Source organism: Cohnella herbarum (assembly GCF_012849095.1).
Taxonomy (GTDB): Bacteria; Bacillota; Bacilli; order Paenibacillales; family Paenibacillaceae; genus Cohnella; species Cohnella herbarum.
The window spans coordinates 4,730,515-4,788,185 of record NZ_CP051680.1 but is presented as its reverse complement, the minus strand read 5'-3'; the positions used below and the strand labels follow the sequence as shown (position 1 = coordinate 4,788,185).

The window sequence follows — 57,671 nt, the reverse complement described above, 5'->3', positions numbered from 1 at the left end:
CCGTTTATCTTGCCGTTCTGAAGCCGGGCGATACCGTGCTCGGCATGAACCTTGCGCACGGCGGCCACTTAACGCACGGTAACCCCGCGAACGCCTCCGGTTTGCTTTACAACTTCGTAGCCTACGGAGTGAACGATCAAACGTTCACGATCGATTACGATGAAGTTCGCAAAGCCGCGTTCAAACACCGTCCTCGCTTGATCGTTGCGGGCGCGTCCGCGTATCCGCGCACGATCGATTTCGAGAAAATGGGACAAATCGCCAACGACGTGGGCGCGCTGTTCATGGTAGACATGGCCCATATCGCGGGTCTCGTTGCCGGCGGAGAACATCCGAGCCCGGTACCGCACGCGCATTTCGTCACGACGACAACGCACAAAACCCTTCGCGGTCCTCGCGGCGGTATGATCCTTTGCCGTCAACCGTGGGCGGCGGCGATCGATAAAGCCGTATTCCCGGGCACGCAAGGCGGTCCGCTTATGCATATCATCGCCGCTAAAGCGGTAGCCCTCGGCGAAGCTCTCCAGCCTTCGTTCAAGGAGTACGCGCGTAACGTGGTCGTAAACGCGAAAGCTCTGGCCGAGGCGCTTGTCTCCGAAGGCTTGAACATCGTATCCGGCGGTACGGACAATCACCTAATGCTGATCGACACGCGCAACCTGAACATTACGGGCAAAGAAGCCGAGCACGTGCTCGATTCCGTAGCGATCACGGTGAACAAGAACGCGATTCCGTTCGATCCGACCAGCCCGTTCATCACGAGCGGTATCCGCATCGGAACGCCGGCGATCACGACCCGCGGCATGGGGCCGGACGCGATGAAGACCATCGCTCAAGTCATCGCGTTGACGCTCAAGAACACGAAAGACGAAGCGACGCTCGAGAAAGCTCGCGGCATCGTAGCCGATCTTACGGCGAAGTATCCTTTGTACCCGACGCTAGGCTATTAAGATAAGGATAATTCAAAACCGGAAACCCGATGCTGGGTTTCCGGTTTTTTTGCATGTCGAGCTGACCGCTTGTTATTAGATGAGCAAAGTAATAACAAGCAACTCGTACAAAACCAGGGTAAGGATGGCATTGGAAGCGTAGGGGCCGAAAAACCGTACGTCGCTCGTCATAATATGCAGATAGGATTGATCGGATCCGACTACGACCCCCTCATACGTATGGCCGTCTATCGTTTGCACGCGCACGTTGCGGTTCATGCATTGTCCGCATATGCCGGCGAGCTTCTTCCGGGTTTGGCGCACTTGCTCGGACCATTGGTTATCCGCTTTGTACACTTGCGCGGGATTGTCGGTCGCGCGGGCCTGCATTGGCATTCCTCCTAGGGATATCTAATTCAAGCTATGCATGCGCCTATCATAAGGTTACTGAAACGAAGCGGCCGATCGGGACGCTTCGACGAATTTCGAGCGAGTTCTTACGGATGTTATGCACCTATTCGGAGACAATGATATAATGTACGGGCAACATACATAGGAGAACGGCCGGCGAACGGATTTCGACGCAGTCGGTTCGTATAAGAAAGGGTAGAACATTATGGGACGTCTCGTCATTTGCGATCATCCGTTGATCCAACACAAAGTCACTTTTATCCGTGACAAACTGACAAATACAAAGCAATTCCGTGAGCTGGTCGACGAAGTGGCCATGCTTATGGCATATGAAATAACGAGGGATGTTCCGCTATCCACCGTTCGCGTAGAGACGCCCGTTCAAAGCGCCGAGGGGAAAGTCATCGCGGGGAGAATGATGGGACTAATTCCGATTCTTCGCGCGGGACTCGGCATGGTGGACGGCGTGTTGAAAATCATTCCTTCGGCTAAGGTCGGACATATCGGCTTGTACCGCGACCACGAAACGCTGCAGCCGGTCGAATATTATTGCAGCTTGCCTTCGGACGTTGCCGAGCGGGAATTGATCGTCATCGATCCGATGCTCGCGACCGGAGGTTCGGCGAATGCGGCGCTCGACATGCTGAAGAACAAAGGGTGCAGACCGACGAAGCTGATGTGCCTAATCGCGGCTCCGGAAGGCGTCAAAGCGGTACAAGAGCGGCATCCCGATATCGATATTTATCTAGCGGCGCTAGATGAGAAGTTAAACGATCACGGTTATATCGTCCCGGGTCTCGGTGACGCCGGAGACCGTCTATACGGAACGAAATAAGGGGGGAAACCGACGTGAGCAAAATCAAAGTAATGACGATATTCGGAGTTCGTCCAGAAGCGATCAAGATGGCCCCGTTAATTCTGGAATTGCAGAAATATCCGGATCAGATCGAACCGCTCGTGTGCGTGACCGCCCAGCATCGGCAGATGCTCGATCAGGTGTTGGAAGTGTTCGACATCAAGCCCGATTACGATCTTGACGTCATGCAGGCGAGCCAGACGCTGAACGATATTTCCATTCGCGTCCTTCAAGGGCTCGAACCGGTATTAAGAGAGGCGAAGCCGGATTTGGTGCTCGTTCACGGGGATACGTTGACGACGTTCCTGGCGAGCTATGCTTCCTTCATGCAACAAATCAAGGTGGGGCACGTCGAAGCGGGCTTGCGTACTTGGAATAAGTTATCTCCGTACCCGGAAGAGATGAACCGCCAATTGACGGGCGTGCTTGCGGATTTGCATTTCGCTCCGACGGATTGGTCGGCGGACAATCTGCGCAAAGAAAACAAAAGCGAAGAACAAATCTACATTACCGGCAATACGGTGACCGACGTGTTTCAATATACGGTCAAATCGGATTTTGCCCACCCGGTACTGGAATGGGCGGCCGGAAGGAAACTCGTCCTCATGACCGCGCATCGCAGAGAATCGCAGGGGGAGCCGCACCGGCAGATCTTCCGCGCGGTGAAGCGGATCGCCGACGAGTTCGAAGATATCGCCATCGTCTATCCGGTGCATTTAAGCCCGGCCGTACGCGAGCCTGCTCAGGAAATTCTCGGCAATCATCCGCGCATTAAGCTGATCGAACCGCTTGACGTCGTAGAACTTCATAATTTTTATCCGCATACCCATCTTATTCTGACCGACTCCGGAGGACTTCAGGAGGAAGCGCCGTCTTACGGAGTGCCGGTTCTCGTTCTGCGGGATACGACGGAGCGACCGGAAGGCATCGAAGCGGGGACGCTGGAGCTTGTCGGAACGGAAGAGAAAGACGTCTACGATCGTACGCGCGCTCTATTAACCGATAGAGAGCTATACGCCCGGATGAGTCAAGCCGCTAACCCTTATGGGGACGGACGAGCTTCGAAACGAATCGTGGCCTCGATTCTCCATCATTTCGGTCGCGGGGAGCGTCCGGATTCGTTCCAACGCTAGACATCTGAGAAGCAAGTAATGGAAATGGATTGAAGTCCTACAGGTCAAGTCGGAAATACTTGCCATGGGAATCGGGAAAAAACGTACAGCGTACAGTGCAACTGTATGGTTTGGAAGTCCGGGAACACTTGATAGATATGGATTTTCAAATGCGATGTTCACATAAAGTTTGATTTTCGATCAATTGACAAACGCTGTCGCCGAACGATACAATATATCGTGAAACATGGGAAGAAAGGGCTTACGTACTTGCTTTTTACTGCCCATGCAGCGTCAAAGGAGCGACAAATCCATGACGGAATCTCCACGTAAGCCTGAATTGCCTCAAGACGAGAATCCTTGGAAGGCCGCCGGCCTTGTAACGGGTTTGGGTGTGGAGCTTGCGGTTTGCATCGGACTCGGCTGGTGGCTGGGGACGGTGTACGATGACCGGAATGGCACTAGCTATGGGTATTTAACCGGAGTGGTGGTCGGACTGGTAGCCGGTATTGGGTCGGCCGTGGCGCTGATCCGGAAATATACGGGGGCTAGAAGACCGTGATGGACGATTTGCCTGCTTTGCTTAGACGTACTACGCGCATTACTTTCTTTTTTTTGTCCATTGGCTGCATTGGTTGGGCCGTATGGCCGGATTCCAAGCCGATCTTCGGCGGATTCATGATCGGCGTGATCGGCGGTTTGCTAAGCTCTTATCATCTGGCTTGGAAAGCGACGCGCATCGGCAATCATGCCGCCGCCGGATACAAGAGCAGGATGGGATTCGGTTTCGTGTCCCGCGCAGCCATCGGAGTAGCTGCCGCCATAGTTTCCGTGAGGGTGATGGATTTTAATCTTCCCGCGACGGCGGCAGGAATATTAGCCTTACCGTTGGTGACACTGTTACTGGGTTTGTTCGCCATTCGCCGTCTTCAGAAGAGACAGTCCACTGACGAAAGGGGTGAAAAATGACAATATGGAACATTTAGTGCCTCTTATCGAGATCGGCGGAATAGAGTTCGACGTAGCCGCTATTATGATGGTCGTAATTTCGAGTCTTGTCGTGTTTATTCTCGCCCGCTTAGCCGTACGCAATCTATCGGTCGAGAACCCCGGGAAGTTGCAGAACTTCTTGGAATGGGTCGTTGAATTCGTTCAAGGGATCATCGGCCAGAACATGGATTTAAAGAAGGGTAGACCGTATCTCGCGCTTGGCTTGACGCTTATCCTGTACATCTTCGTTTCCAACATGCTCGGTCTTCCATTCAGTATCATCACGGAAGCGCATGGCAACCATATCCCGACCATCTTCGGTCAGGAGTTAATCGTGAAGGGCGAGCATGAACATTTGGCTTGGGCGTGGTGGAAATCGCCGACAGCCGATGCCGCCATGACAATGGCGCTGGCGTTGATCGTCATCGTTCTATCGCATGTTCAAGGGCTGCGGCACAACACGAAGCATTACCTAAAGCACTACACGCACAATCCGAATCTAGTGTTCCTACCGATTCACTTGATCGAGATCGTGTCCAAGCCTTTGACGCTCGGTTTGCGGCTATTCGGTAATATTTTTGCCGGAGAGGTTATGATAGGCGTTATCCTTGGAATGAGCTGGATCGGTATTCCGGCGATGATTGTATGGCAAGGATTCAGTATTTTCGTAGGTTCGATTCAAGCGTTTGTATTCACGATGCTGACTATGGTTTACATTTCGCAGTCCATCGTTCATGAAGAAGATCACTAATATTAAACAAAACCCAATTTTTCGAGGAGGATTTACACAATGGAAGTTTATGGATTGATTGGCGCAGGTCTTGTATTCGGTCTTGGTGCACTTGGAGCAGGTATTGGTAACGGTTTGATCTTCAGCAAAACGGTAGAAGGTATTTCCCGTCAGCCGGAGCTTCGCGGTACGCTTACCGCGACTGCGTTTATCGGGGTAGGTCTCGTTGAGGCTATGCCGATCATCTCCCTCGTTCTTGCATTCATGTGGTCTGCGTAAGAATCAATTTTAATGAAACGTAAGGCGCGGAGTCGGACTAGCCTCCACGCCTTCCTTTTGCAGTTAATGCACGTAGCTTGAATCGAGCCGTGTGAAAGGAGTGTAGATCGGTGACAATTACTTGGTCCAATTTTTTCATCCAATTAGTAGCTTTTGCCATTCTGTTCTGGCTCTTGTCGCGCTTCGCGTTCAAACCGTTGTTCGGAGTTATGGAAAAACGCCGTCAGCTCGTACAGGAACAAATGGAGAACGCGCAAAACAACCGTTCAGAGGCTGAAAAGCTGATCGAAGAACAAAAACAAGCTTTACAATTAGCTCGCAAAGAAGCTCACGATATCATCGAGCAAGCTAGAACGACGGGTTCCAGACAATCGGACGAAATCGTTCAATCCGCGCGCAACGAATCGAACCGCATCAAAGAAGAGGCGGTACGCGAGATCGAAGCCGAGAAGAACAAAGCGGTAGCGGCATTGAAAGCTCAGGTAAGCGGCCTGTCCGTCCTGATCGCTTCCAAAATCATCGAGAAACAAGTTGACGAGCAATCCCAGAAGCAACTCGTTGATCAATATCTGCAAGACGTAGGGAATAAGTCATGAGCCGCGGCACGGTAGTAGCGAAGCGGTATGCCAAAGCGCTGTTCCAATTGGCTCAGCAAAAGGGTCTCGTGGCGGAAACCGAACTGCAATTGGATTTGATCGTTAAAGTCGTAGAAGGAAATGCGGAATTTCGCGCGTTCCTTACGGCTCCCAACATCACGTTGGATACGAAGAAACAAACGCTTGTCCAAGCATTCGGAGCAGAAGCTTCCCCGATCGTCCTTAACTTGGTCGGCTTGCTGATCGAGCGCGGACGCGAAGGCGAACTGGCAGCCGTGCTGGCGGCATACAAGCAAGTGGCGGGCGACGTTCTGGGAAGATCGGATGCGCACGTTACCTCTTCGAAGCCGTTAAGCGAAGACGAGAAGTCTAAGCTGGCCGAGAAGTTCGGAGCGTTATTGGGTAAAACGATAAGGGTGACGAATACCGTAAACCCGGAATTGTTGGGCGGACTTACCGTTCGCATCGGCGACACGCTGTACGACGGAAGCCTCAAAGGCAAGCTTGAACGTTTAGATAAGGCGCTGCAATCGGTAGCGATTTAATTTTAACAAAACCATTAGCAAGCAATGGAGACAGGGGTGAACGAATTGAGTATTAAGCCCGAAGAAATCAGCACTCTGATTAAGCAACAAATCGAGCAGTATCAATCCGATATTCAAGTCGTTGACGTAGGCACCGTCATCCAGGTCGGTGACGGAATCGCGCTCGTGCATGGCTTGGAAAAATGTATGGCGGGGGAATTGCTCGAGTTTTCCAACGGAGTCGTGGGCATGGCCCTCAACTTGGAAGAGGATAACGTCGGTGTCGTTATCATGGGACCTTTCAAAGGTATCCGCGAAGGCGATCAAGTAAAAAGAACCGGCCGTATCATGGAAGTTCCGGTCGGCGAACAATTGCTCGGACGCGTCGTGAACTCGCTCGGACAACCGGTTGACGGCAATGGCCCGATCAACACGACGGCAACTCGTCCGGTTGAATCTCCGGCTCCGGGCGTTATGGACCGTAAATCGGTTCACGAGCCTATGCAAACCGGTATTAAAGCAATCGATGCTATGATTCCAGTAGGTCGCGGCCAACGGGAATTGATCATCGGCGACCGCCAAACCGGTAAAACGACGATCGCGATCGATACGATCGTTAACCAAAAAGGCAACGGAGTTATTTGTATCTACGTTGCAATCGGACAAAAACAATCGACCGTCCGCGGCGTTGTTGAAACTCTTCGCAAACACGGCGCTCTCGATTACACGATCGTCGTAACCGCAAGCGCATCCGAACCTGCTCCGCTCTTGTATCTTGCGCCTTATACGGGCTGTTCGATGGGCGAGCACTTCATGTATAACGGCAAGCACGTTCTGATCATCTATGATGATTTGACCAAGCAAGCCGCCGCATATCGCGAGCTTTCCTTGTTGCTCCGTCGTCCTCCGGGCCGCGAAGCTTATCCGGGCGATGTATTCTATCTACACTCCCGTCTATTAGAGCGTTCCGCTAAGTTGAGCGATGAGAAGGGCGCAGGTTCCATGACCGCGTTGCCGTTCATCGAGACGCAAGCGGGCGACGTCTCCGCTTATATTCCGACCAACGTTATCTCGATTACGGACGGTCAAATCTTCCTTGAATCGGATCTGTTCTACTCCGGACAACGTCCGGCGGTTAACGTCGGTATTTCCGTATCCCGGGTAGGTAGCTCCGCTCAGATCAAAGCGATGAAAAAGGTTGCGGGTACTCTTAAAACCGACCTTGCTCAATATCGCGAACTGGCTGCGTTCGCGCAATTCGGTTCCGATCTGGATAAAGTAACGAAATCGCGTCTGGATCGCGGTATCCGCACGCTTGAAATTCTTAAACAAGGCGTTAACCAACCGCTTGCGGTTGAGCGTCAAGTCGTTTCCTTGTACATCGTAACCAAAGGACACGTCGATACGATTCCTGTTCAAGACGTTCGCCGTTTCGAAGGGGAGTTCTTGGCTTACGTGGAAGCGAACCATCCGGCAATTTTCAGCTCGATCCGCGAAACGAAAGACTTGACTCCGGAAACGGACAAAGCTCTTATCGATGCGATCGCTGCGTTTAAGAAAGGCTTTGCCGTAACGGCATAAGCCGAATACCGTCGTCCTAGGACGACGAAACCGATGATTTGCTTTGCACTGAACGGAACATTAAGCTTGAGCCGGGTTTGCCCCAAGCAAGCCTGGCAATAAGGTGGTGAAACGATTGGCTAAAGGGATGCGCGAAATTAAGCGCTCGATTCGAAGCAAGCAGAACACGAAACAAATCACCAAGGCGATGGAAATGGTCGCGGCTTCTAAGCTTAGAAGAGCTCAAGAAGCTGCGCTAGCGGCTCGTCCGTATACGGATAAGATGAAAGAGGTCGTATCCAGTATCGCTTCCGCGGCAGGCGGCAGCAAACATCCGATGTTGCTGAGCCGTCCGATCAAAAGAACGGCGTACTTGGTCATTACCTCGGATCGTGGACTTGCCGGAGGTTATAACGCCAACATCCTCCGTAAAGTGCTGCAGACGATCAAGGAGAACCACCAATCGCCGGACGAGTATGCCGTGTTCGTTCTTGGACGCAAAGGACGCGATTTCTTCGCACGCCGGGATATTCCGCTTGTCGAGGAAGTAACGGGTCTGTCCGATTCTCCGAAGTTCTCGGATATTAAAGACATCGCGGCTAAAGCGGTCAAAGGCTTCGAATCCGGCAAGTACGATGAACTTTATCTGGCGTATAACAAATTTCACAACGCGATCTCGCAAGAGCCAACGCTCAAGCGGATACTTCCGTTAGGAGAAATCCAAGCCGGAAGCAACAAAGCGGATTACGAATACGAGCCTTCCGCAGAAGAAGTGCTCAACGTGTTATTGCCGAAATACGCCGAGACACTTGTGTTCAGCGCGTTACTCGAGGGCAAAGCCAGCGAATTCGGAGCACGGATGACGGCAATGGGCAACGCAACGAAAAACGCGACGAAGATGATCGCGGATTTGACGCTCACGTACAACCGTGCGCGGCAAGCGGCTATCACTCAAGAAATCGCGGAAATCGTCGGCGGAGCGAACGCACAGCAATAAAATTTGTGACGGTTGATCTCAAGCCCCGACGGGGAGAGAGTTTAATTGCACTTCAGGAGGTAAAACCATGAGCAAAGGGCGCGTTGTTCAGGTACTGGGACCGGTCGTCGATATCGAATTCGACCACGGCCATCTGCCTGACATACTCAATGCGATCAAAATTGAAGCAAAAGCGGAAAACGCCGGCGGTCGCGACATCAGCCTTACGGTTGAAGTCGCGCAGCATCTTGGCGACAACCTGGTACGCGCGGTAGCGATGTCCTCCACGGACGGTCTCGTAAGAGGCACGGAAGCGGTTGACCTCGGCATTCCGATTACGATCCCGGTTGGACCTGCGACGCTCGGTCGCGTGTTTAACGTATTGGGCGATTCGATCGACGGTAAAGGCGAAGTGGATCGCACGCACGTAAACCCGATTCACCGCGCGGCTCCGCTGTTCGAAGAACTCACGACCCAGACGGAAATGCTGGAGACGGGAATTAAAGTCGTTGATCTGCTAGCTCCTTACACCAAAGGCGGTAAGATCGGACTGTTCGGCGGCGCGGGCGTAGGTAAAACGGTTCTCATGCAAGAGCTCATTCACAACATCGCTTCCGAGCATGGCGGTATTTCCGTATTCGCCGGCGTAGGCGAGCGTACTCGCGAAGGAAACGACTTGTACCATGAGATGACGGAATCCGGCGTTATCGCGAAGCTCGCGATGGTATTCGGTCAAATGAACGAGCCTCCGGGCGCGCGTATGCGCGTTGCCTTGACGGGTCTGACGATGGCGGAATATTTCCGCGATCAAGAAGGCAAAGACGTTCTTCTGTTCGTCGACAACATCTTCCGCTTCACGCAAGCGGGTTCCGAGGTTTCCGCATTGCTCGGACGTATGCCTTCCGCGGTAGGTTACCAGCCTACGCTGGCTACCGAGATGGGTCAACTGCAAGAGCGTATCACTTCCACGAAAAAAGGTTCCGTAACGTCTATTCAAGCGATCTACGTTCCTGCGGATGACTATACCGATCCAGCTCCGGCTACCGCGTTCGCGCATCTTGACGCGACAACGAACTTGGACCGGAACATCGCTGCGATGGGTATCTTCCCTGCGGTTGATCCGCTTGCTTCCTCTTCCCGGATTCTTGCTCCGGAAGTCGTCGGCGACGAGCATTACAACGTTGCTCAAGGCGTGAAGAAAGTCCTTCAGAAATATAAAGAACTTCAAGATATTATCGCGATTCTAGGTATGGATGAGCTGTCGGAGGAAGACAAACAAGTCGTTCACCGCGCTCGTCGCCTGCAATTGTTCCTGTCCCAACCTTTGCACGTTGCAGAGGCGTTCAACGGGATTCCGGGCGTTTACGCTCCTATTAAAGAAACGATCCGTAGCTTTAAGGAGATCCTCGAGGGGAAACATGACGATCTTCCGGAACCGGCTTTCCATAATGTCGGCATTATCGAGGAAGCGATCGAGAAAGCGAAGAAACTCGCTGCTGCGGTTTAATCAGCCGCCGGTTTGGAGGGAACGATATGAGTACCTTACGGTTGGAGATCGTAACTCCGGAGCGAAAAGTTTACGAGAAAGACGTGAACATGGTCGTCGTCAAAGGAGTTGGCGGTGAGCTGGGTATCCTGCCTCATCACATTCCATTGGTAACTCCATTGAAGGTTGCTCCGGTTAAAGCCAAGATCGGCAATACGAACGAGTTCATTGCCGTTCACGGCGGATTTATGGAAGTGCGCAAAGACAAAGTGGTTATTCTCGCTGAAGCCGCCGAGATGGGCTCGGACATCGATGTGTCCCGTGCTCGCTTGGCTAAGGAACGCGCGGAACGCCGTCTAGCGCAGAAACAAGCGGATATTAGCGCGCAGCGTGCGGAATTGGCGTTGCAACGCGCTATCAGCCGGTTGGAAACAGCCGGAGAAAAGTAATTCGCGAAATCATCGCGCTCTTCTGGATCTTGAATCTGGAGAGCGCGATTTTTTGTTATGAAAATATAGACATATCCCCGGAAGATCGGCTAAGACGAACGGATTACGAGTAAAAGTCGCGTTCATTTCGCTGCTTGATGGTCTTTGTGCGGACAATGCACCTTATAATACTTATAAGCAAATCTGATGAGTTTCCAATGAAAACGCTATTTTCGTGGACTAGAATGGGAGCATTTGCTATAATTATGAAGTAAATTTACCAGTTTGCGGAGGCGTTGAAGTGGAGAAATACATCAATTCATACGTCATTGTTACCGTCTTCCTCATCTTAGGCATCGTATTTCCGATTTTCGTATTGTGGTTGGGCTCCGTACTTCGTCCCAAGAAACCGACGGAAGAGAAGCAGACGACGTACGAGAGCGGCAACGAGCCGGTAGGAGACAGCCAGATCCGCTTTAACGTTCGGTACTACCTGTACGCGCTAATGTTCGTTATTTTTGATGTGGAAACCGTGTTTCTTTACCCTTGGGCCGTAGCTTACAACAAGCTTGGTCTATTTGCTTTGGTCGAGATGGTCATATTCGCCGGACTGCTGCTTATCGGACTTGTGTACGCTTGGAGGAAGAAGGTGCTGAAATGGAATTCGATTTAGCGAACGTATCGCCGGAAGATCGGAAAGAAGTGGAGCGCAACGTATTCTTTGGCACCGTCGATCAACTGAAAGGCTGGGCGCGAAGCAACTCGTTATGGCCGTTGACCTTCGGGTTAGCTTGCTGCGCGATCGAAATGATGGCGGCAGGTGGCGCGCATTACGACCTGGACCGGTTCGGAGTCATGTTCCGAACGTCGCCAAGACAAGCGGACGTCATGATCGTTTCCGGAACGGTAACGAAGAAGATGGGACCGCTGCTTAAACGGCTGTACGATCAAATGCCCGAACCGAAATGGGTAATCGCGATGGGATCCTGCGCAACGGCCGGAGGCCCGTACGTGAAGTCTTATTCCGTCATTAAGGGAGTCGACCAGATCGTGCCGGTCGACGTGTATATTCCGGGATGCCCGCCCAATCCGGCTGCGCTTATCTATGGAATTAACAAGCTTCAAGAGAAAATCAGGTACGAGGCGAAAACCGGGAAGCAGGTGATTAGCCGATGAGCGAAGAGAACAACCGGGAGCCGGAAGGAACGCCGGCATCGGCTGATCCTGCCGCGGAGTCGAAGGATACCGCTTCGGAAGCCGCGGCACCTAAGGAGCCTGCTCCTAGCGCCGCGGATGAGGCGCCAGCGCCTCCGCCGGCTCGCAGGGTCGAGACGGACGAGGAGAAAGCCGCGCGCCGGAAAGCCGCTTTGGAAGCGCGAGAGGCCGCCAAGGCGGCAGCTGCGCAAGCCGCCGCCCAAGCCGCGCAAGCGGGGACGGAAGGCAGAGCGGCGGCGAAAGCCGCGGATGGCGAAGGGGGAAGCTCCGAAGAGGAGCAGTCGCCCAAGCCGCCGTCCCCGAGCCAACCGCGTTTGGATCGCGTCGTGGCGCTGTTGCGAGAGTTAGTATCCGAGGATGCCGTGGAGGAAGCTTACATTAACGAAGCGAACGACCACCTTCCTACAATCGTCGTTAAGAACGAACATTGGCTGAAAGCCGCGCAATTATTCCGAAGCCATGAGGAGATGAATTGCGGTTATTTACGTAATTTGTCCGGCGTAGACTATGAGACTTACATGGAAGTCGTCTACTATCCATTGAACATGGATCGCCGCGAGACTTATTGCCTTAAAGTTCGCAGTGATCGGGAGCAACCGAGCATCGACTCCGTAACTCCGATCTGGGAGACGGCGAATTGGAACGAAAGGGAAGTTTACGATCTGTTAGGGATCGAATTTCCCGGGCATCCAGATCTTAGACGCATCATGATGCCCGATGATTGGGTTGGACATCCGCTACGCAAAGACTACGTTCCGCTTGACCCGGAGGTGTAAGCACGCGTGATTCGTACTGAAGAGCTGCTGCTCAACGTTGGTCCACAGCATCCTAGCACGCACGGCGTGTTTCGGATTATCGTCAAAATCGACGGAGAAGTGATAACGGAAGCTACGCCTGTCATGGGTTATTTGCACAGAGGCACGGAGAAACTCGCGGAAAACCTGAATTTTACGCAAATCATTCCTTATACCGATCGTATGGACTATGTTTCTGCCATGACGAACAATTATGTGCTCTGCCATGCGGTGGAGAAGATGATGGGGCTGGAAATTCCGGAACGCGCGGAATTCATGCGCCTAATTGTCATGGAAATGCAACGGGTTGCGAGCCATCTGGTGTGGTGGGGAACTTATTTGCTCGATATTGGTGCTTTAAGTCCGTTCTTATATGCCTTCAGCGACCGGGAGCGTATACTGGGCTTGTTTAACGAGTTATGCGGGGCAAGATTGACGTACAACTACATGCGTGTCGGCGGAGTGAAATGGGATGCCCCGGACGGATGGATCGATCGCGTCAGAACGTTCGTCAAAGATATGTACAATCGTTTGGACGAATATCATAATCTGGTTAGCGGGAACGAAATTTTCCTGTCGCGGATTAAAGGAATCGGGCAGTATGACGCGCAAACGGCGATCGATTACGGACTATCCGGAGCGAACTTGCGCTGTACCGGCGTCCAGTGGGATCTGCGCAAAGCCGAGCCGTACAGCTTGTACGATCGCTTCCAGTTCGACGTGCCGGTCGGCAAGAACGGGGATTGCTTCGATCGATATGAAATCCGTATGGCGGAGATTACCCAAAGCTTGCGTATTCTTGAGCAGGCACTGGAGCAGTTTCCGGGCGAAGGCGAGACGATGGGCAAAGTGCCGCGCGTCATCCGACCGCCGGCCGGTGAGATCTATGTGAGAATCGAATCGCCTCGCGGCGAGATCGGTTGCCATATTGTTTCCAAGGGCAAGGCAGAGCCTTACCGGCTCAAATTCCGTCGTCCATCGTTCGTTAACCTGCAAATCCTGCCCAAGCTGCTCGTCGGGGAGAGCATGACGAACTTGGTTACGATTCTCGGCGGGATAGATATCGTGCTCGGGGAGGTAGACTGCTAATGCAGCGCTTCTGGGATGAACCTTTAAGCTGGGGCAATGCCGGGATTTTCGCCGCGGCGGCGATCGGCGTTCTAATCGTCGTCATCTTTTTCGTCACCTATGCGATTTACTTCGAACGTAAATTTATCGGTTGGATGCAATACCGCAAAGGACCGAACCGTACGGGGCCTCTTGGCTTGTTGCAAACGGTAGCCGACGTCTCCAAGCTTCTGCTCAAGGAAGATACGATTCCCAAGAAGGCGGACAGAGGATTGTTTATTCTCGCGCCCGCGCTGGCGTTCGTGCCCTCTTTTGCGGTGCTGGCATTCATTCCTTACACGATGGATTTACAGTTTGCCGATCTTAACGTAGGTTTCCTCTATTATATCGCCCTGTCGGGGATTACGACGATCGCGATCGTCATGGCCGGCTGGGCTTCCAACAACAAATATTCCCTCTTAGGCGGTATGCGCTCTGCTGCCCAGATGATCAGCTACGAGGTCCCGCTCGTTATGTCCGTCGTCGGCGTGGTGATGATGACGGGAAGCTTGAATTTAAGAGAGATCGTCATTGCCCAGAGCGGATATTTCTGGCATTGGAATTTCTTGCCGCAGATTCTCGGGTTCGGGATTTTCCTGATCGCGGCGGTATCGGAGCTTAACCGGACCCCGTTCGATTTGCCGGAGGCCGAATCGGAGCTCGTCGCGGGATACCATGTCGAATATAGCGGATTTCGCTTCGCGTTCTTCATGCTAACGGAGTACATCTACGTGTATGCGATTGCCAGCTTAACGACGATATTGTTCCTTGGCGGATGGCATCCGCCGATCCCGCAGCTGGATTTCATTCCGGGACTCATATGGTTTTTCCTCAAGTTCGCGGTCATCGTCTTCTCGTTGTTTTGGATCAGGGCGACGTTCCCAAGGCTTCGCGTCGATCAATTGATGGGCTTGGCTTGGAAGGTATTGCTGCCGCTTGCGATTCTTAATATTTTCTTGACGGCGCTAGGGATTGAATTGATGGGATAAGGAGGCTGACGCCATGAAAGGAATGCTCAAAGGGCTCGGAGTAACGCTGAAAACGATGGGTACCAAGAAGGTGACGCTCGCGTATCCCGACGTTCCGATCGAGATGCCGGACAGGTTTCGCGGGATTCAATATTTCGAACCGGATAAGTGCATCGTGTGCAATCAATGCGCTCGGATTTGTCCGACGGACTGTATTACGTTAACGGGCAAGGCAAATCCGGATCCCGAGAAAAAGGGCAAGGTCATCGACACGTTCGACGTGAACTTCGAGATTTGCATCCTGTGCGATCTATGCACGGAAGTTTGTCCGACGGAAGCGATCGTGATGACGAACAACTTCGAACTTGCCGCATACAGTCGCGATGACTTGTACAAAGACAAACAATGGCTGTACGAGAACAATCTGAACATTCGCGAAGACAACAATAACATAGGCTCTCCGAAAGGAGGCGCCAAATAAACGGTGTTTAACTTTAACATTGAGTTCACTGGCGAATTCGTAGCCTTTTTCGTGTTATCGGTGTGCGCGATCGTCGGAGCCGTGCTTGCGATTAATTTTACGAAAGTCGTCCATACGACGCTTTCGATTGCTTTCACTTTTATTTCCATAGCCGGTCTTTACGTGCTTCTGGAAGCCGAGTTTATCGCATTCGTGCAGGTGCTGCTGTACGTTGGCGCGATTACGATTCTGATGATCTTCGGAATTATGATGACCAAACACGACGGCGAGGGACAGGAACCGGCGCGACCGCTATTGGAAACGCTGGCCGCGATCGGTTGTATTTGCTTGTTCGGTATTCTGTTCTACGGGATTCGCAACGCGAATTTCCCAACGGAAGCGGCTGCTTTCGCGGAAGATAACACTTTTGAGATCGGAAAGCTTCTCTTCACGCAATACGCGATTCCGTTCGAACTGATCTCCGTTCTTCTGACGGTAGCCTTTATCGGTGCGATCGCGCTGGCGAAGCGAGAGGAGGAGGGCTCGCAATGAGCATGTTATCCTCGTACTTAACGCTTGCTGCCGTTCTGTTCTGCGTCGGGCTTTACGGCGTGTTAACGAAGAGAAACGCCATTATCGTACTCTTGTCGATAGAATTGATGCTCAATGCGGTTAACCTCAACCTGATCGCTTTCTCCAAGTACGGGGTCAACCCTTCGCTAGCGGGTCACATTTTCTCTCTGTTCTCCATTTCGGTCGCCGCTGCGGAAGCCGCGGTCGGCATTGCGGTGTTGATCGTGCTTTACCGTAGCCGCGTAACGGTGAACGTGGACGAATTCGACGAGTTGAGGAGGTAACTTCCATGAGCACCTTCTTTGCGCAATACGCCTGGCTCGTCCCGGTGTTTCCGTTCGCCGCTTTCGCGATACTGACGGCAATGGGCAAAGGTTTGAAGAAAACGGGAGCATGGATCGGCACGATTGCTACCTTTGCTTCCTTAGTGCTATCGCTATGCATTGCGGCCGAACGATTATCCGGGAATGCCGCGGATTATAGCAACCAATTTACATGGATCGAGATCGGAACTTTGAAGCTTAGCGCGGGGTTCGAGGTGACGAACCTATCCACGTTGATGCTCGTGATCGTGACGCTGGTAGGGTTTCTCGTGAATCTGTACTCCCAAGGCTACATGAAGAACGACGAGAGAATTTCGACCTTCTTTGCTTACGTGGCCTTATTCACGAGTTCCATGCTGGCGTTGGTTCTGTCCGACAATCTGCTGACGTTCTATATTTTCTGGGAATTGGTCGGCGTATGTTCGTTCCTGCTCGTCGGGTTCTGGTATCAGAAGCCGGAGGCGAAAGCCGCGGCAAAGAAAGCTTTTATCGTGACGCGCATCGGGGATCTAGGGTTATTGATCGCATTGCTGCTACTATTCTGGTACATGCCCGGTCATGCGCTCGACTTCACGACGATCCACAATGTATTCGATACGCAAGCCGGCGTCATCTCTACGGGAATAACGACGCTGATCGCCCTGCTTATTTTCCTAGGGGCCGTCGGTAAATCCGGTCAGTTCCCGTTGCATGTCTGGTTACCAGACGCCATGGAAGGCCCGACGCCGATCAGCGCCTTGATCCATGCGGCGACGATGGTTGCGGCCGGCGTGTTCCTCGTCGCTCGAACGTTCGATATTTTCGAAGCCTCTCAGGTGGCGATGACTACCGTTGCGATCATAGGCGCGTTCACGGCGATTTTCGCCGCAACGATCGGTTTGGCGCAGAACGATATTAAGAGAATTTTAGCCTATTCGACCGTGAGTCAGTTGGGCTACATGATGCTTGCTCTTGGAGTAGGCTCCGTAACGGGTGCGATGTTCCACCTGTTCACGCACGCGTTCTTCAAAGCATTGCTGTTTTTGGGAGCCGGAAGCGTCATCCACAGCGTACATACGCAGGACATCCGAGAGATGGGCGGTCTAGGCGGCAAAATGAAAATAACGGCTTGGACATTCGGATTAGGCGCGCTAGCGTTATCCGGTATACCGCCGTTCTCGGGCTTCTGGTCGAAAGACGCGATACTGACTGCCGCGCTGGATAAAGAACCGTTGCTATTCATCGTAGGAGCGATTGCCGCATTCTTCACCGCGTTGTATATGGCGAGATTGTTCTTCCTCGTATTCGTCGGGAAACCGAGGGAAGGACAGCATGCCAAGGAATCGCCAGCCGTCATGACCATCCCGCTCATCATTCTGGCCGTGTTGGCTACCGTGGCGGGTTTCGTCGAGACGCCGTTTAATGGCTGGTTCGGACAATGGTTGCTTGGTGACGAGGCTGAGCATCACGTTAGCGGATTAGTCATGGTGGTATCCGCGGCCGTCGGTCTGTTGGGAATCTATATCGGCTGGCTTATGTACGTTAAGGGAACGATACGCCGAGATGTCGTTTCCTCGAAAGTACCTGGATTGGTTACCGTTCTCGAACGAAAATATTATATCGACGAGTTATATCAATGGTTATTCGTCAAACCTTTACAAAGTTTAGGCAAAGCGTTAGATCTGTTCGACGAATATGTCGTTGACGGGGTCGTTCGCTTGTCGGGTTATTCCGTTTCGGCTCTCGGACGGCTGAATTCGAGATTACAGAGCGGTCAAGTTCAAACCTACGCTCTCACGGCATTGATCGGAATCGTGATTCTGATCGTCGCGATCGCCGGAAGGAGGTTCTGGTAATGCTGGATAACCTGCCGGTGCTTTCGCTTATCGCGTTGACGCCGTTACTCGGGGCGCTTATCGTATTGCTGTTACCTAGCGCTCGTAGCAACTGGTTACGCATAGCGGCAATCGTGTTTACTGTAATCCCGCTTGCATTGGTTCTATGGTTGTTTGCCGTTTATCAACCTGCAGCCGGCGGCGGAGAATATACGGAACATGTCACATGGCTCTCGGTTCCGCTTAATATGGAAGTGCTGAATATCACTTTTCAAGGTGCTATCCATTCGTTTAAGCTGGAATTTGATTATCACTTGGCTGTTGACGGCATTTCGATGCCTCTTCTCTTGCTTACGGGTGTCGTGTCTACGATGGCGGTACTAGCCTCAGTGCACATTCGTAAACGTCGGAAAACCTATTATGCCCTGTTTTTACTGTTGTTGACCGGAATATACGGCGTTTTCCTAGCTCGGGACCTGATTCTTTTCTTCATCTTCTTCGAGGTCACGCTGATTCCGATGTTCTTCCTGATCGGGATATGGGGTTATTACGGGAGAGAGAAAGCAGCTACTCGTTTTCTGATCTATAATGGGCTAGGTTCAGCAGCGATGTTGCTATCATTCCTGATCTTAATTACCACGCTTGGCTTCAGTGCCGTCGACGGTTCTAATATTCTGTTTAGCGGAAATTATGACGTTCTGCTAAGCAATTTGTCTGATACGAACGCCATGGCTAATTTGGATACAGATCAAGCCAGATACTTGGGTATTTTCTTATCGGACAACGCCAGATGGGCGGCATTTTTACTGCTGCTTGTCGCGTTCGGAATCAAAGTGCCGATATTCCCATTCCATACGTGGATGCTGCGGGTTCATACCGAGGCTCCACCGGCTATCGTAATGATCCACTCAGGTATTTTGCTGAAAATGGGCGTATACGGACTGATCCGTTTCGCGGTATTCTTGTTCCCCGATCAAGTGCATTCATGGACGACCGTGCTCGCGGTTCTCGGGGTAATTAACATCCTCTACGGAGCCATACTGGCGTGCGTGCAGAAGGAATTCAAGCTTGTGCTCGCTTACTCGAGCATAAGCCACATGGGAATCGTCCTGCTAGGGATCGCTTCGCTCGAAGAAGTGGGCTTACAAGGCGCGATCTACCAATCGGTCTCGCACGGATTGATCTCCGCGTTGCTGTTCCTTGTCGTAGGAAGCCTATACGAGCGCACGAATTCGACGCAACTGGGCGATCTGGGCGGATTAGCCAAAGCCGTTCCGTTCATGTCGGGTATCCTGTTGCTAGCCGGTCTAGCATCATTAGGCTTGCCGGGGTTATCCGGTTTCGTAGGCGAATTTTTATCGTTCCTTGGTTTGTTCGGTTCGATGAAAATTTTGACGGCCATCGGAGTGCTCGGTATTTTGTTCGCCGCGATTTATGTACTACGCAGCATTCTGAGCATCACTTACGGTCCAATGCCGGAACGATTCGACGGGATGAAGGATGCGCGGTTCGTAGAAGCATTGCCAATGATCACTTTATCGGCGCTCATCATCTTGCTCGGCGTATACCCATCCCTGTTGACGGATCTCATGCAGCATGGATTTAACGGACTGCTAGAACAAATTCAGACGAGGATGGGGGGATAACATGGAAGCTTTGCAGACTTTATCGTGGAGCGATACGTGGTACCTGGCCCCTGAGATCGTTTTGTCGGGTTTCGCTTTTCTGCTTGTTATCCTGGACTTGTTGCTTCCCAAGAGGATCAATAGGGACATTATCGGGTGGCTGACGTTACTCGGAATCGTAATCGCCGCCGTGTTCGTCGTTCTTCTGCTATTGTCGCTTGGAGACGGAGATGCTTCGGATAGCGCCGCGACATCCTACAATTTGCTGGCGGGCAGCTATCGGGTAGACGATTTCGGAAACCTGTTGAAACTCATTTTCTTGGGCGCATCCGCCTTTATCGTTTTCTCTTCGCTCGGTACGGTGAGGGACGAGGATGTTCCCATTAAAGGCGAGCTCTACTACCTTATGTTGCCGGCTGTTTTAGGCGCTATGGTCATGTCGTCATCCGGCGATCTCATTACTCTTTTCGTAGGCTTAGAGCTTCTCAGTATTACGACGTACATCTTGGTCGCTACGAGGAAGAAAAGCAAACTATCCAGCGAAGCGGCGTTTAAGTACGTTGTTACGGGAGGAGTCGCATCTGCTTTCATTCTTTACGGAATGTCGTTTCTGTATGGATTAACAGGCGGAACGAATGTTGTCGCAATCGCTCAAGGACTAGACTCTGCCGTTGAAAACGCGGAAGCGTTGCTCTATATCGGATTTTTCCTGATGATTGCCGGATTTGCAGTCAAATTGGCGTTGGCCCCGTTCCACGCTTGGGCTGCGGACGTATATCAAGGCGCGCCGACGCCGGTAACGGCATTCTTGGCGATCGTTGCCAAGGGAGCGGCATTCGCTATGCTGTACCGAATCTTCATGAATACGGCTTTCATGACATCGGCCGCAAGCAGCATGTTGAAGAAAGACGTATTCATCGCGTTGGCCGTCTTAGCCGCGGCCGCAATGATCGTAGGCACGGTCGGAGCATTAAGGCAGCGCAACGTCAAAAGGTTGCTCGCGCTTTCGGGCGTGGCTAATGCCGGTATTCTCCTGACGCCGATTGCGATTAACTTAACGGAAATGCACGCGTCATTATTTTCCGAGTTCCTGTACTTCCTGGTCGCATATGCCTTCATGAACGTAGGGGCATTCTCGGTTCTTACGATCGTATCCAGAGATTCAGGGAACGAGACCTTATCGGGTTTCGCCGGGTTATATCATCGAGCGCCTTGGACGGCCGTTGCGATGACGATCTTGCTGTGTTCCTTGGCTGGATTGCCGGTAACCGGCGGGTTTTTCGGAAAGCTGTTTATTCTGTTCGGTACGATCCAGACGCATACTTATTGGCTAGGTGCCGTGTTGTTGGTGACGACGGTTATTTCATACGCTGTCTATTTCACCCTTATTCGTCAAATGTATATGAGATCGGGTACGGTTGATTCCGGCTTGAAAATGAGTGCTCCATCGGCGATTTCAATCGGATTATGTACGATTGCGACCCTAATACTCGGGTTTTTCCCGGTGCCGATCCTGGATTGGATTGACCAAGTTTTCTCGCTAACGTCGGAGTTGCTGTTATTGAACGGTTAGCAGGAATCTACTAATCGATATGTACCTTCAAGAGATTTGCTCTCAAGTCGAACGGCTTGGGAGTTTTTCTTTTGTATGAAGAGTATCCAAATGTCGACGAATTGCGACCAAAGACCCGATTTTGCCGATGAAAGAAGGGAATCGCTGTCGAAAATAGAAACTTTTAATACAGAAGGCATAGCCGTATGACTTGAATAGGCCAAAGGTGTGGTTACACTGCGTAAACGTTCGAGCTCAAACCAAATCTCGCGCAAACCCGGATTTCGTAAATCCTTTATTTGTATTACTGCGTTTGTATGCTGTACGGCTTCAATGAATGATCCCGCTGCGAGCATACTGACGGTTCAATCTATAAAATCAAGTTTAGAAGTAAAAACAGCGGTTTACGCGCAGGCGATACAGAAAGCTCCCTCGAGTCTTGCTGCTCCCGTCAGTCCTCCCGTCCCGGCTTATTTGGAGGCGATCGGGATTCCGGAAGCATGGGCGTCGATGAGTCGGGATGTCACCTCTACGATTGCGATTGTTGACACCGGCGTAGATTTCAACCACCCGGAGCTAAAGCCGTTTTTGCTAGAAGGGATAAATTTGATTAACGAGCGAAAAACAGCCCAAGATGATAACGGTCATGGAACGGCTGTCGCCGGAGTTATCGCCGCCATTGCCAAAGTCGGCGAGTTTTCGACCGGACTTGGCAAATGGCGAGGTAAATTGTTGCCGGTTAAAGCTTTGGATCAATACGGTTCGGGTAATGAAGAAAAATTGACTCAAGGCATCCTGTATTCGGTCGACCATGGCGCCGACATCATCGTTCTCTCCCTTGGATTAAGAAGAGACGCTCCCGGGCTGCGAGATGCGGTAGCTTACGCGGAAAGCAGAGGCGTGCTGCTCGTGGCCGCAAGCGGCAACGATGCTGCCGTCTTCGGTGCCAAAGCCGCGGTTCAGTATCCCGCAGCGTATCCAACCGTGTTATCCGTCGCGGGATCGGAGAAGTCGAAGCCGATTTCGCAATCGACCTCAGGGTCCGAGAATGACGTAAGCGCTACGTGGCGTGTTCAGACTCTTGCGCTAAACGGCGGTGCGATCGGGATGGAGGGAACCTCCATGGGAGCGCCTCAAGTCGCTGCAACGGCAGCTATGCTGAAGGCGATTCATCCGGATTGGGAACCGCTTCGGATACGCGAAACTTTGCGGAGAACAGCGGACTTAAACGGAATAGCGACTTGGAATCCGAATATGGGTTATGGTCTTATCTCCGCGATCAAGGCTATTCAAGCAGATTCAAACATAGATTGGCGGGAGCCGAACAATACGAAATCAGAGGCTAGCGAGTTTCCGTTAGGTAAAGAGGTCGCCGGCAATTGGGAAAGCTCGCTCGATTCCGATTGGTTTACTTTTGAAGTTCCCTATGATGGTGTATTTAGTCTATATGGAGATGATGTTATCGCCGCGTTATTTAACGGGCAAGCGATGATCTCGGATCGTAAATCAATCAAGGATAAGCAGGAAGGGGAACCTATTAAGGAGTGGCCGTTAAAGAAAGGCCGATATTGGTTAAAAGTAGATCATTCGAATCCATTTTCTCAAGCTGCGCCCACATATCGCCTAACATCCAAGTTTACGATGAACCCGGACTCGAGGGAGCCTAACGATAGCGCCGCTTCCGCAAGTACGCTTCCTCCGCGAAGCCAACAATGGACCGGGACGTTTCACAAGCGGGGCGACGTGGATTGGATGGTCATAACGTTGCCGAAACCGGGAATCATTAGCTTATCGATCACGCCGGATACGACGAGAATCGATCCGCAAATATGGATTCAACCTGCAGGCGGAACGGAAATCGTCGTCGATGAGCGCGGAGATGGCGGCAGCGAACAGTGGACTTTGAATAACGCGAAAGCGGGAAGATATTACATACGTATATCTAACGCGGTTTCTTCGAATCCGGAAGCGGTAATCGGGACGTATGCCGCTGCTTTGGAATATATTACCGAGAAAGAAGATTTATACGAACCGAATGAAAGCCCATTAACGTCCACACCGCTTTCTCCCGATAAAGTGTACAACGGGTTAATTCATACGAGTAAAGATCAGGATTGGTATCGATTTACGCTGACCAAAAAGCAGATCGTGAAGCTCTCGGTCGGACATCTTCCAAGCTCGATGCTCTTTAACGTTGAATTACGGAATAAAAAGCTGCAAACGTTAGAAAAATGGAACAACGGGGACGGACAGAAAACATTGCTCGGCGAAAAAGAACTGTTACCCGGCACTTATTACTTAAAAGTCACAGCGGATCGTTATAACCGCAATCAGTACTATGGGCTAAAATTACAATTTTCTAATCGATAACGCCTTGAACATGTCTTATTGCACATTTATGGTATAGGGAGGGTTGTGGGGACATGGAAGACGAAGCTGGGTTATTCGCTTTGGCTGGATGGAACGGACTCTTCTCGATTTTCGTTACTTTAGGCTGCGTCGTTGTCGTTTGGATCGTATTGCAAGAAATTAATTTTGACAAAATCGTACGTCAGCCGCGAGGCCAACGCGTTAAAGTTCTGCAGTTGCTAATCGCGATCGGTCTCGGGCATTTGGTCGCACGGTTTATTCTCGACTATTGGAACTGGGTAGGTACGCTCAAATGGCTTTTCCGTTCGGGTTGATGTTTTTTCGAAATCGATGCGACGGAAAGAGCAGAGAATGGGCAATAATACTCAAACCATCGTTTTTCAACCTGATGGTTGTCGATTCAAATCGGAATGAAGGGGTTACCCCAAAAAATGCCGCTTGTGTCAATGATGGCCGTAGTGGTATGATAAAATTTGGGTTTTTCGGGGTCGGGCACTTTGCTTAAGGCTTCGGAATGAATCTATAACGCGCGGAGGGAACCACCCATGAGCAAAATCATCGTCCGCGGCGGACGTACCCTATCGGGAACAGTCCGCGTGCACGGCGCTAAAAATTCCGTCCTTCCGATCCTTGCCGCTGCTTTGTTAGCAGAAGAAGGATCCAGCGTCATTCATGACGTTCCCGCCCTGGACGATGTAAAGAACATCCTGCAAGTGCTTTCGGCCTTGGGAGTTTATGCGCAGCAAGAGGGCGAAACGGTCCGTTTACATGCTGAATCGCTAACTTCATGCGAAGCGCCTTACGAATTGGTTCGGAAAATGCGAGCATCGTTCTTGGTTATGGGACCATTGCTGGCTCGACTTGGAAAAGTGAGAATTTCTCTTCCGGGCGGCTGCGCTATTGGTACGCGTCCCATTGACCAGCATTTGAAAGGCTTTGAAGCAATGGGGGCGGAGATCGGTTTCGGTCAAGGTTCCATTGAAGCCAGCGTGAATGGCAAATTGCGCGGGGCAAGAATTTATTTGGATATCGCGAGCGTAGGCGCCACGGAAAATATTATGATGGCAGCCACGACGGCGGTCGGAACGACAGTTATCGAAAACGCGGCTAAAGAACCGGAAATCGTGGATTTGGCCAATTTCCTTAATGCGATGGGAGCAAGAGTTCGCGGTGCTGGCACGGGCGTCATTCGCATCGAAGGCGTAGAGCAACTGCGGAGCGCGGAGCACCATGTGATCCCGGATCGCGTTGAAGCGGGAACCTATATGATTGCTGCCGCGATTACAGGCGGAGACGTTTATGTTGAAGGGGCCATTCGCGATCACCTCGGGCCAATCGTTGCTAAATTAGAGGAAATGGGCGTTGTTGTCGATTGCGACGAGAATGGGATTCGCGTTAAAGCATTGAATCCATTGCGTGCAGTCGATGTCAAAACGTTACCGTATCCAGGTTTCCCGACAGATATGCAAGCTCAGATGATGACTCTTCTGCTTGTTGCGGATGGAACGAGCATCGTAACGGAAACGGTGTTCGAGAATCGGTTCATGCATGTCGATGAATTGATCAAAATGGGCGCCGAGATCAAGGTTGACGGTCGTACGGCTATTGTAACCGGTGGCACGAAGCTATCCGGAGCAAGCGTGTGCGCCACTGACCTAAGAGCTGGAGCCGCGTTGATTTGCGCTGCGCTCGTCGCTGACGGTAACACGGAAGTGGGCGGTATTCATCACATCGAACGTGGATATATGAATATCGTGGATAAGTTGGCCTTGCTTGGAGCGGATATATATCGTGCTCCATCGCCGGAAGACGTTCTTGAGGAATCCGAGAAAGCATCGCTTCAACCGGATAGGCTAATGCAACAGATGGAGCAACGTGCCGCTGCAGCATCTGAAGTCATTATCCGCAATATTCAGCCGACTCTTGCCTAATGTTTTCACACGCAGCATGATCGTACAGATAGCTAATGGATTGAACACATACGCAGCTATTGATCCCGATGATTGGCATGTTCTTATACTTAGCTAATAATGCTTAATATCAATCCCCTGGCCCTCTTAGGCTTGGGGATTTCTTCTTAACTGGCTCAGGTTAATCGGGACGCTTGTTCCCTCTGCTACGCTATCCCCTTCGCTCAGGCAACCGCCGCTGCTGTTAACTTCACATATTCGCATCGATTGGTCTCCCTCCGATTGCTCTTTCACGCTATCCCCTTCGCTCAGGCAACCGCCGCTGCTGATAACTTCACATTTTCGCACCGATTGGTCCTCCTCCGATTGCTCTTTCACGCTATCCCCGTCGCTCAGGAAACCGACGCTGCTGTTTGTTATCTTTACATATTCGCACCGATTGGTCACACTTCGATCGCTCTTTCATGTTATCCCCGTCGCTCAGGCAACCTCCGCTGCTGTTAACTTCACATTTTCGCACCGATTGGTCGCACTCCGATTGCTCTTTCACGCTATCCCCGTCGCTCAGGAAACCGACGCTGCTGTTTGTTATCTTTACATATTCGCACCGATTGGTCACACTTCGATCGCTCTTTCATGTTATCCCCGTCGCTCAGGCAACCTCCGCTGCTGTTAACTTCACATTTTCGCATTGATTGGACCTCCTCCGATTGCTCTTTCACGCTATCCCCGTCGCTCAGGAGCGTTCACCTGCTAACTTCGCTTACTCGTATCGGATGTTCGTACACCTATCTTTATCACTAATCGCTCAGTTTCAAATCTGAGAAGCATTAGACAGCTTGTTTCGATCGCCGAGTAACTCGCGACCGTTGGAGAGAACGTTGGGTGTTGGAGCGGCCGGTTAGAGCTGGATAAGTAATCGTAAGAAAACGAGCGCTATCAAGAAGGAGGCTGGCGAACCGGGTGTTGGAATGGTGATTGGATTGATAACAATATTGATCCATATACACTTGAAGATGCTTAGGGCCTATGCCTCGAAAGACTCTCCCTAACCATGAAGAAAGATAGAAGCTCTCCCAAACCAGAGTTTTGTTCATCGTTTTACCGTAGCGTCGTGTGAGAATAACATTTTCCGCGGATTCGGGATTCACGTGTTTGGCTACGAATGGTCTAGGATCAGGACAATCATATTTATCTCGCAGGGTTAGCTTGGATTGGTGCTTTATTTTGATAAAACCGATATTTCCTTCTAAGTCGTCGGATGTTCCTATGAGTACTGGCTGCTCTTGTTTGTGTAGCTCGAAAGTACTCGTTAATCTCTTGTAGCAAATGGCGTCCGATATTCTGACAACTCCGGTCAATAAAACCTCGGAATCGGCTTGACTCATGGCATGGCGAATTTTATGACAAATTAACCAGGCGGTTTTATAAGTCACCTTGATGAGGTTAGACAGTTCGAGAGCATTAACGCTACGCGGTCTAGCGTGAAGATGGATGGCCTGAAACCAACGGCGTAACGGCGTACGGCTTCCTTCCATGATCGTCCCCGCGATCAAAGAGGTTTGCGCTTTACAGGAACGGCATTCATATAGAGGAAGTTTGCGAGTCGAAATTACATAAGCTTGAGGGCAATGACAATGAGGGCAGCGGAATCCGTCCGGCCACTTGGCGTGGAATAACGCATCGATACAGTCCTCTTCCTTATCGTACCTTGCACAAAATGCATTAAAGGCTTCGGTAGCAAGTTTCAGACTCATCCCGCATTGTCAGCTCCTTTCGCAAAAGAACACTTGTTCTCATTTCATTATACCAAACATTTGTTCCTATTTAAAGATATTTTTTTCTATTAATTACCTAAATTATTGGAGGCTAGCTTCTACCTGAGCGAAAGGGATAGCGTAAAAGGAGAGGGCTGATTCAATGTATTGAGGTGAGAACTGAGTAAGTGAAGAAATTCTGAGTCATGGGGATAAAGTTGGAGGGGAAGCGAACTTATAGAAGACGGCACGAGAAGGGCGGCACCAGAAGGGCGGTACCAGAAGGGCGGTACGAGAAGGGCGGTACCAGAAGGGAGGCACCAGAAGGGCGGCACGAGAAGGGCGGTACCAGAAGGGCGGCACCAGAAGGGCGGCACCAGAAGGGCGGTACCAGAAGGGCGGTACCAGAAGGGCGGTACGAGAAGGGCGGTACCAGAAGGGCGGTACCAGAAGGGCGGTACGAGAAGGGCGGAACGAAAAAGACGGTACGAGAAGGAAGAGTCCGGGGTGCCTGAGCGAAGGGGATAGCGTGAAAGGGCATAGATGGGGGAAGCGGTGGGGAGTCTGAAGTAATAGAGAACAGAGACAAGGAATTAGGAAGAGAAAGATCGGGAAGACAATAGGTAGAGGAAATGAAGAATTTCGATAGTCGAATTTCAAAGAAGCCGTGTATACAAGGACGATAGCAAGGCAGGTTCTAGCTTTTGCGAGTCTCGCATATTTTGAAAGCATCGGTTGAACAACAGAGTTCGCGGAGTAAGCGGACGTTCAAAGAAGCTATCATGCAAAGAAATAGACGAGGTGAACCCGTGAATTCGAAAATAAGGAAGGGGCAGGGCGCTAGCCAACATTTATGGATTGCTTTCGCGATTGGAATGATTGCTTCGATATCGATAGGGCTACTTTTCCGAGAAAAAGATTCAAATTCGAGCGCGGCAGATCAGGTGGAGGTCTTTCAGCAGATGCAGGCGGAGGCGCAACAGAAAACGAAGAATGAGCCCGATTACGAGAAACATCAACCAGTCTTAGAGGAGAAAGAAGTTCAACCAATCGTCCGAGTATTATTATCGAAAACTCGGAGCATTGAACCCGTACCGTTAGAAGAGTACGTTAAGGGGGTAGTGGCGGCTGAAATGCCGCTTGATTTCCAACCTGAGGCGCTCGAGGCGCAGGCGCTTGCTGCCCGCACCTATATTGTGCGCAGACTTACGCTGAATGACCGTAGCGGCGTAACGGGGGTCGAGGCGGATGTGACGGATACTCAAGCTCATCAGGTTTATCGGTCTCTAGCGGAAATGAAACGACTTCGGAAGAACGATGAAGAAGGCTGGCGCAAAGTGGATGAGGCCGTTAAGAATACCGAGGGTGATATCATCGCTTATCGCGGGCAACCGATTGAGGCGTTATTTTTTTCAACAAGTAACGGTTATACGGAAAATTCGGAAGAGGTTTTCCCGAATGAGATTCCTTATCTGCGATCGGTCGCAAGTCCGTGGGATAAAGAACGTTCTCCTAGAGCGATAAATCGAGTAGAGATGCCCTTGTCGGAATTCTATCGAAAGCTTGGAGTGGATGCGATTGCGGTAAGCGCAGCCGGGACGGACAAGCCGAGCCTACGGATTATGGAATGGACGCAAGGAAGACGAGTGAAGGAAATGGTAGCGGGATCCAAGAGAATATCCGGTGAAGAAGTACGCGAAAAGCTAGGTTTGCGTTCCGCCGCATTCGATTGGACGATAGAGAAGGGTATGATCATCCTGACGACTTACGGCAGCGGACATGGCGTCGGAATGAGCCAATGGGGGGCAGAAGGGATGGCGCAGACGGGGAAAACGGCGGATCAGATCGTCGAATACTACTATTCGGGCGCGCGGGTGGAGAAAGTTTCAAAGCTTGCGAATAGCTCGAAAAACAGACTGTAAGTAGGCAGAAGCTATAAAAATTGTAATCTTTCAAAACAAACAGGTATAAAACGCCATCACCTGGTAACAATGACTTACTGAGGTGATGATAATAATGAATGATGGAAACAGCAAAACACCACGTAAAATCGAAGAGTCTCACAAGTCAGTTGCGGGTGCGTCTCCCGCTGTCAGGCCTACCGGATGGAAAAAGTTCCTTTCCAAGCGCTGGGTATTCCCTGCAGCTTACATGGCCGCGGCAGCAATTATCGTAACGATTCTCTGGCTGAACTCGGGGACGGATCCTAAAGATCCGCAGAATACCGTTCCCAGTTTGACAGAAGTCGACGGCGAAGCAACGACAAACGGACAAACAAGTCCGGAAGCAACCGCGGTAATCTCCAACGGGGAAACGCTCCGTTGGCCGGTAGCCAAGATCGAAGACATGAACACGATCGTTCCATTCTATGATGCAACGGCATCGGTGGAAGATCGCGAAGCGGCCATGGTCGAGTACAATAACACGTTCTCGCCGCACATGGCTACCGATTTGGCTCGCAAAGACGCCAAGTCTTTCGAAGTACTAGCTGCTCTTAGCGGTAAGGTCACGGTTGCTAGTCAAACGCCAACCAATGGCTACGAGGTGCAAATCGAGCACCCGGACGGTTTAGTTACCGTGTACCAAAGCTTGACCGATCTGAAGGTTCAAGTCGGCGAAGAAGTCGAGCAAGGCGACGTTATCGCATCTGCCGGACAAAGCGAGTTGGAACCGTCGGAAGCGGCGCACGTGCACTTCGAGGTTCGTAACAATGGCGAGTCGGTAAACCCGGGCACATTGATTAAATCCGCGAAGTAAGAGAGTTAGAAGAGAATAGAGCATCCCTATCACGGGTAATACGATAGGGATGCTCTATTTCTTTTTCCATCCAATCTCGACAATAGAAGGAAAGGTATGTCATAATTCTTACCAACAGCACGTATAGCTCATCAGATTCCGATGGAAAGGTAGAGAATCATGAGGATTGTGGGGATATCGGAGCTAGAGACCGGGGACGTACTCGAGAAATCGGTGCAAGGAAATAACGGGATTGTCATGCTAGAGGCGGGCACGGTGCTCACGGAGCAATATATTAATAGGCTCAGAACGCTAAGGGTCAAGTTCGTTCACTTGCGGGACCCATCGGAAACATCTACTAGCGATGCGAGATCCAAGCTTAGACGCTCTGCCGTTTCGGATTCGTGGATTCGCCCGGACATCGATCAATTGAAAAACAACGAAAAGGCGCGCGAAGAAGCAGTACGATTAGTCATCGAGTTCATCGACAAGGGATTGATGTTAGAGCAGATCGTGCTGCCGTTTCCGGAAGGGAACTTCCGTCAACAAATTCGCGATATTTTACGGGAGATTACTTCCCAACGGGCGTTGGCCGAAGAACTCGGAGTAATGATCCAGTCGGATCGTATCCTGTTCGAGCATGCTCTTAACGTGACCTTGAGTTCAAACATAATAGGAACCGTACAAAAATTCGATAGCGCTAAGCTTTATGACCTCTCGATAGGGGCTTTGTTTTGCGATATCGGCATGACCCGGTTACCTTTGGATTTCACTAAGGTCAATCGCGAATTGAACGAATCGGAGCTGGCGACTTTGCGGCAGCATACTAGCGAAGGGTACCGCGTGCTTAAAGGGATGAAGGAAATTCCGTTGGCATCGGCGCAATGCGCTCTGCTGCATCATGAACGTTATCGGGGTTCGGGTTACCCGTTGGGGATGACGAACGATAATATCCCGGAATTCGCGCAAATCGTTGGCTTGTCGGACGTGTACAACGCTTTAGGTTCTCCCCGGCACCATCGGAACGCCTACGAGCCTTCCGAGGCGATCGAATATTTATTCGCGTCGGGTAATTATGATTTCGATTGGGAACTCATCAAATCTTTCCTGAATCACGTTATCATTTATCCGGTCTCGACGCGAGTTAAGTTGAGCAACGGACAATCGGCTACCGTAATGGAGACGGCGGGTCGTCCCATTCAGAGACCGCTCGTGCAAGTTTATTCCGAATCGGACGGAACGGCCGTTATTATTCCGTATCAGTTGGAATTACACAGGCACATGAACGTCGTAATCGTCGGGAAAGCCGACAAATAACGGTTAAAGCATGTCCGGAAGACGGAAGGGAAATCCCTTTTCGTCTTTTTTCTTAGGGCTTAAGATGCACTTCAAAGCTTGCCGGACCTATAAATCGAGTCAAAAAAAGGACTTTCCTAGCCTGTCAGGCTTGGCTACATAGAATAAGTGACCGCGCCCCTCATATACTGTACCAATCTATTTCAGCAGGGAGGCGGGAGCGTGCACGATTACATTAAGGAACGAACGATCAAAATTGGCCGAAGCATAGTGGAGACGCGCAATACCGTACGTACGATAGCCAAAGAATTCGGCGTCTCCAAAAGCACGGTGCACAAAGACCTAACTGAGCGGTTGCCGGAGATCAATCCGGATTTGGCCGACCAGGTAAAGCACATTCTCGAATACCATAAGTCGATCCGTCATCTAAGGGGAGGAGAAGCGACCAAAATCAAGTACAAGAAGACGACGATCAAAAAACGGGAAGTTATGACAGCGGGAAAAGCATAATTTTACTAATGATGTCGAGAAGAAAGAAGGATTTGCAGCATAAGCGGCGAATATTATACTATTACAATATCAGACACTCCATATTTGGCGAGGGATAATAGACGCATGTTTAGCAAAGACATCGGCATCGATCTGGGTACGGCGAACGTATCGATTCACGTAAAAGGCAAGGGAGTCGTACTCGACGAGCCCTCTGTCGTCGCTATTGAAAGCGATACTCGCAAGGTGCTTGCGGTTGGAGAGGAAGCCCATCGGATGGTGGGGCGCACTCCCGGCAATATCATTGCGATTCGTCCGTTAAGGGACGGCGTAATTGCCGATTTCGAAGTAACGGATATGATGCTTAAAGCATTCATTCAACGCGTTGGCGGAAAGAACTGGTACAGTCGTCCGCGAATTCTGATTTGCGCTCCTACGAATATAACGTCAGTAGAACAGAAAGCGATCCGCGAAGCGGCCGAAAGAAGCGGCGCCAAGGAAGTATTCCTGGAAGAGGAAGCCAAGGCGGCGGCGATCGGAGCTGGCATGGATATTTTTCAGCCGAGCGGAAATATGGTTGTAGATATAGGCGGAGGTACGACGGATGTTGCCGTTCTTTCCATGGGCGACGTCGTAACCGCCTCTTCTCTTAAAGTCGCAGGGGACAAGTTCGACGCCGCGATTATGAGATACATAAAGAACAAATACAAGTTGCTTATCGGAGAACGCACGAGCGAAGATATCAAGATAAAAATCGGAACCGTTTATCTCAGCGGACGTAGAGAAGAAATGGACATTCGCGGACGGGATATGGTTACCGGGCTTCCGTTGACGGTAACGATTCATTCGGATGAAGTCCGCGAAGCGCTTTGGGAGCCTGTAATGTCTATCGTAGCTTCGGCTAAATCCGTATTAGAGCGCACGCCGCCGGAATTATCAGCGGATATTATCGACCGCGGGGTTATTCTTACCGGCGGCGGGGCGTTGCTCGACGGACTCGACGCGCTCTTGGCCGACGAGATCAAAGTGCCGGTGCTGATCGCCGAAGATCCGATGCACTGCGTCGTTAAAGGAACCGGAATCATGCTTGACCATCTCGACAAAATGACGCGTAAATTAGGTTAATCCGGTTACGAGGAATGCGACACGAAACGTGATCGCGAGCAAGCGAAGCGCAATCGGCGCCCGAGCTCGGCAGACACGAACAGCGCAATAGGAGGATGGCTCCATGTTAAGAGGTTTATACACGGCTGCGTCGGGGATGCTGGCTCAGCAAAGGCGTCATGATACGATTACGAATAATATCGCGAACATTAATACGCCCGGGTTTAAGGGGAACAATTCCGTTAATCGTGCATTTCCGGAAATGTTAATTTCCGTAATGGGCGGCAATAATCCTTCCCAAGGAAACGTAGGGAAGCTAAGTACCGGGGTGTTCGCCGAAGAGAACCTTCTCAGCATGACGCAGGGCGATCTTAGGGAAACTTACCGTTTTCAAGATTTGGCGCTCATGTCGGATATTCTCGTGGATGGAACTTCGTTCGATCAGTCCGGCAAATTCGTGGACGAGAACGGCGAAGTGACTTATAAGCCTCAAGCCTTCTTCGCCGTAACGTCGGCGCAGGGTCAAGAAAGGTATACGAGAGACGGAAGCTTTAAGACCGCGCCTGACGGCACGTTGTTGACATCGGACGGACAACAGGTCGTTGGCGCGAACGGACAACCGATCGTAGTTACCGTACCTTGGGAGTCGGTGAACGTCAGTGCCGACGGGAGGTTGCTAGATCGGGCAACCGGATTGCCATTGCCTGGTGAGCCGCAGTTGAGAATCATGCGGGTGGACAACCCGAACATGCTCATTCGCGAAGGGGATGGACGATTCCGGTACGCGGGGGATGCAGCCGGCATTCGCCAAATCGCTGAAGGCGATCGGGTCGAAGTTCGCCAAGGCTACCTCGAACGATCGAACGTCGATTCCGCTCAATCCGCGGTGGATCTGATGTCGGCGCTTCGGGCTTACGAGGCGAATCAGAAGGTCATTCAGACTTACGATCGCAGCTTGGATAAAGCCGTAAACGAAATCGGCAGAGTATAACAGACGCCATAAGGAGGAACTCCTAAGTGAACAACTCGATGATCACTGCGTCCGTCTCCATGGGCGCCCTTCAGCAGAAGCTGGATATGCTTGCTGATAACTTCGCGAACGCCAATACGGTGGGTTATAAACGTAAATCCGCGGTATTTGAAGATATTTTAACGAGCCTTAATCCGCATCTGGAGGATTTCAACCAAGCAGGCCGGCGGACTCCGCTAGGCTTCACGCAAGGATGGGGTTCGAGAATTGCCGCCATTCAAACGGATATGTCGCAAGGCGTGCTTAAACAGACGGGTAACGTGACGGACATCGCGATTGAAGGCAACGCATTGTTCGAAGTGCGCACGGGCGGAGACATAAACGGAGCCCGCGCGTTCACGCGGCATGGTCCGTTTCAATTAATGCCCGATGCGAACGGAGATCGGATACTCGTAACGAACTCCGGACAACAGGTCGTCGGAAATACGGGTAACGGCGAGGACTTTATACGCGTACCGGCAGGTTACGAACTAACCGTCGGAACCGACGGCACGTTAACGGCCGTTGGAGGCGAGGGTACTACCCCGATCAATTTAGGCACTCTCAAATTGGTTCAGGTGACCAATTCCGAGCTGCTGCAGGCGGTTGCCGATAATTTATACGGCATTCCGGAAAACGTGGATCCGGCAAACGTCGTGCGCGATGTTGCGTTGTTGCCTAACGGGGAAACCGGCATCTCCGTTCTACAAGGCTTCGTGGAGCAATCCAACGTAAACATGGCCGATGAAATGACCGATTTGATGATCGTACAACGAGCATATCAGTTGAGCGCGAGAGCTCTTTCCTCCAGTGAACAGATGATGGGAATGGCGAATAGCTTGCGCGGATAAGTTTCAAAGCGGATAATGATCGTATGTATCAAGTCCGCGACGTTGTGCGTCGAAGGAGACGAAATCTTCATGACAGCACCTTCACGTTCGAATGAGCAAAGCAATAGATCCTCCGGTAGGGTCGTTGCCCGAATCATTTGGATGAGCATTAAAATGTTGATAATTCCTGTGTTTTGCGTTATGGCTTTAATCGTTGGATTGGCGGTAGGATACACCGTACTTGGGGATAAGCCTTTATCGGACGTATTCGATTCCGGCACCTGGAAGCATATGTATGATCTCGTGTTCGCGGAGGGCGGCTGATGCCTGGCCTGCGCCTTGCAACCGGGACGGCAACTCCCCGGCTTCTGCTCGGGGAGTTTTCATTTGTAGGGGTGAGCGTTATAATGATTGGGAACTTTAGAGAAATGGGGGAAGCACGGGAATGAATGTACCCAATATGCTGACGATGTCCCGATTTGTGTTAATCCCCTTGTTTTTGATCTTGTATTTGAACGATCAGTCGATCGCGGCTTTGTGCGTATTATTGGTAGCTGGATTAACGGATATATTGGATGGATACATCGCCCGTCGAAGCGGACAAGTTACGTTAACCGGCAGCATGTTGGATCCTTTAGCGGATAAGCTTACGATGTTATCCGTCATTCTGGCGCTTCTAATCAAGAACGTGCTTCCGTTGGCGGCATTTATCGTGATGGCATTCCGTGAACTGGTCATGATTATCGCTTCGGCGATTTTTCATTTCCGCGGCTTAAAGACGGTGCCGGCCAACTTGCTTGGCAAAGCGACCACCGTCATTTATTACGCGGCGATTACATTGCTATTCTTGGAACAATCCATAGGAGTAGACGTATTATGGTTCGGAATCGCTTTGTCTTTCTTGGCTTCGATCATTTATTTCATGAAATTCAGAAACTTAAACCGGGCATCTTAACCGTTGCGGCACAAAAGAGCCCGCCGCCGGCTGGAGGAACGGCGGGCGGCGGCAAGCTCTCTTATATCAACCTTTGCGACTGCAGTTCGCCTAAGGGATAATAGTATTATTTGCCTTCGCGGTTCAATTATTCGTACAACAGGTTAGATGATATAGGAGGAATAAATAATGTTAGATATCGTGCAAATTCAGGAATTGATTCCGCACCGCCCGCCGTTCTTGCTCATCGATCGCATACTGGAACTCGAGCCGGGGAAACGTGCTGTAGGACTCAAAAACGTAACGATGAACGAGCCGTTCTTCGTCGGACATTTTCCGGGATACCCGGTTATGCCTGGCGTACTGATCGTTGAAGCGTTAGCGCAAGTCGGCACGGTCGCTATGCTGGCGTTAGAAGAAAATAGAGGCAAGCTCGGTTTCTTCGCGGGCATCGACGAATTCAGATTTCGCGGACAAGTGAAACCGGGAGATACGTTGACTTTGGAGCTGGAAGTCACCCGCTTGAAAGGGCCGATCGGCAAAGGCCGGGGTACGGCGCGAGTGGGCGACGTTGTCGTCGCTGAAGGCGAGCTTATGTTCGCTCTTTCCGATCCGTCGAAAAGCTAACAATTCATAAAGGGAGAGAGAAACCATGGCTACCAATCCGCAGTTCTTATATGAAGCTTGGCTACAGGATCCTAACATAGACGAACGGACGAAAGATGAATTACGGGCGATCGAGGGTCGCGGCGAAGAAATCGAGGACCGGTTTTACCGCGATCTCGAATTCGGTACCGGCGGACTTCGCGGAGTGATGGGCGCGGGAACGAATCGGATGAACCGCTATGTGATCGGTAAAGCGACTCAAGGATTCGCGAGTTTCCTGCTCGGGGAATCCTCCGCGCCTTCCGTCGTCATCGCGCATGATTCACGCAGCAATTCCGACGTGTACTCCTTGGAAGCTGCTTGCGTACTTGCGGCGAACGGCATTCGCACTTACTTGTTCCGCTCCCTGCGGCCGACTCCGCAGCTCTCGTTCGCGGTTCGCGATCTGCAAGCGACAGGCGGAATCGTCGTGACGGCGAGTCACAACCCGCCCGAATATAATGGATACAAGGTATACGGAGCGGATGGCGGGCAACTCGTGCCGCATCAAGCCGAGCAAGTGATCCAACAAATACGGCAGGTCGAATCTTTCGATCAAGTGAAACGTTTGTCGCAAGAACAAGCCGAGGCTCAAGGCCTGCTGGTCTGGCTAGACGATGAAGCCGATCAGAGGTTCATCGATACGGTCGTAGCGCAGACGGTACAGCCTGAGTTAATTAAGACGGGCGCAGGCGCAGCGCTGGGCGTAGTCTTCACTCCTTTACACGGAGCTGGTAACATTCCGATCCAACGGGTGCTAGAGCAAGCTGGATTTTCCAACGTTCATGTCGTAGCGGAGCAAGAGCAGCCGGACGGACAGTTTCCTACGGTTAAATCTCCGAACCCTGAGGAGCAAGAAGCGTTTACGCTGGCGATCAAGCTCGCGAACGAAGTCGGAGCGGATATTATCGTAGGCACCGACCCCGACTGCGATCGGATGGGAGCCGTCGTGAAGAACGACAAGGGAGAGTTCGTCGTACTGACGGGCAATCAATCCGGCGCGCTCATGGTCAACTACTTGCTATCGAATTTGCAAGCTCAGGGTAAACTACCAACTAACGGTGCCGTCATCAAGACGATCGTTACGAGCGAGATGGGCGCGGATATCGCTGCATCTTACGGCTGCGAAGTGTTCAGCACGCTAACGGGCTTCAAATATATCGGCGAATTGATGACGCGGTTCGAAGCGACCGGATCTCATTCTTTCTTATTCGGCTATGAAGAAAGCTATGGCTATTTGACGGGCACTTACGCGCGTGATAAGGATGCCGTAGTGGCCTCGTTATTGATTTGCGAAGCGGCCGCTTATTATAAGGCGCTAGGGAAAACCTTGTATGAAGTGTTGCTCGAGCTCTATGCCAAGCACGGCACTTATCTTGAAAAGCTTGAATCCCGCACGCTTAAGGGGAAAGACGGCGTAGCGCAGATCGGGGCGATCATGGATGATTGGCGCTGTAATCCTCCCGAGGAGATCGCCGGCGTTACCGTCGTCCAATCGCTAGATTACGCCAAAGGATTGGACGGCTTGCCCGCCGAGAACGTTCTGAAGTTCCTGCTCGCGGACGGCTCGTGGTTCTGTCTGCGTCCATCGGGAACGGAACCGAAAATCAAGATTTATTTTGCGGTACGCAGCACGGGATTAGATGAAGCGACGGCTGCCTTGAAGCAACTCGTGGATTCGGTTATGGCTCGGGTCGATTCGCAGGCTTAGACGAAATGAAGGAGTGACCGTTGTGCCCCAGTGGCTGAATACTTGGAATACGAGATTGGCAAAATGGCTTTGGTGGGTCGTACTGCTTGGAGTTGTGGCGGCGCTTCCCGTTATGTACGCAAGAGTGCAGACGGAAACTTCCGCGGATAAAGTCGCTATCGTAATGGACTACCGGGACCTGTTGCAGGTCGGAAATACGCAAGTAAATCCGCAAGCATTCGTACAGGAGCAATTAAAGCTGCTGAAAGATGCGGGCGTGAACGGAATGGCCGTATTTGAAAGCACGTTGGAGGAACTGTCTTGGGCAGGCGAAATAAACGTGTACAATGCCACTCAGGCGGCTTTGCTTGAGGGACGCGTTTCCCCTCCGGAGGATAACGGCACTTATTTGGTCTTCAATCGACCGGAGAACGAGCCGGTGCTTCGTCCGATCATTGAGTGGGCGTTCCGTCATCATGGTGCGGAAGTTACGAATTGGTCCGTTAAAGACCGTGCGGGAATGCGTCTAAGCATGGGATATGACGATGCCTATTTACGCGCGATGCAACCGAACCCGATAGCTATGAAAATGCTTAAGGATGCCGGGTTCATGATCGTTCCGCGCTTGTCGGACCGTTTTGTTCCGTTCGACCCGGTCGAAGTGGACAAGTGGCTTCAATCGTTCGAGGAGCTCGGCGTTACCCGAGTGCTTTTCGATGGGGAAGCGGTCACGGGGTATGGCAAAGGAATTAAGTTCAAAGGCGTGCAACGCTTCTCGAGCGAATTGAAGAAACACGGGATCGGCGTGGGGATATTCGAGAACTTGAAGGTCCCTCAGAAAGGGATGGCGAAGCTAGCCAACCTGCTTAAATACGATGCGATCAGAGCTCACTCCGTTGGAGAAGCCGAAATGAACGTAATCAAGAAGCCGGTGTTAGAGGATCGGCTCGTGCTTGGCGTAAAAGATCGCAATATTCGTTTGTTGTATCTGAACGCGGCGTCCGTCAGGGACTCGACCAAAGGTCAAGTCACGCATCCGTTGCAAAACATCATCGACGTATTGCAAGGAGACGAGGAAGAAGACTCCGTAGGCGTCGTGAAACAACTGAAAGATTTCGGCTTCGAAATCGGGGAGCCTAAAGCATTCGAGGTGCATAAAGCTCCTTCGGAGAAAATTTTACGTGGAATCGCGATGCTTGGCGCGATCGCGCTAGTCGCATTAACCGTAGGATTGTTTATTCCATCTCTATTGTTGCCTGTTCTCGTAGCCGGAGGAGTCGGGGGAGCGGGATTGTACGTGCTCAATTCCACTCTAATGGTACAAGCCTTGGCATTAATGACGGCGATTGCCGCGCCGACGGCTTCGGTCGTGCTGCTCATTAAGCGGATCCGGGTACTCAGGGAAAGCGCGGAAGATCAGCCGATTTCAAGCGTGCGCCGTTTAGGGGGCGCAGTGATCCTTCTCGTTCGGACGACGATTCTATCGCTTGCGGCCGTTCCTTTTATCGTAGCTTTGCTTAATCACATCTCCTATAGCTTGGTGCTGCAGCAGTTCCGTGGCGTGAACTTGCTTCATTTGGTTCCCATCGGGTTGGTGGCGATTTACGTATTCTTGTATGGATCCAGTGAGACGGTCGTGGGCAACGCGAGAAAAATTCTGGCAATGCCGCTGACGGTTTTGTGGATCGCGGGTGTGGGTATTCTTGGCGCGGTAGGTTACTATTATTTGTCCAGAACGGGCAATGGCGGCCAAGTGACGGGGATAGAAATGCAATTCCGTTCGCTGATGGAAAATACTTTCGGCGTGCGGCCGCGTATTAAGGAATTCATGGGCGGTCATCCGTTGTTCTTCGCGGGAATTTTCTTGGCGCTCCGGTATCGTTGGGCGATGGTACTTCTTGTTGCCGGTACGATCGGACAGTTGTCGATGGTGGATACATTCGCGCATATTCATACTCCGTTCTTGCTGTCTCTCATTAGGGTATTCCTCGGTCTTGGCATCGGCGTTCTGATCGGATTAGCGATCATAGTCGTATGGCAAATTGGCGAGAAAATATGGGTTAAATGGCTGAAGAGTTCTAGGTTTATTGCTTAGCGCTTTCGCTTTCGACGGTATCCCCTTCGCTCAGGAAGTGGGGGCGTGGGAGTACCGGGGAGTGGGAAGTCGGGAGTCGAGAGTCGGACTTTGTTTCGCTTTTACGGTATCCCGCTCGCTCAGGAAAAGCGATTTGCACGTGGCGGTTAGGCGTTAGTACATGGTACTAAATCTCATGGTAAATCAAGCAAATGACAACCATTCATATCCCCTTCGCTCATGATGGCGTAGGGGATTTGGTTCGAGAGGGCGTATGGCCATTATCCCCTTCGGTCAGGGACTACGTTTGAAGTATGGGATAGATTGATGGCGTAGGGGATTTGGTTCGAAAGGGTGTATAGCCATTATCCCTTTCGGTCAGGGACTACGTTTGAAGTTTGGGATAGAGTGTGTTGGTGTGGGGATTCGGTTTGAGGGCGTATAGCCATTATCCCTTTCGGTCAGGTACTGCGTTCGAAGTTTGGGATAGAGTGATGGCGTGGGGATTCGGTTTGAGGGTGTATAGCCATTATCCCTTTCGATCAGGAACTGTGCTCGAAGTGTGGGATAGAGTGCTGGTGTGGGGATTCGGTTTGAGGGTGTATAGCCATTAACCCTTTTGTTCAGGAATTGCACCTCAATGTATGGGATAGAGCGATGGTGTAACGTTATTTTCGGCGAAAGGCCAAGCACAGCTACGAATAAGACGATGAGAGAATGTTATTGGTCAAATAGAAGATCGATCATGTATCTGAAAGTGGAAATAAAGCGATGGTACAATGTTATTTTTAAGCGAAGCGGTAATGAGCGTCGAATAGGGTTTTGTCATAACGTTAATTTGTAGGAGCGGGATAATTGGAGCATCCTACATTAGAGATTTTCGCGATAGGGGCGGGAGAAAATCGGACATCGTGCAGAAAACGTGACGGGTAACGCCGGAAAGACATACCGATTGGTGTTGTCGGGGTTCTATGGTTTCCGAAATAGCGGGGACGAAGCGGTATTGAAGAGTATTCTGACGGCTTTGGATGAAGCGGCGGATCATGCGGGGATAAAGCTGAAACCAATCGTGCTTTCCGGAGACCCGGAATGGACGTCGAAACAATATGGCGTGGAGGCGGTCCATCGGATGAAGCTCCGGGATGTGCGACGGGCGCTTAAGAACAGCGATGGGCTGATCAGCGGCGGGGGAAGTTTGCTGCAAGATGCGACGGGGCTAGGCTCGATTCCGTATTACTTAGGGATTATGGCGTTGGCCCGTTGGTGCGGGAAGCCGACTTTCGTATATGCGCAGGGAATCGGACCGGTGAACCGGAAAATGTTTGAGCCTTTTATAGCTCGCGCGTTTCGGAAAGCGGCTTATGTTTCGGTGCGGGACGAGGAGTCGGCGACGCTGCTGAGGAGGTATGGCGTTCCTCCGGCGAGAATTGACGTGGTGCCGGATCCGGTTATGGGGTTGCCGGCGTGGGCTGCCGCCGGCGAGGATGTTGCGAGCCCAGCCAGCGGCGGCGGCTCGTATGTGGAGTCGGCGAGCGCAAAGCGCGCCGACCTGGTTGAGGACACGCCGCCCGTGGTGGGCGTGTCCGTCAGGTTCTGGCGCGGCGACCGCGCGGACTTGGACCGCGCGGCTGCCGCGCTTGAAGCGCTGGCAGGACGGCATCGCGTCCGGCTGCGCTTCCTGCCGTTCCATCGCGGCGCGGACGAGGATGCGTCCCGCTACGTGATGGAACGGCTAGGCTCTGCCGGGGCCTCGGCAGAGCTGGCCCCGGCGCACGACGACCCGCAGCAGATGCTGCGGGAGGTCGGCCGATGCGCGTTGCTCATCGGGATGCGCCTGCATTCGCTCATCTATGCGGCGAATCAGAATGTACCCCTTCTGGGGCTGTCATACGACCCTAAGATCGACCAATTCCTGCAGCGCCTCGGACAAAGAGCCGTCGGCACGACGGAGGAGCTGGATACGGAGTATATGTCCCAGCAGGCCGTCGAAATTTTACGCGATCCGGAGCGGTGGCATCAAGCTTGCGACGCTGCCATTGCGCGCCTAAAGAAGGAAGCGGGCAAGCCTTCGAAACAAATCGTGTCGCTCATACGTAAATAGTGTAGGCGAATATTTAGAATTAAAAGAATTTTTTAAGTGTTAACCCATCGCCGAAGGCGGTATAATGCTACCTGGAGAGTGACACGAATTGAAGCCCAAATCGAAGCCGTACCCTACGGTGTCCCTGTATGGCGTACCTTTTTCGAAAATGAATATGAAAGAAACCGTGGATTATCTAGCCCGAGCTATTCAAACCCGACGTCCGCATCGAGTCGTCACGGGCAATCCGATCATGCTGATGGTGGGGATGGACAACCCGTCTTTTCATCACACGTTGGCGACCGCTGATCTCGTTGTTCCGGACGGTTCGGGCGTCGTATGGGCGGCTCGGCGTTTAAAAGAGCCCGTTCAAGAACGAGTGGCCGGTTACGACCTGCTGCACGAATTGCTTCGAGAGGGCGAGCGTCATCAATGGAGCGCATATTTGCTAGGGGCGTCCGCGGATATTATACAAACAGCGCACGATAAGCTAAAGCAACAGTTTCCAGGCATCCGTTTCGTGGGGTATAGAGATGGTTATTTTACGGATAAGGAAGATGGAGAAGTCGTAGCCGCAATCAGGGAAGCTAATCCGGATCTGTTGTTCGTGGCTCGCGCAACAATGAACCAAGAACCATGGATCGAGAAGTATCAGTCCGAACTCGGCGTTCCCGTCGTGATGGGCGTAGGGGGGAGTTTCGACGTCGTATCGGGTAAGCTCAAGCGAGCTCCGGCATTTTTTCGCAAACTCGGGATGGAATGGTTTTATAGGTTAATACAGCAACCAACCCGGTTCAAGAGGATGCTCGTATTGCCTCGATTTGCGCTCAAAGTGATTAAAGACGGAGATAAAGTCCTTAAACATAACAATCCATCGTGAAAACTTTCGTGAAAATGATAAAAATCATGAAAAACGGCTGAAAACGACTGAATGTTCACCTTGTTGAATTCCTTGTTACGGGAGTATAATTCATTCCGGTACAGAAAAAGGGGAGTTGTGGATGGTGTCTGGTTGGATGCTAGGTATTGGACTCATTTCATTCATTGGGGCAATGGCGCTTGCGCTTGTTCTAACGCCGCTCGTTAAGAAGCTGGCGGTTCGCATCGGCGCGATCGACGTGCCGAACCAACGTAAAGTTCATACAAGAACGATGCCCCGTCTGGGCGGCGTAGCGATCTATGCGGCGTTCACGGTGGGATTGCTACTTATATTGCCTTTCGTTCCAGAAGGAGCGCTAAGCGCTTACGACCGCAATTTGATTAGCGCTCTGCTGGTCGGCGGTACGGTTATCGTTTTGCTGGGGGCTCTGGATGATAAGTACGACTTGTCCGCCAAGCTCAAATTGCTCGTGCAAATCGGCGCGGCTTGCATCGTCGTATTCGGTTTCGACGTGAAAATCAACTTATTGAACATTCCTTTCGGTTCGGCCATGCAGCCGCTGGGCGAATGGCTCAGCATTCCGCTCACGATCCTCTGGATCGTCGGCGTCACGAACGCGATTAACTTAATCGACGGATTGGACGGGCTTGCGGCCGGCGTATCCGGCATCGCCGTTGCCACGATTATGGTGATGGGGATTATTATGGGTAATGAAGCCGTTATTTTGCTATCGGCAGTATTGCTTGGTGCAATCGGAGGTTTCCTGTTCTTCAACTTCCATCCCGCGAAAATATTCATGGGAGACTCGGGCTCGTTGTTCCTCGGTTTCGCCTTGGCGACGTTGTCCATGCTCGGATTCAAACAAATCACGATCGTTTCCTTCGTTACTCCTTTGCTCATCATAGGCGTACCGTTGTCCGACACCTTCTTCGCCATCGTGCGTCGCTGGATTCACAAGAAGCCGATCTTCGCTCCGGACAAAGGACATCTGCATCACTGCTTGCAGCAACTTGGATTCAGCCATCGGAAAACCGTTATTATCATATACGGAATCGCCGCTTTCTTCGGAACATGCGCGATCGTTCAATCGTCTGTATCGAATACTGGTTTAGGGAACTGGATCACGTTTATCGTTATATGCGCTCTCGTGTTCTTATTGCAGATCGGTGCCGAGCTTATCGGAATCGTCGACCAGACTCGCCGCCCCGTTCTCGATTTCCTGGCAAGACTTCGGATGAAGCCTCATACGGAAACTCGGGGGAAATAATAGCAGTTCATTTTATTAAAAATTTCTTAAATCCCTGATCTCGATCGAGATTCGGGGATTTTTTATTTTTTTCGCCTAAATATTCCTCCGCTCTCGTCCGATAACAGAGGTACACCCATAATGCCGGGAAGAAATGTAAGGAGGAAATCATTGTGTTTAAAAAAATCAGTGCCGTATTCATCGCGTTCGCGCTCCTGCTTCAGTTGCTCCCCGCTCAGGCGCCATTAGCGAATGCGGCCGTTGGGAACGGAAGCTTCGTATTTCCAAGCGAGAGCTCGAATCCCTCCTCGTATCGCATTACGACGGATGCGCGGGTTACCCTTCAGGGCTCGATTAACAATGTAAACCCAACGACGATCTCGTACAGCGTACATCAGATTATCGACGACAAAAACGATAGCGACCCGACGAATGATATTATTGGGACGTCTAAACTCGATCAAACGAGTAATATTTATCCGGATGGCAATGCGATTACCATTTTCAATATCGAGCTATTCCCGGGAAAGAATAAAATAACGTTCAAAGGTTTACAAAATGGAGGAGAGGTTGCAGACTCTTTCTATATTGATTATCGGAACGGACCTTTGTTTTATAACCTCATGGCACAGATCGACGGACAAGCATTCCCCGTTACGGATGGCAAAACAACCGTCGTTTATTCGAATGCGTCCAAAGGTCGGAATAACTATGACATTAGTATCACGGGTAACGCGCCAAATGCACAGAATGTAACGATCGTGGTAAATGGAAATAGTAAAACATACAACGTAAATCCAAGCAACAACAATAGCTTCGTTGCGTCTCCCGTCAATTTAAAGAAAGGGAAAAACCTCGTTACGATTCGAGTGAAGAATAACTCCCAGACTTTGGAGACCACTCGCGAAATTGCTTTTTATAACGGAAGCGTCACCTACTACGATGTAAACATCAACGAGGGCGCCGGAACGGACGGCATGCCGATGGAGTACTACCCGAACTATAATTTCTCTAACATTAACAACGTTCAAGTTTCCGGTAAAGTAATCGTACCGAACTCGGAATACGCTGACGTTGTTTCAGGTCCTCTAGAACCCCATCCGGATCCAACTTGGCCTGTGGGCGGAGCAGACAACAGCGGTACGAAGAAAGTTAGGGTAATATATGGACCATCGGTAACGGATTACGTTTACGCGACTCCGGAGCCTTTAACTAACAAAAAAGATAAATTTTTCGTGTACTCTTTTGCGTTGAGCAATGCGCAACTGAAGACTGCCGTCGGAGGGACGCTGGATCAAGATACTCGGTATAATGTTCAGTTGTTATCCGATAACGAAGTGAACAAACATCTAAATATCACGCCTTCCCAGGAAGGAACTAACGAGCTTGGATTCATCCTCCAGAATGGCAATGATCCTTATATTCATGAGATGAATTACCTGCAGTCGTATAACGGAACGAATTACGAGAATATTACAGGTGGACCTTTGCATGGGACGAACATTTTCTCTATGCCGTTTGCCGTAGAATTTTTAATCGGAAATCCCCCGGCTGCCGGTTACGGGCTTACTGATCTACCGATGAAGATCGACAGCATCAAAGACATCGCAGGTCAGACCCAAACCACACCTCCGGTGTTCAGGAGAGTTAATACTAACGCAGCAGATGTTAAAACTGTGACTAAAATGGTAAACGGGGTCACTAAGACGTTTTACAGGATTGTATACGAATTTTCTTCGATGCCTGTAACGGGGACTCAAACCATCAACTTCCAAATGCAAACTGGATCGCAAGTGTTAAAGCCGGCGACGATTAATTTGCTCTACGGTCCATATGCCAATTACGATAAAGCAGTAGATGGAATGATTATTAGCGTCGATACAACACAAACAGAAACACAGCAAGCAACCGAAATTATTACGAATAAATTAGGTAACTTCGCGGGAACGTTCAAAAACATCGCGAATGAAACCAAGATTAAATACGTTTCGCCAGGGCAAACCGTGTTCTTCTATATTAATAACACGCTCGTGCCTTTGAAAAAGGGAGTCAGGCTAGATGGTAATAACGTTGATAAGGCAACGATTGCCGATTTTCAACTAGATATAGCGGCAGATCCAGATCCGGCTCAACCAGCGCCGCCTAATAGCCTTAGAGATATATATAATAAGTTCTACTCTGGGGAAAATAAAATTAGAATTCTGTATCAGACAGCTACTGAATCCTACGATAAGACAATCAAAATTAATCTGGTGCCCACGAACTTACCGGTTATTCCTGCACCGGGGACTTCTGGAATATTCCCTTATGGTACGCAATATAACGATATCCCTCTGTCCAATGACCCGAATTTCCCAATGCGGGGCAGCATATTTACAACGTCGTTGTCCGAGATGAACGTTTTTGGTACTTTTGATTTCTTGGACTTAGGGACAACCGAGACAGCGGTAATTAATAAGATGTTGAGTATCGCGACCACGACGCAGCAGAAATATATATTAAAGGTGACCACGCCTTCGGAAAAAGATCCTTGGAAGTGGGACCTGTCCCAACCGTTCCAACTCGTCAAAGACGGTAAGGTTGTAGGTTCGTATCCTGCAAGTTCACCGTTTACGAGTGATCTGACCGTACAATATAACATGGATTTGCAATCCTTCTCTTTCACCATAAAGAGACAGAAGCTGAATATCGATGGAAGCTCCAAGATCTATAACTTCTTCGTATATAACAGCGGCGAGGCAGGTCCGCGTGCAACGTATAGACTTGAAGTCGATCCGACATCGATACCGTACAAGATCTTGCGTCCGATACTGCCTGCCAAGAACACCGTCAATCAAAACTTTATCGAAGTTGTAATTGACGCCCTGGCGCTGATAAAGTGTTGATCAAAGGCGGAGATATCAAGTCGGTTGCCATGGAGAAGATTGATTTTGACAGTGATAACGACGGTTTGATCGATTATCCGAATGCTTATCGCTATTTCGTTACGGGATTAAAAGCCGGTAAAGTCAACAAAATCGAAATGACGATATCGAATGCGAACGACGTTTCCAAAGAAACACTGGAGATTAAATATGTACCTACGAACATTCCGGGCGCCGGTTTCTTGGAGACGATGAAGAGTAGCCATAAGCAATTCGATGGTAGTTTGAGTCTGAAGTTCCCTAAAGGTACGACTTTGATTAGACAAGACTTCAACGTACCGCAAAATTTGAAAAACCAAATTTTCGACGGTCACAAAGTGATGTTCGCCATTGCCAACCCTGAAGACGGTGTCGTCGATCGGCGCGAGTATGAAACATTACCGGCCAACTTCGATTTGATTCTTCAGAGCTTCGGCACTAGATTTAACGTATCGTTTCCTACGCACTTTATTAAATCCAGTCCGGTATTCTGGATTGATGCCGGTCTTGCCGATGATCCGGTAACGAATACTTATGATCCGTTGAAATTCGGGGTCGACCCTTATCAATTCCCGGGAGCCAAGGGGCCGGGAGGAGGCGACATCCCGACCTATGATAACCGTCCTGACAACCGACAACTCGTGACTTCAAAGATTGGCACACTGGAACTTAAATACGATGAGAATATGCGGGATACAGTGGGAACGATCATTACCGCTTTCCGTTATGACGTGAAGAATAAGTACTGGGAGAACGTTGGCGGCGTAGTTGACACGAAGAAACACACGATTACCGTTCCATTCTCGCAATTCGGTTATTACGTAGTCGGAAAAATGGTTTACTCTTTCTACGATATTACCCAGCACCCTTATGCGAAGAACTATTTGGAAGCGATCTATGCTAAAGGCGTCATGAATCCAATAAGTTACGATCAATTCGGCGCTGATTTACCTACCAGCCGTGGAGAGTTTGCGCGCATGATGGTTAAAGCGATAGACATTCCATTGAACTATGAGCTGAGTAAGTCTCATTTCGATGATGTGCCGTACACCATTAACCCCGATGCATTATGGGATTTCCGGTATGTAGAGACGGCTGCACGTCAAGGACTTATTAGAGGTACAACGCCAAGGGCGTTTGAACCAAGCGCGTCAGTGTCCAGGGAACAAGCGGCTGTCATTATCGCAAGAACGCTGAATATGAAGTTGGATACAGATAGCAAGAAAATTGACGCGTCTCTGCAAAAACTATTTAAAGACTACGCGCAAATCGAATTTTATGCCCGACCTGCCGTATTGGCAGTGGCCAAGAAAGGATTTATCTTAGGCACGCCGGTCGATCCGGCCGATCCTAAGAAGGGCAACGTATTCGAACCGAAATCGAATCTGCTCCGTTCGGATTCGGCTATCTTGGTTGCAAGAGTACTTGCGGATAAGAAACGTTTACCGAAATTAAACTAGTCAAGCAATAGAAGAGCATCTCCTTCCTAACTGGATAGAGGTGCTCTTCTTATCTTAAGTATGTTTCAACTTGGTTCTATAGGAAATGATTTACCAATGACTAAAGTACTAGTCCAAGCTATACTAGAGAAGCGATAAGCCCTTACATAGCTTTTAAGGAACAGTCGTGAGTAAAGAATCGAAAAAAGTTGAGATCTATTTTGAAATAAACCGCAACTTTTCTCCGCGCCATGCGTTTAACATGTTGAGTCTTTCGAGAGGGACTCGAGAACTAATCTTCCAATCTCTCTATCAAAATGTTCTTTACGCTGGGTAATCCCCTCATGTATAATGAGGAAAGTGGCATAATTTACCCTGCCTAATTTCTGTTCATTTTCGATTATTTACTTCTGTTTACAAGTTTCTGCGACATGTATCTACTAATTAGACATGCCGACAGACATCAATTATAGACAATGCTCTACTCAAGGAAGGGGGTGAAACACCGATGAGAGATTCGAGCTATAATTTTCACACACAAACAAAACAGATACATTCTCGAGGAGGAGAAAAAAAGGTTATGAAGAAAAGTTTATCCCTTTTGCTATCTATCGCCTTGGTATTCGGCTTGTTCGCATCCATGGCTTCTGCAGCTGAAACAGTAGAACTTACTGTAGCTCAGAAATATCAAGCTCTTAAAGACAAAGGCATCCTTAAAGGTACTACAACGGGCTCCGACGGTTTGGATGACAAACTGACTCGCGCTCAATTCGCTACAATCGCTATCGCTCTTGCTGATCTTGCGCCTGCTACAGAAGGCAACACCTTCACAGACGTAAACAACAAGCAATGGTGGTACGGTGCAATCGAAGCTGCTGCTAAAGCAGGTTTGGTTGAAGGCAGCAACGGTAAATTCGACCCTAAAGGCGACGTTACTGTTGAGCAAGTTATCGTAATCGCTGCAAGAATCCTTAAGCTTGAAGAAGTTAAAGATGCTAAAGTAGAAGGCGCTTCTGCTTGGGCTGCTGGTTACATTCAAGCTGCTATCAACAAAGGTCTGACTGCTGCTCGTACTGACTACACAAAATCAGCTACTCGCGGTCAAGCGATCGAAGTTGGTTACACGGCTTATGTAACTGCTAACCCAGAAGTTCCTGCTAAAGCTTCGGTATCTTCCGCTAAAGCAACAGGCGTTGCTAAAGTAGAAGTAGTACTGGACAAAGCTGTTGACACTGAGAAAGCTAAATTGACGCTTAAACGCGGCACTGGTTCCGTTGCTACTGAGACAAAATGGGCTGATGACAAAAAATCGGCTACATTGACTCTGACTAGCACGAAAATCACTGAAGCTGACTACTCCGTAACATTGAGCGGTCTTACTGCTGAAGAAATCGGTACTGATACTGCTTCCTTCAAAGGTGAAAAAGAAGCCGTAACTAAATTGGAATTCGCTACTGCTAGCGAAGAAATCGCTCACTCCAACGCGACTCGCGTTCGTCTGAGAGCTGAGAACCAATATGGCGAATTGGCATCTTTCAATGCTTCTTCTTACACAGTAAACATCACGAACTACAACGAGCAGTTGACTAAAGACTCCGATGGATATCTTGTTGTTAAGCTGAACACAACTGGTGCAACTGTAACTACAACTCCAGGCTTGACAATGATCCCTATCTACGTTTATTTCAATGAGACTCACCTGACTGCTAGCAAAACTTTCAAACTCGGCTTTGCTCCATTCGTTACTAAAATGGAACTTGGCGAACTGAAATATCAAAACGGCAAAACAGCTTTGATCAACACAGGCGACACTGCAACAGCATCTGTTAAATTGTTCGATCAATACGGCAACCCTGTTGCTAATGATCAAACGTTGGCAACTCCAGTAACTTTCAACAATAACATCGTGCCTTACGCACAATATGCTAAAGTTGAAACTGGCGATTTCGACAACGACAATGGTTATGATGTGCGTCTTTCTTTGACTGACAAAGAAGACAAAGCATCGACTCACACAATGACATTGTATTCCGGATCTGCAAATGCTAAATTGAACTTCGAAATCGGTACTTCCAAAGTAGCTACGAAACTTGAGCTTGACGCTTACGAAGGCACGCTTGCAAGCGGAGATAGCGGCAAATTCGTTACTTTGAACGCTTACGATGCTAATGGCGACAAGTTGACAACTCAAGAAATCGTAGAAAACGCTAAAAAAGATCGCATCAAAGTCGGTATTTCTGGAGTTACAGGGACTGCTGATATCGCATTGATCGGACCTAACAAAGGTAAAATCGCTCTTCCAACAATTAACGCACCTGCTAAATCTGTAGTATTCATTACTGCAAGCATCCTTTCTCCAAATGCAAATGATTTCAAAACGCTTCGTATTCCAGTATCTGATGCTCGTATTCCAGCATCCGTTGCTGTGACTAAGAAGCCTCATGTTAAGACGGTATTGGGCACTAGCTCTGATTTCACAATCAAAGTTAAAGACCAATACGGTGACGATTTCGGTACTAATGCTTCGGCAGCAAAATACCGTGTAGCATTGGAATTCGTTAACCACAACACTGTAGGTTCTGCAGTTTATAACTCCGGTATCGCTGTAACTGGCTTGACACTAAACGGCGGTGCTGTTCTGAATGGTACTGCTGGTGCAGATCCTCTGCGTCCTGCTGTATCGGGTAACGGTCAAGTTGCATATGTAGCTAACACTCAATTCGATACTCTGAATGACGGCGCTACTTTCACATCTGTTGGTACATCCTTCGGTGAAGCAACATTGAAAGCGACTCTTGAAGAAGAAACAACTACTCCAGGCATTTGGAAAGCAATCTATGCACCTCAAGGTGTTTCGATCGAATCGATCGACGCAACTAAAGTTGCACTGAACTACAGCCTGGAGAGCATCGCTTCCCTGTACGCTGGTCTTGACAGCGGATTGCTGGTAACTGGTGGAGCACAAGTAGCACCAAACACTAGTGCAGTTGCTAAAACGGTATCTCTTGTAGTTAAAGACAACGCTGGTAACTCTGTTGCTTATCCAGATTCCATCGCTTCTATAACTGTTGAGAATCCAAACGTTGCAAAAGTTGTTGCAGCTGGTAACAAAGGTTATGTTCTTGGTAACAAAGCAGGCGAAACGACTGTAACTGCAGTTGTTTACAAAGCACTCAACAACGAACAAGCAGTCTTGACTGCTAAAGTGACAGTTAAGAATGATCTGGTAGCTGTTGATAGCGTAAGCGCTAAAGGTAGCAACGATGCCGCTGTTACTGCTGGATCCTACATCTACACGAACATGGATCTTAAAGTAAAAGATCAATACGGTATCGAGTATGCTGGCGCTAACATCAATGGTTATGATAGCCTTGTAGGTATCCGTTATGCTGTATCTGAAGTAACAGGTGCTAACGTTTCGATCAATGCAACAACTGGTCTCATCAATAGCTTCGCAACAACTGCGGCTAAATATGAGTTCATCGTAACTGCAACTGCTCCTAACGGTAAATCCGCAAGCACGTTGATCCACAACTAAGATTGCATCATGGAAAAGGATGAGGCCTAGCCTCATCCTTTTCTTTTTATATTCTTCAACAATAAGGCGCAACTTAGTTGCGTCTATTAACGTTTTATATAGTAGAATAATCCACCGCAGGAGGTTGAATGTAATGAGGTTCAAAGTAAGATTATTATCAATGGTTGTATCCATCTGTTTGTTAATGGGGATTGTTCAAATTCCTATATATGCTGCTGAGGAAACAAATGGAAACAAAGTCCTTCAACCTGTGACAATCGGAACGGTAAAACTGAAAGAGAATGTAACGGCAAATGTTAAGAACGTTCTAGTTATGCCTTCTGATAATCATCAGACTGTAGGATTAACGTTAACGATTAATAATAATAGTAATTCTGAATTGAACTTAATCGACTATTGGGTAAATGTGTATACAAAATCGGGTACGAAGTTGAATGTTCAGAATACAAATCTAAAAATGGCTAAAGTACCGGCAAAGACTAGCGTTGATTTGAACTATTTCAGTTCGGTAGGTAATGATATTAAATCTACGGACTTAATTGTTAAAGTGATTCAATGGGACTTCTCTGCATCTTCCTACACTCGCGTACTGGGTGAAATTACAGTACCTCTAAGATATAATCCAGTAACTCCAGCAGGGGCTGCTAGAGTGGTTGTGACAGATGATATAAGTGCAACGATTTCCGTTAAGAAGGCAACAATCGGTAAGAGTGAAAGTTATTATCGACCAGATCTACGTGTCATGATTAAGAATGATAGTAAACAAACGATCGTCTTACCGGAATACCAATTGTACATAATGACCAAAGATAATTTAATGTATCCTTTGACCGCAACGAATTTAAAGGGAACCATCTTGAACCCGTTGACAGAGAAGGAATTTCAAATGACGGTGAATATACCGCTTAATGTAAAAGCCGATGGCTGGAAGTTAGCTATTATGTATCCTATTAATGAAGGTAAAGGAAAGTTCCCGGTCGCATTATTTGAACTCCCTAAAGCTGAGGTAACCGAGGGAGAGGAAATAGGGAAATTTTATACTTTTACAAATTCAAAAGGAGTTTACTCTATAAGATTAGACTCGATGAACCGACTACCGATCGAGGAAGATGATTTGATTATTGCAAACTTAACGATATCCAACAAGGGTAATGAGACACTTCCAATACCAAACCTGAATGGGAAGTACCTCTTCAATGAATCTATTGAGAAACCCGCCTCTATTAGTCAAAATAACAAAGTGATTGCAATAAAACCAGGTGCTTCAGAAAGTATCCAATTAGTGGGTAGGGTGCCTTACACTTTTGACATCGGAAAGCTTAAGTTGATTGTCCAACAGAAAGAGACAACTACAGGCAATGCCGAGGAACAGGTTGAACTAGTTACATTCAATCACAATGGTACTTTCAATACAATACAAAGCGCACGACCTGAAGTTGGTTTTAAGGTCAAAGATGTTGGATATAGATCAACAGTAAAGATCAATCGTTTGAACATATACGAAGGTAATACCGCGAACCTAATAGCTGCACAAATAGCAGTGTTTAATGATGAGAAGCGCCAATCATCGATGCAACAGTTAGCCGGATATTTTCAGAAACCGGATGGAACTGTGTACCCAGCAACCTTTGAATATATAGATGATAAGCTAAGCCCTGGAGGCCAAGCTATCGTCAATGCATGGTCTACGGTACCTAAAGACATCGACATGACCGATATGCAATTAGTAATAGGAAAGGCGTTAACTGAAACTACGACTGAGACTGGCACAACTGCTGGGAAAGAGAAATTGGTTGGATACGCATCACCGTATTCTTTTATACTTCCGGAGTTATTCAAAGCCCAAGATGGACTTCAGAAAATAGATATGCAATCTTATCAAATGTCAATTACACGTGTATCTACTCAGATTGCATTTAAGGAATCTCAAGTAACATTGTTGTTTGATTATAACCTCACGCAAGATTTGATTAAAAAGTCAAACATGAAAGATCATAAAATCGTTATAGAATTGCAAGATACGAATCCTAAGTCCGTGTTCAGGAAGGAATTCTCTTTCCCGACAAGCGATAGCACCGCTAACGCACAAGCTGCGGAGCTCAAGATTGGCGAAAATCATGCAGAAGTGACATGGAATGATGTTGAACTTGTAGATCTGATTACTGCACTAAAAGATTACAATCTCAACGTCTATTATCAAGTGACGCCTGGCTATAAAACGTTAATCGCAACACAAAAATTACCTTGGTTAGTAAATAGAACTTTAACGAATTAAACTAAGAAGCGAACAGGACTTATACCTGTTCGCTTCTTTGTTAGAGGAATTCTATAGCGTTATTGAAGGGGGGATTGGTTTAAGAGCATCTCCAATTTGCTAGTTAACTGTTCCTTGTCTTGCTGTGTAGCTAGCATCGTCTCCATTAATACAGGGTCTGATTGAGATTGTTTCTGCAGCGCAGCCAGGTAGTAGAGAGCAGCTTCATAATCATTAGAATCATCAAAGGTAGTGTCTAATCGTGCTTGTAAGTACTTCGCAGCGATTGAATAATCACCTTGATAGTAATTGATCTGTCCTAGAGTAAGTGCAAGATTAGAAGTAATTCCGAATTCACGTCCTTGGGTCTGTGCATCGGGTAAAGCTTCTAAACCCTTAGCTTTAGCAAGGACACGTTGTTCAATTGCAAGTCCCAACTTCCATTGCTCTTTCGCTTTGTTTGGATTATTCAAATTATCTAAGCCATACTGGAAATGTATATTGGCCAATGCTTCAAAATATAAAATTTCCCAAGGGTGGCTGATCAGAGACTTTTCGATTAGATCCAATGCTTGATCGTATTGTTTATCAATCATTAATAGGTCGAGTTTTCTTTGGATGAATGGTTTATAGTTTGGCTCCAGTTGATTCCCGATAATAAGAAGTTTTTCTAATTCGTCCCGATGTTCCGGGCTTCGAGATTGAGAATATAGTTGTACTAATATTTCCATTTTAAGATCAAGGTATTCTGGATGCTTCTCTTTAGAGATTGCACTATTCAAGGGGGTAAAGATTTCTTCGAGAGAAGTTCCTTGTACTGCATTATCCCTTGCCGATTTATATTGATTATTACTTGATAGATCAATCGCCGAGAAAATTAATAAAGTGATGCTACCAATGAGTAAAATAGACGGGTAGGAATAAAACCATCTGTTAACTGAGATCTTACTCTGGAATCTAAATGGAACAAGTTCATTGCCACCTAACATACCCCCAAGGCAGAGGAATACAATCATACCAAGAATTACAAAACTCATATTGAAATCAAGACTGCTATGTACAAGTATAGCAAGAGCTAAAACAAAGAAACTCAGATGAGGGATACAATCCCGCTCAGACTTACGAAGGTAAGATTTTATGAAATGATAGAATACAACCGAAAGTAATATTATTAGCGAGAGAAGTCCAACGACTCCGGTTTCTACTAGTAACTGCAAATAAAAACTATGAGCTTCCTTGCTAGTATAGGGATTGTTCTGATACTGTTCGTATAACGATTTCCAAGCACCGCCACCGGCGCCAGTTACCGGATAGTCTTTCCATAGCCGAATAGCATCTTGATAGAAGGTGCCTCTTTCAAGCACACTGTTCTGATTGATATTGATGCTGTCGATTCGAGATTTAATATTATCTGGTAATAGGTTTGTAAAACCTGTATTAGTGAAGAGTAGTAAAGCTAACAGGCCACCCAATACTATACCTATTGCTGGCAAATGAAAATTAGAGAAACGAGATGATTCCCATTTTACGGTTTTAGCTTCTAACCTTATTAGAAGATACTTATAGATCAGTAGAGAGATACCGGTAAACAAGACGCTAAATACTAATAGGACCACCCAGGCAAGAAATGCCTTCGCGGGGCTAAAGGATACTTGTAAATCAATACCCTCATTAAACAAGTAACTTGAAATTATAAATGATATTATCACTGCTATAAATGTATAAATAACAAATAGTAATTGCTTTGAGAACTTTAAGAAAGGTAGCACAATGAACAATATAAAAGGTAATACCACGAATGCGCCACGCGAAGCTGTTAGGATAAAGGAAACGATTAAAGGAACAACGAAAATGGAATAAACAACTAGGGACTTGATCTTACGTGTAGACACCATAGCTAGAAGAGTAATTATCATGATACCCATTAGTAGCGCAGCATAACTGTTCGGGTATTGGAATACGGATGTTAGTCGCGCATCCACTCCTTGATTTAATACAGCGTCACGATATATATTACTAACCATTCCAGGCGTTTCGGACCAATTAAATATGCCCCAGAAGGAGGCATCACCGAACCAGTTAGCTAAGCCGAAGATTACCAAGATGTAAGACACCGAGAGAAGAATTTTGATTAAGGCATTTGCACCTTTAAGATTAGTGGTTAAGAATAAAGCAATTAGAAAGCAAGCAGCATATCCGAAATGGATCTGAAAGCCAATAGAGGAACCATGGGAAGATGCGGGAGAGACCATTGATAAGGCGTAGGATATCGGCAATAAGTAAGCAACGAAGTGTACGATGGTAATTCGTGAGTTATAAAAACCTTTTAAGTACATTGTGCCAGAAACAACTAATACAAGGAGTAGGGATATACAAATAAACCATGCATAAATGGGACCTTCGAAAATGGATTGTTCTCCTTGAAATAGTGCTCTCTTAAATGAAAACAATAAAAGAATAAGAAAGATGGAGCCGAAAAGAAAACGATGGTACAAGTTCATAGTATTTGATTGATTTGTGGAGCTGTATCTTCGTTGCTTCTTAGACATTCCGTTGATCCTCCATTGGAAATTTAGTCAGGATAAGTTTATCATAGAAGAGTGAATTGGGAAAACTTTTCAAGGTAGAGCATATCGGATGAGCCACTAATATAAATAAACTTGTCGTTATATGTTAAATAACAGTATACTTGTATTAGAAGAAACGATTGAACCTATTGATCAGAGAGCAGGTAAATATGGTAAATTTTTCATTAGTTGGTTGCGGATTTATCGCGCAGAAACACTCAGAAGCGATAGCGCGGATTCCAACAGCACGAATATACGCTGTATGCGACAAAATACAAGAAAACATGAAATTATATCAAGATAAGCATAATGCGATTCCCTACGAAGATTTTGATGTTATGCTTCAGGATGAGAAAATAGATGTGGTTAATATCTGTACGCCTAGCGGAACACATGCAACTCTGGCGATTAAGGCAGCAAATGCAGGTAAACACATCATATTAGAGAAGCCAATGGCGCTATCCGAAAAAGATGCCAGAGATATATTGAACGCATGCGAGAAGAATAAGGTTAAGCTGGCCGTTATTCATCCTAATCGGTTCAGACCGGCTTTGATTGAGTTGAAGAAGCTATTGGATAAAGGGAAATTCGGGAAAATTAGTCATATCAATG

General features: G+C 49.2%; 51 protein-coding genes (2 of these 51 only partly in view). 47 read left to right on the top strand and 4 right to left on the bottom strand.

Going from position 1 to position 57,671, the window contains the following annotated elements; all coding sequences use genetic code 11:
• Positions 1-950, top strand: partial view of a serine hydroxymethyltransferase gene (gene glyA / locus HH215_RS20470; RefSeq protein WP_169284496.1) — the 3' portion only. Its footprint begins 298 nt before the window's first position; the window shows 950 of its 1,248 coding nt (coding positions 299-1,248); its start codon lies beyond the left edge, outside the window; it ends in the stop codon at positions 948-950.
• A gap of 75 nt (positions 951-1,025) precedes the next feature.
• On the opposite strand, the gene HH215_RS20465 is transcribed toward glyA, so the two are convergent.
• A complete protein-coding gene (locus HH215_RS20465) occupies positions 1,026-1,319 on the bottom strand; it encodes an LSm family protein (RefSeq protein ID WP_169281578.1) in 294 nt (97 codons plus the stop codon).
• Positions 1,320-1,545: 226 nt separating this feature from the next.
• Here HH215_RS20465 and upp point away from each other — a divergent pair, with 226 nt between their 5' ends.
• The 26 genes from upp (at position 1,546) to murA (ending at position 25,609) form a co-directional block, all read left to right on the top strand.
• Positions 1,546-2,175 (top strand): uracil phosphoribosyltransferase, encoded by a 630-nt coding sequence (upp, locus tag HH215_RS20460; protein WP_169281577.1) that lies wholly within the window; start codon positions 1,546-1,548, stop codon positions 2,173-2,175.
• 14 nt (positions 2,176-2,189) lie between these two features.
• Complete coding sequence (wecB, locus tag HH215_RS20455; RefSeq protein WP_169281576.1) at positions 2,190-3,329, top strand: non-hydrolyzing UDP-N-acetylglucosamine 2-epimerase; 1,140 nt, start codon at positions 2,190-2,192, stop codon at positions 3,327-3,329.
• A 292-nt stretch (positions 3,330-3,621) separates the two neighbouring features.
• Positions 3,622-3,870 (top strand): AtpZ/AtpI family protein, encoded by a 249-nt coding sequence (locus HH215_RS20450; RefSeq protein ID WP_169281575.1) that lies wholly within the window; start codon positions 3,622-3,624, stop codon positions 3,868-3,870.
• A complete protein-coding gene (locus tag HH215_RS20445) occupies positions 3,870-4,277 on the top strand; it encodes an ATP synthase subunit I (protein WP_254450592.1) in 408 nt (135 codons plus the stop codon). The genes HH215_RS20450 and HH215_RS20445 overlap by 1 nt, the downstream gene beginning before the upstream one ends.
• A 4-nt stretch (positions 4,278-4,281) precedes the next feature.
• Positions 4,282-5,049 carry a F0F1 ATP synthase subunit A gene (gene atpB / locus HH215_RS20440; protein ID WP_169281573.1) on the top strand — a complete coding sequence of 256 codons (768 nt, stop codon included), beginning with the start codon at positions 4,282-4,284 and terminating at the stop codon, positions 5,047-5,049.
• 39 nt (positions 5,050-5,088) lie between these two features.
• Positions 5,089-5,307: a F0F1 ATP synthase subunit C gene (gene atpE / locus HH215_RS20435; protein WP_169281572.1), complete on the top strand. Its 219-nt coding sequence runs from the start codon at positions 5,089-5,091 to the stop codon at positions 5,305-5,307.
• Positions 5,308-5,417: 110 nt separating this feature from the next.
• On the top strand, positions 5,418-5,903 hold the full coding sequence (gene atpF / locus HH215_RS20430; protein ID WP_169281571.1) for a F0F1 ATP synthase subunit B: 486 nt from the start codon (positions 5,418-5,420) through the stop codon (positions 5,901-5,903).
• The gene (locus HH215_RS20425; RefSeq protein ID WP_169281570.1) at positions 5,900-6,448 is read left to right on the top strand and encodes a F0F1 ATP synthase subunit delta; all 549 of its coding nucleotides are present in this window, start codon (positions 5,900-5,902) and stop codon (positions 6,446-6,448) included. Before atpF ends, HH215_RS20425 begins: the two co-directional genes overlap by 4 nt.
• Positions 6,449-6,493: 45 nt before the next feature.
• Positions 6,494-8,008, top strand: a complete 1,515-nt coding sequence (atpA, locus tag HH215_RS20420) for a F0F1 ATP synthase subunit alpha (protein ID WP_169284495.1) — start codon at positions 6,494-6,496, stop codon at positions 8,006-8,008.
• Positions 8,009-8,123: 115 nt separating this feature from the next.
• Positions 8,124-8,984, top strand: coding sequence for an ATP synthase F1 subunit gamma (atpG, locus tag HH215_RS20415; RefSeq protein WP_169281569.1), 861 nt, complete (start codon positions 8,124-8,126; stop codon positions 8,982-8,984).
• A gap of 67 nt (positions 8,985-9,051) precedes the next feature.
• Positions 9,052-10,470, top strand: a complete 1,419-nt coding sequence (gene atpD, locus HH215_RS20410; protein ID WP_169281568.1) for a F0F1 ATP synthase subunit beta — start codon at positions 9,052-9,054, stop codon at positions 10,468-10,470.
• Between the two features lie 26 nt (positions 10,471-10,496).
• Entirely contained in the window at positions 10,497-10,898 is a 402-nt protein-coding gene (locus tag HH215_RS20405) for a F0F1 ATP synthase subunit epsilon (RefSeq protein ID WP_169281567.1), read from the top strand.
• A 280-nt stretch (positions 10,899-11,178) separates the two neighbouring features.
• Positions 11,179-11,550, top strand: a complete 372-nt coding sequence (locus HH215_RS20400; protein ID WP_169281566.1) for an NADH-quinone oxidoreductase subunit A — start codon at positions 11,179-11,181, stop codon at positions 11,548-11,550.
• Positions 11,535-12,053, top strand: a complete 519-nt coding sequence (locus HH215_RS20395; protein ID WP_169281565.1) for a NuoB/complex I 20 kDa subunit family protein — start codon at positions 11,535-11,537, stop codon at positions 12,051-12,053. Before HH215_RS20400 ends, HH215_RS20395 begins: the two co-directional genes overlap by 16 nt.
• Complete coding sequence (locus HH215_RS20390) at positions 12,050-12,868, top strand: NADH-quinone oxidoreductase subunit C (protein ID WP_169281564.1); 819 nt, start codon at positions 12,050-12,052, stop codon at positions 12,866-12,868. Before HH215_RS20395 ends, HH215_RS20390 begins: the two co-directional genes overlap by 4 nt.
• 6 nt (positions 12,869-12,874) lie before the next feature.
• Positions 12,875-13,975 (top strand): NADH-quinone oxidoreductase subunit D, encoded by a 1,101-nt coding sequence (locus HH215_RS20385; RefSeq protein ID WP_169281563.1) that lies wholly within the window; start codon positions 12,875-12,877, stop codon positions 13,973-13,975.
• Positions 13,975-14,982, top strand: a complete 1,008-nt coding sequence (nuoH, locus tag HH215_RS20380; protein WP_169281562.1) for an NADH-quinone oxidoreductase subunit NuoH — start codon at positions 13,975-13,977, stop codon at positions 14,980-14,982. Before HH215_RS20385 ends, nuoH begins: the two co-directional genes overlap by 1 nt.
• A gap of 13 nt (positions 14,983-14,995) precedes the next feature.
• Positions 14,996-15,442, top strand: coding sequence for an NADH-quinone oxidoreductase subunit NuoI (gene nuoI / locus HH215_RS20375; RefSeq protein ID WP_169281561.1), 447 nt, complete (start codon positions 14,996-14,998; stop codon positions 15,440-15,442).
• Positions 15,443-15,445: 3 nt separating this feature from the next.
• Positions 15,446-15,973 carry an NADH-quinone oxidoreductase subunit J gene (locus HH215_RS20370; protein ID WP_169281560.1) on the top strand — a complete coding sequence of 176 codons (528 nt, stop codon included), beginning with the start codon at positions 15,446-15,448 and terminating at the stop codon, positions 15,971-15,973.
• 2 nt (positions 15,974-15,975) lie between these two features.
• A complete protein-coding gene (gene nuoK / locus HH215_RS20365) occupies positions 15,976-16,278 on the top strand; it encodes an NADH-quinone oxidoreductase subunit NuoK (RefSeq protein WP_375140529.1) in 303 nt (100 codons plus the stop codon).
• Positions 16,279-16,283: 5 nt separating this feature from the next.
• Positions 16,284-18,152 carry an NADH-quinone oxidoreductase subunit L gene (nuoL, locus tag HH215_RS20360; protein ID WP_169281558.1) on the top strand — a complete coding sequence of 623 codons (1,869 nt, stop codon included), beginning with the start codon at positions 16,284-16,286 and terminating at the stop codon, positions 18,150-18,152.
• On the top strand, positions 18,152-19,777 hold the full coding sequence (locus tag HH215_RS20355; protein WP_169281557.1) for a complex I subunit 4 family protein: 1,626 nt from the start codon (positions 18,152-18,154) through the stop codon (positions 19,775-19,777). Before nuoL ends, HH215_RS20355 begins: the two co-directional genes overlap by 1 nt.
• A gap of 1 nt (position 19,778) precedes the next feature.
• Entirely contained in the window at positions 19,779-21,329 is a 1,551-nt protein-coding gene (locus tag HH215_RS20350) for an NADH-quinone oxidoreductase subunit N (RefSeq protein ID WP_169281556.1), read from the top strand.
• 312 nt (positions 21,330-21,641) lie between these two features.
• Positions 21,642-23,678, top strand: coding sequence for a S8 family serine peptidase (locus HH215_RS20345; RefSeq protein ID WP_169281555.1), 2,037 nt, complete (start codon positions 21,642-21,644; stop codon positions 23,676-23,678).
• A gap of 53 nt (positions 23,679-23,731) precedes the next feature.
• Entirely contained in the window at positions 23,732-23,992 is a 261-nt protein-coding gene (locus tag HH215_RS20340) for a DUF1146 domain-containing protein (RefSeq protein ID WP_169281554.1), read from the top strand.
• Positions 23,993-24,223: 231 nt separating this feature from the next.
• The gene (gene murA / locus HH215_RS20335) at positions 24,224-25,609 is read left to right on the top strand and encodes a UDP-N-acetylglucosamine 1-carboxyvinyltransferase (protein ID WP_169281553.1); all 1,386 of its coding nucleotides are present in this window, start codon (positions 24,224-24,226) and stop codon (positions 25,607-25,609) included.
• 126 nt (positions 25,610-25,735) lie between these two features.
• Here the strand turns inward: murA and HH215_RS20330 are convergent, their stop codons facing one another.
• Positions 25,736-25,936: a hypothetical protein gene (locus HH215_RS20330; RefSeq protein ID WP_169281552.1), complete on the bottom strand. Its 201-nt coding sequence runs from the start codon at positions 25,934-25,936 to the stop codon at positions 25,736-25,738.
• Between the two features lie 482 nt (positions 25,937-26,418).
• The gene (locus HH215_RS20325; RefSeq protein WP_254450161.1) at positions 26,419-27,345 is read right to left on the bottom strand and encodes a transposase; all 927 of its coding nucleotides are present in this window, start codon (positions 27,343-27,345) and stop codon (positions 26,419-26,421) included.
• A 962-nt stretch (positions 27,346-28,307) separates the two neighbouring features.
• Here HH215_RS20325 and spoIID point away from each other — a divergent pair.
• From spoIID to HH215_RS20230, 19 genes are all read left to right on the top strand, one after another.
• Complete coding sequence (gene spoIID / locus HH215_RS20320) at positions 28,308-29,267, top strand: stage II sporulation protein D (RefSeq protein WP_169281551.1); 960 nt, start codon at positions 28,308-28,310, stop codon at positions 29,265-29,267.
• Positions 29,268-29,361: 94 nt separating this feature from the next.
• Positions 29,362-30,102 (top strand): M23 family metallopeptidase, encoded by a 741-nt coding sequence (locus HH215_RS20315; protein WP_169281550.1) that lies wholly within the window; start codon positions 29,362-29,364, stop codon positions 30,100-30,102.
• Between the two features lie 159 nt (positions 30,103-30,261).
• Positions 30,262-31,398 carry an HD-GYP domain-containing protein gene (locus tag HH215_RS20310; RefSeq protein ID WP_169281549.1) on the top strand — a complete coding sequence of 379 codons (1,137 nt, stop codon included), beginning with the start codon at positions 30,262-30,264 and terminating at the stop codon, positions 31,396-31,398.
• A 201-nt stretch (positions 31,399-31,599) separates the two neighbouring features.
• Positions 31,600-31,887 carry a sporulation transcriptional regulator SpoIIID gene (gene spoIIID / locus HH215_RS20305; RefSeq protein WP_169281548.1) on the top strand — a complete coding sequence of 96 codons (288 nt, stop codon included), beginning with the start codon at positions 31,600-31,602 and terminating at the stop codon, positions 31,885-31,887.
• A gap of 105 nt (positions 31,888-31,992) precedes the next feature.
• Positions 31,993-32,991, top strand: coding sequence for a rod shape-determining protein MreB (mreB, locus tag HH215_RS20300; RefSeq protein ID WP_169281547.1), 999 nt, complete (start codon positions 31,993-31,995; stop codon positions 32,989-32,991).
• Between the two features lie 103 nt (positions 32,992-33,094).
• The gene (locus HH215_RS20295) at positions 33,095-33,961 is read left to right on the top strand and encodes a flagellar hook-basal body protein (RefSeq protein WP_169281546.1); all 867 of its coding nucleotides are present in this window, start codon (positions 33,095-33,097) and stop codon (positions 33,959-33,961) included.
• Positions 33,962-33,987: 26 nt separating this feature from the next.
• Entirely contained in the window at positions 33,988-34,830 is an 843-nt protein-coding gene (locus HH215_RS20290) for a flagellar hook-basal body protein (RefSeq protein ID WP_169281545.1), read from the top strand.
• A gap of 69 nt (positions 34,831-34,899) precedes the next feature.
• The gene (locus HH215_RS20285) at positions 34,900-35,133 is read left to right on the top strand and encodes a DNA-directed RNA polymerase subunit beta (protein WP_254450160.1); all 234 of its coding nucleotides are present in this window, start codon (positions 34,900-34,902) and stop codon (positions 35,131-35,133) included.
• A gap of 121 nt (positions 35,134-35,254) precedes the next feature.
• Complete coding sequence (locus tag HH215_RS20280; RefSeq protein WP_169281544.1) at positions 35,255-35,764, top strand: CDP-alcohol phosphatidyltransferase family protein; 510 nt, start codon at positions 35,255-35,257, stop codon at positions 35,762-35,764.
• Between the two features lie 168 nt (positions 35,765-35,932).
• On the top strand, positions 35,933-36,370 hold the full coding sequence (gene fabZ, locus HH215_RS20275) for a 3-hydroxyacyl-ACP dehydratase FabZ (RefSeq protein ID WP_169281543.1): 438 nt from the start codon (positions 35,933-35,935) through the stop codon (positions 36,368-36,370).
• A 25-nt stretch (positions 36,371-36,395) separates the two neighbouring features.
• Complete coding sequence (locus HH215_RS20270; RefSeq protein ID WP_169281542.1) at positions 36,396-38,099, top strand: phospho-sugar mutase; 1,704 nt, start codon at positions 36,396-36,398, stop codon at positions 38,097-38,099.
• A gap of 22 nt (positions 38,100-38,121) precedes the next feature.
• The gene (locus tag HH215_RS20265) at positions 38,122-40,173 is read left to right on the top strand and encodes a DUF5693 family protein (RefSeq protein WP_169281541.1); all 2,052 of its coding nucleotides are present in this window, start codon (positions 38,122-38,124) and stop codon (positions 40,171-40,173) included.
• Positions 40,174-41,074: 901 nt separating this feature from the next.
• Positions 41,075-42,253, top strand: a complete 1,179-nt coding sequence (gene csaB, locus HH215_RS20260; protein WP_169281540.1) for a polysaccharide pyruvyl transferase CsaB — start codon at positions 41,075-41,077, stop codon at positions 42,251-42,253.
• An 88-nt stretch (positions 42,254-42,341) separates the two neighbouring features.
• Complete coding sequence (locus HH215_RS20255) at positions 42,342-43,112, top strand: WecB/TagA/CpsF family glycosyltransferase (RefSeq protein WP_254450159.1); 771 nt, start codon at positions 42,342-42,344, stop codon at positions 43,110-43,112.
• Positions 43,113-43,248: 136 nt separating this feature from the next.
• Complete coding sequence (locus HH215_RS20250) at positions 43,249-44,379, top strand: glycosyltransferase family 4 protein (RefSeq protein WP_169284491.1); 1,131 nt, start codon at positions 43,249-43,251, stop codon at positions 44,377-44,379.
• Between the two features lie 152 nt (positions 44,380-44,531).
• Positions 44,532-47,243 (top strand): hypothetical protein, encoded by a 2,712-nt coding sequence (locus HH215_RS20245; RefSeq protein ID WP_169281539.1) that lies wholly within the window; start codon positions 44,532-44,534, stop codon positions 47,241-47,243.
• On the top strand, positions 47,237-48,721 hold the full coding sequence (locus HH215_RS20240) for an S-layer homology domain-containing protein (RefSeq protein ID WP_169281538.1): 1,485 nt from the start codon (positions 47,237-47,239) through the stop codon (positions 48,719-48,721). The genes HH215_RS20245 and HH215_RS20240 overlap by 7 nt, the downstream gene beginning before the upstream one ends.
• Before the next feature lie 559 nt (positions 48,722-49,280).
• Positions 49,281-52,238: an S-layer homology domain-containing protein gene (locus tag HH215_RS20235; protein ID WP_169281537.1), complete on the top strand. Its 2,958-nt coding sequence runs from the start codon at positions 49,281-49,283 to the stop codon at positions 52,236-52,238.
• Positions 52,239-52,371: 133 nt separating this feature from the next.
• Positions 52,372-54,513 carry a hypothetical protein gene (locus tag HH215_RS20230; protein WP_169281536.1) on the top strand — a complete coding sequence of 714 codons (2,142 nt, stop codon included), beginning with the start codon at positions 52,372-52,374 and terminating at the stop codon, positions 54,511-54,513.
• A 59-nt stretch (positions 54,514-54,572) separates the two neighbouring features.
• Here the strand turns inward: HH215_RS20230 and HH215_RS20225 are convergent, their stop codons facing one another.
• A complete protein-coding gene (locus HH215_RS20225; protein ID WP_169281535.1) occupies positions 54,573-57,041 on the bottom strand; it encodes an O-antigen ligase family protein in 2,469 nt (822 codons plus the stop codon).
• A gap of 188 nt (positions 57,042-57,229) precedes the next feature.
• Here HH215_RS20225 and HH215_RS20220 point away from each other — a divergent pair, with 188 nt between their 5' ends.
• On the top strand, positions 57,230-57,671 hold the 5' end (the start) of the coding sequence (locus HH215_RS20220; RefSeq protein ID WP_169284490.1) for a Gfo/Idh/MocA family protein. The gene runs 584 nt beyond the window's last position; the window shows 442 of its 1,026 coding nt (coding positions 1-442); its start codon is at positions 57,230-57,232; its stop codon lies off the right edge, out of view.

What these genes read in the sequence shown, in the direction of transcription:
- HH215_RS20465 (WP_169281578.1), bottom strand. Translation starts at nt 1,319, where the DNA reads ATGCAGGCCCGCGCGACCGACAATCCCGCGCAAGTGTACAAAGCGGAT.
- upp (WP_169281577.1), top strand. Translation starts at nt 1,546, where the DNA reads ATGGGACGTCTCGTCATTTGCGATCATCCGTTGATCCAACACAAAGTC.
- HH215_RS20450 (WP_169281575.1), top strand. Translation starts at nt 3,622, where the DNA reads ATGACGGAATCTCCACGTAAGCCTGAATTGCCTCAAGACGAGAATCCT.
- HH215_RS20445 (WP_254450592.1), top strand. Translation starts at nt 3,870, where the DNA reads ATGGACGATTTGCCTGCTTTGCTTAGACGTACTACGCGCATTACTTTC.
- atpB (WP_169281573.1), top strand. Translation starts at nt 4,282, where the DNA reads ATGGAACATTTAGTGCCTCTTATCGAGATCGGCGGAATAGAGTTCGAC.
- atpE (WP_169281572.1), top strand. Translation starts at nt 5,089, where the DNA reads ATGGAAGTTTATGGATTGATTGGCGCAGGTCTTGTATTCGGTCTTGGT.
- HH215_RS20425 (WP_169281570.1), top strand. Translation starts at nt 5,900, where the DNA reads ATGAGCCGCGGCACGGTAGTAGCGAAGCGGTATGCCAAAGCGCTGTTC.
- atpD (WP_169281568.1), top strand. Translation starts at nt 9,052, where the DNA reads ATGAGCAAAGGGCGCGTTGTTCAGGTACTGGGACCGGTCGTCGATATC.
- HH215_RS20405 (WP_169281567.1), top strand. Translation starts at nt 10,497, where the DNA reads ATGAGTACCTTACGGTTGGAGATCGTAACTCCGGAGCGAAAAGTTTAC.
- HH215_RS20395 (WP_169281565.1), top strand. Translation starts at nt 11,535, where the DNA reads ATGGAATTCGATTTAGCGAACGTATCGCCGGAAGATCGGAAAGAAGTG.
- HH215_RS20390 (WP_169281564.1), top strand. Translation starts at nt 12,050, where the DNA reads ATGAGCGAAGAGAACAACCGGGAGCCGGAAGGAACGCCGGCATCGGCT.
- nuoH (WP_169281562.1), top strand. Translation starts at nt 13,975, where the DNA reads ATGCAGCGCTTCTGGGATGAACCTTTAAGCTGGGGCAATGCCGGGATT.
- nuoI (WP_169281561.1), top strand. Translation starts at nt 14,996, where the DNA reads ATGAAAGGAATGCTCAAAGGGCTCGGAGTAACGCTGAAAACGATGGGT.
- nuoK (WP_375140529.1), top strand. Translation starts at nt 15,976, where the DNA reads ATGTTATCCTCGTACTTAACGCTTGCTGCCGTTCTGTTCTGCGTCGGG.
- nuoL (WP_169281558.1), top strand. Translation starts at nt 16,284, where the DNA reads ATGAGCACCTTCTTTGCGCAATACGCCTGGCTCGTCCCGGTGTTTCCG.
- HH215_RS20355 (WP_169281557.1), top strand. Translation starts at nt 18,152, where the DNA reads ATGCTGGATAACCTGCCGGTGCTTTCGCTTATCGCGTTGACGCCGTTA.
- HH215_RS20350 (WP_169281556.1), top strand. Translation starts at nt 19,779, where the DNA reads ATGGAAGCTTTGCAGACTTTATCGTGGAGCGATACGTGGTACCTGGCC.
- HH215_RS20345 (WP_169281555.1), top strand. Translation starts at nt 21,642, where the DNA reads ATGAATGATCCCGCTGCGAGCATACTGACGGTTCAATCTATAAAATCA.
- HH215_RS20340 (WP_169281554.1), top strand. Translation starts at nt 23,732, where the DNA reads ATGGAAGACGAAGCTGGGTTATTCGCTTTGGCTGGATGGAACGGACTC.
- murA (WP_169281553.1), top strand. Translation starts at nt 24,224, where the DNA reads ATGAGCAAAATCATCGTCCGCGGCGGACGTACCCTATCGGGAACAGTC.
- HH215_RS20325 (WP_254450161.1), bottom strand. Translation starts at nt 27,345, where the DNA reads ATGAGTCTGAAACTTGCTACCGAAGCCTTTAATGCATTTTGTGCAAGG.
- spoIID (WP_169281551.1), top strand. Translation starts at nt 28,308, where the DNA reads ATGCAGGCGGAGGCGCAACAGAAAACGAAGAATGAGCCCGATTACGAG.
- HH215_RS20315 (WP_169281550.1), top strand. Translation starts at nt 29,362, where the DNA reads ATGAATGATGGAAACAGCAAAACACCACGTAAAATCGAAGAGTCTCAC.
- HH215_RS20310 (WP_169281549.1), top strand. Translation starts at nt 30,262, where the DNA reads ATGAGGATTGTGGGGATATCGGAGCTAGAGACCGGGGACGTACTCGAG.
- mreB (WP_169281547.1), top strand. Translation starts at nt 31,993, where the DNA reads ATGTTTAGCAAAGACATCGGCATCGATCTGGGTACGGCGAACGTATCG.
- HH215_RS20295 (WP_169281546.1), top strand. Translation starts at nt 33,095, where the DNA reads ATGTTAAGAGGTTTATACACGGCTGCGTCGGGGATGCTGGCTCAGCAA.
- HH215_RS20285 (WP_254450160.1), top strand. Translation starts at nt 34,900, where the DNA reads ATGACAGCACCTTCACGTTCGAATGAGCAAAGCAATAGATCCTCCGGT.
- HH215_RS20280 (WP_169281544.1), top strand. Translation starts at nt 35,255, where the DNA reads ATGAATGTACCCAATATGCTGACGATGTCCCGATTTGTGTTAATCCCC.
- fabZ (WP_169281543.1), top strand. Translation starts at nt 35,933, where the DNA reads ATGTTAGATATCGTGCAAATTCAGGAATTGATTCCGCACCGCCCGCCG.
- HH215_RS20270 (WP_169281542.1), top strand. Translation starts at nt 36,396, where the DNA reads ATGGCTACCAATCCGCAGTTCTTATATGAAGCTTGGCTACAGGATCCT.
- HH215_RS20250 (WP_169284491.1), top strand. Translation starts at nt 43,249, where the DNA reads ATGCTAGGTATTGGACTCATTTCATTCATTGGGGCAATGGCGCTTGCG.
- HH215_RS20235 (WP_169281537.1), top strand. Translation starts at nt 49,281, where the DNA reads ATGAAGAAAAGTTTATCCCTTTTGCTATCTATCGCCTTGGTATTCGGC.
- HH215_RS20230 (WP_169281536.1), top strand. Translation starts at nt 52,372, where the DNA reads ATGAGGTTCAAAGTAAGATTATTATCAATGGTTGTATCCATCTGTTTG.
- HH215_RS20225 (WP_169281535.1), bottom strand. Translation starts at nt 57,041, where the DNA reads ATGTCTAAGAAGCAACGAAGATACAGCTCCACAAATCAATCAAATACT.